We start from the raw sequence: 53,766 nt of genomic DNA on the forward strand, positions 1-53,766 counted from the left end.
CTGTCAAAGAAATTGAAGGAGAAAACCCGGTCAAAGCAAATGGAAAGATGATTGTTATTGACGGCGGTTTTTCAAAAGCGTATCAGTCCACAACAGGGATCGCTGGATATACATTATTATATAACTCTTACGGCATGCAGCTAGTCGCTCACAAACACTTTAATTCAAAAGAAGAGATTTTATTAGAAGGAACGGACGTCTTATCCGTAAAGCGATTAGTTGACAAAGAACTAGAAAGAAAAATGGTTTTAGAAACAAACGTCGGAGAAGAATTGTTAAAAGAAATTTCTATTTTAAAAGATTTAAGAAAGTATCGCTATAGTTAAAGACAAAAAAAGAGCAGTATGCCCCTGGGCTTCTGCTCTTTTTTGTTTAGCGGTACTACACCGTCATTTCCCAGCTCGACATTTCCAGCCAGTGCTCTTGTTCACGATAGTCGGGCATGATTTTTCCGACAAGACGCCAAAAGGACCGATCATGATTCATGTGAACCATGTGGCACATTTCATGAACGACTACGTAATCAATGACGTGCTGCGGTGCCATTGCCAGCCGCCAGTTAAAGGTTAGCTGACGCTTAGAATCACACGTGCCCCACGCTTTTTTGCTATCCGAAATCGAGATGGATCGCGGCTTTGTTTTAAAATGTTTTTGATAGGAGGAGATACTCTTGGTTACTAGCGCTTTACATTGCTGATAGTAAAAGCGTTTGAGCGCTTGTTTTATCGCTTCATCGTCGTGCTGATTGACATAAACCTGAAGCGTGTCCGCTTCAAACACTACAGAATCCTTTGTAATGGTCGAATCGTGATGAATCTGTATCGGATAGTTTTTTCCTACATACAAAAAGCTTTCTCCGTGTTCATAGACTTTTTTCTTTGGTCCATGCGTTCTATCTTTCATTTCGCTTATTTTTTGATGAATCAATGCCCAGTTGTTTTCTAATAACATACGTACTTGTTCAGTAGACGTTCCTTTAGGAGCCAGGACTTCGACCGTTCCGTATCCGTCTACTTTGATCGCAAAAGAACTTCGGTTTTTATATCGTATTTCATAATGGATACTCTGATTTGAAAAAGTGTGTATCATTTTATCCTCTATATTGTACGGTTAAGCCTCTTAGGAATTTTCGAGCAAAATTCTCTTTGCACGGTTTGTAATTTTTGTGGCCTTTTTTTCGTAATAAAGCACCTAATTCTGCTTTAGATACACGTATGCCACCGTCATCAAATACTTCTAACATCTCTTCACTTGTTAGGGACAAAGCAATTTTCACTTTCTTTAATAAGACGTTATACATATTTTGATTGCTCTGAACCGGCGCTGGAGGTGCTTGCCCTGGTTTAGGGTCTTGTTTTCCTCTTTTAAAGGTAATAAAACCGTTTAAAAAAGAATCTAACATACTGTTCGTGCACGGTATATGATCGTCCGCATGAACTGCATCCTCGTCTTCTTCATCCGGTGTTCTCGTAAGGATTTTTAATACGTCTTCTTTTGTTACATCTTCTCCGCCAAGATTAAAGATCTCTACCATTTCTGTATTTTTTAAATCCAAGGCATATCGTAATCTAATTAAAATATCGTTATTATCCATTCTTGCTCCTCCTATAACTTGCTTGCTGTATGTAAAAATTATGACTGCCACAATCTGAACGGACTTAGTCAATATCAGTACAATTATAGTAACAGGTTCCACTGGAATTCTAGGTTATTCCATTCATTTCTACAAACATATAACTTCTCATATTTATCAGCCTTCGTCAACTCTTGAAAAAAAACGATTTGCTCATATTATGTCCGAACAGACTCTTTACCATAACAAAAATTAGGCGCCGCAGTCTGCTAAAAGAAGCAGAGGTAGCTTTATGTTTTTAAGAATGGATAGGACAATTTTTGAAGTTGGAGGATCCCTGTGTGCTCCTAGAATGATATACCTTACTAAATAAATAGTTTTACATATTTATTAAGTGTCCAATTAGGAGTATGATAGTAGTAAAAAAAGAAAGAGGTCAACAAATGAATTCAACATACTCACCAAGAGAATCAACCAAAATCAAAGCTTTATCCATGCATGCGCTTTTTATCGCACTGACGTTTGTAGCTACCATGTTTATCAACATCAAGCTTCCCATCATGGGTAACGGAGGCCTTATTCACTTAGGCAACGTTCCTCTCTTTATAGCGGCCTTTCTTTACGGCAAAAAAACAGGAGCCATCGCAGGGGCTTTGGGAATGGGGTTATTCGATCTCATTTCCGGCTGGACAGCATGGGCACCGTTTACGTTTATTATCGTAGGGACAATGGGCTTTTTAGCAGGTCTTATCTCCGAAAAAGCACCGGGTAAAAGAGCACTTGTGAACACACTGGCAGTTGTTGCTGCGCTGATTGTAAAAATCGTGGGCTACTATTTTGCCGAAGTGATTCTTTACGGTAACTGGATCCTTCCGCTTGGCTCTATACCGGGCAATGTGATGCAAGTTGTGATAGCAGGTATCATCGTCGTTCCGCTTGTAGGGCGCTTAAAGAACAGAGCGGTACAAATTTAATTCGTCAATCGTAAGCCGTTTTACCATTATCCTATCCTTAAGTGATATACTTGATAGATATTCATCAAGTGAAAGGAGCGGAAAACACCATGAAATATCTAAAATCACAGATGAAGCAGCTCATTAAGGACAACCAGGAACTGCAAGGTAAGCTGAATGGACTGATGAAAGAGCACAGCCTTGAAAAAAACTTTGCTCTTAAAGCTCTTTACCATGCAGAAGTGGCTGAAGGCGGAAAATATCAGCTTGCCTATCAAGCACTGGACGCACCGAAAAAGTAATGGCCTTGTTGCTCATTCGTATATTTCTTCATTATAAAAAGGCAGCCGAATCGCGTATTTGGCTGCTTTTTTTAGCAAATAGAATGACATAGAATTATTTTGGCTTTTGCACAACTTCTTTCAAACTGCTTAAATCTTGATAAATAGGGTATTAAAAAATAAATGCTAGGATCGTTCTAATTATATAAGAAAAGAGGAAAATAGCGATGACCGTATCTGCTTTAGAACAAGCAAAAGTAGAATTACCGAATGGAGAAACAGTAAATTATCGAATGAAAAAAGGCGGAAAAGAGGTGCTTTTGTTAATTCACGGAAACATGAATTCTTCCCTTAACTGGGACGTATTAATGAACAAACTTCCAGAACACATCACAGCTTATGCCATCGACTTAAGAGGGTTTGGAGACTCCACTTATCATACACCTATCCACACAATCAAAGACTTATCAGATGATGTCAAACTGTTTGCGGATGCTTTAAAGTTGTCTGCTTTTACAATAAGCGGGTGGTCATTAGGAGGAGCAGTTGCTATGCAATATGTGATTGATCATCCGAATGATGCCAAAAATTTAATTCTATTAAGCTCCGTCAACATCAAAGGCTATCCCATTCCAAGAAGAACGTTTCTAGAACTGCCTATTCCTAACAATTTTATACAAACCAAAGAAGAAGTAAAAGAAGCATTTAGAATGGTAGAAAACGCGAAAGAAACAAAAAACACATGGTTTTTAAAAATGATGCTGCGTCAATTTTTATATACAAAAAATAAGCCGTCTGCTGATCAATTTGAAAAGTATTTAGAAGGAACGATCAAGCAGCGCAACTTAATTGATATCAATTACGCACTCATGAGATTTAATATTTCAAACGATTTTAATGGTGTTGTTCAAGGGACAGGAGAGGTGGAAAAAATCACGATTCCTACTATGGTTATTCAAGGAGATGAAGATAAGATGGTTTCGACAAGAGATGCATCTGACATCGCGAAAGGCATAGGGGAAAATGCAACGTTAAAAATTATGAAAGGTGTAGGCCACTGCCCGCTGTTAGATGATTTAAGCAGTTTAATGGACTTATACAACGCTAATTTAAGCAGGGCTTAGGAAAAACGAGATTTTCTTTCCTAACAAAAGTTTTATTATTGCTAGATGCAGCATGTTCTAAATCCACACAAGCAAAAGGGGCTACCTGCAAAAGAGGTACTGTGAGATGAAAAAAGCGTGTTATCTTTTGAGGAAGCAGACAGCGAGCAAATAAAGCCACTACAAAAAACGTAAGGTCTTTTTAAAGAGGCTTACGTTTTTTTACATGCACTCAACGTATTCAATTGTGTTTTTCAAAATAAAGAAAAAGGTTGGTAATCCATTTTGATAGCACTATCACACCGAGATAAAATACAAATAAATGACCGTAAGTAGCCCATTCATGCAGCTGGAAAAAGCCAATCCCAGTTAATAACGGTTTGAAAATAAAAGCAAAAAACAAACAAAGAGCCGTTGCGTATAAATAGTAATTTTTATGATGGTTAATTGTCCATTGATAAAGAAGCATAAAAGAGACAGGAATAAGCGAAGCATCTAGGCTAAAGCTTACGGGTATGATTGTGTTGATTTGGTAAGGATACGTCCACAGCCCGTTATAAACTCCAGCGGTATCACTATAGTGAAACCAAACGTGCACGTTAAATCCATAAAACCCTAAGTGAAAGGCTTTTTTTCGATCAATTAAAAAATAGAGAATGACTAAAGGTAAAATAAAAGCACTCAAGGTAATCCAAAACTGCCAAGAGCCTGGAGTGGAGTAGTGGTGCCAATATTCAGCCCACGTTTTGGCTAGGTTTTCCTGGATGCTATGTATTTTTTTAAGATATTCCTGTTGGTTTGGTGTCAATGTAATCCATCCTTTTTAAGTAAGAAAAATTTCGTTACTTTTAAAATACCCTTTTCTTAAGGTTTGGATACCTTTTCCTATTGAGTTGTTATTATCTTTCCGATGAGAAATTGTGTTTTTAACACGTTACGTGTAAAGTATGTAGTATTTCATTTTTTTATATGCACTCCTCGACTTTTCGCTATGCTAAAATAGTAGCTATAAAAAAGGGAGAAGCAGGGAGTGTATGAAGAGTCATATTTTAAACGTAGTGATAGCGGTTGTTTCTATGATGGTCAGTTTAATAATTCTTTCTTTATCTCGATCATTATCCGATGAATCAATGAAGCGGATTCGGATTAAAGGGCTTCTTATCCCGATGTATTGGATAGCTAAAGGATACTTTAACGTATCGTGTGAACGATTTGTGCGCAAATGGTTATATGTATTCGGGATTGTCTTGATGCTCTCATCAATTTGGCTACTTGGAGTTGCCCTTTATCAGCTCACCATTTAAAAAGCAGTTACAGCGACTGCTTTTTTCCATTTTTATGAAACTTTCAGCGCGGTTTTTACGTATAAAAGGTATCAATAAAATAGTAGAAAAAGGAGTGCAGAATGAAATATTTTGACGAAGCAAAAGAACTATGGTCAAATTATGTTCCGAGAAATGGGCAGTCGGATATCGTAGAAGGCGAGGTCATTCGAGCCATTGAAAAGCTTCGCTGTGAAGCTCAAGGCAACGGAAATGCCAATTGGGACGGCGGATTTGAGATGCTGGTGTTATATATACTAGACGTGTTAAATGACCCTACCGTATTCAGTGCAGCTATGTTAGCAGAAATAAAAGCCGATGTTCACACCTTGCTCACTTCGGCAGAAGATCCGTATTTAGAAGACGACGTATACGATCGCTTGACGGATCGCGTCATCGAGTGGCATATAGCCAAAGGCGGACCTATCAAACGAGAAAAAAATCCTCAATTGTATAGATGAACGTGAGAAAGGAGCTGTTTTAAACAAGCTCTTCTTTTTTTTTGAGTTCCTGAGGCTATATTTAACCAATAAATATCTAATTGCATCATGTGCTAAATAAATATACATAAAAAATCAGCGGTTTACATCACAGCAGTCTAGCATAAGTCTCTTAAAAAGTCGATCCACAAATGGTTAAATGTTTGCTGACCTCCATAAAAAGTTCATAACTGACGCTGTTGCAAACACCTGTATTATTATATTCTTTACTAAATAAAAGATAAAGGAGAAGCGCCGATGTATATTCCAAAGTATTTTAAAGTGAATGATGAAAAAATCATGTATGATTTTATTGAAGACAATGGATTCGCTACTCTGTTTTCATATCATAATGAAAAACCTTATGCTACTCACTTGCCCCTGATGTTAGATCGGAAAGAAAAAGCTTTATACGGACATTTTGCTCGTCCGAATCAGCAGTGGAAAGATGCTGAAAATCAAGAAATTTTGATTGTGTTTCAAGGGCCGCACTGTTATATTTCACCGTCTTGGTATGAAACGAATCAAGCTGTACCAACATGGAATTACGAAGCTGTTCATGTGTATGGAACCATGAAAATGATTGAAGAACCAGCAGAACTGCTTGGGCTGCTGAGTAAGATGGTAGTGAAATATGAAAGTCCGAGTAGTACATATACACTAAATGACGTTGATCCTGCTTATATGAATGGTTTAAGCAAAGGAATCGTTGGGTTTAAAATCGATATTACTAAAATGGAAGGCAAACAAAAGATAAGTCAAAATCATTCAGTCGAAAGACAGCAGTTAGTCATAGAAAAATTAGAGCAGACGTCTCGTGAAAATGAAACGAAAATTGCGGAGCTGATGAAGCGAAATGTGCAGCGCGTGCTTAAGAAGTAACCGCTGTTGGAAAAGCTCAGCAGGTTGTTAAAGGAAAGATAAAAAAGAAACTAAATATGTGTTTAGTTTCTTTTTTATGTTCAAGACATTTTCTTTTTATTGACAAACAGGCTGTATATCCTTTAAAATTATCTTTAATTAAAGATAATTAAATTAAAGATAATTTTAGCGAAAGTTAAAAAATTTATATATTATGAAAAGAGGCGGAGCAGATGGAATTGTTAGGGTTGCATCATGTATCTATTTTGACGGGGAAAGCTGAAAAAAACTATCATTTTTTCACTAAAGTTTTAGGCATGCGATTAGTAAAAAAAACGGTGAATCAAGATAACACGCAGTCTTACCACTTATTTTATGCAGATGGAGAAGGGACGCCAGGAACGGAAGTAACGTTTTTTGATATTCCGGGGCTTGCAAGAACGCATCAAGGTGCATCTGACATTTCAACTGTGTCGCTTCGCGTTAAAAGTACGGATTCTTTACACTTTTGGAAAGAACGCTTCGAGCAGTACGGAGTGGAATATGAAGAAATAGCTAAACGAGCTAATCGTGATACATTAGCATTTAAAGATTATGAAGGTACACGTTTGCTTCTTGTCGCGGATAACGGTGAAAAAGGGGTAAGAGCAGGTGTGCCGTGGAAGCGTGAAGACATTCCGTTAGAACATGCGATTATCGGCTTAGGACCGGTCACGCTAACGGTGGGCACGGCAGAACCAACTGTTGACGTACTGACAAGTATTATGGGATTTCGCTACGTGGGTTCTTATCCATCTCTTGCAGGAGATCATGGAGATATTTTGGTTTATGCAACGGGTGAAGGTGGAAGCGGAGCCGAAGTTCATATTGAAACGAGACCTGATTTGCCGAAAGTTCGCTTAGGGCGCGGTGGCGTTCATCACGTTGCCTTCCGTGTTCCAAATGAAGAAGAATACAATAAGTGGGCAAGTCGATTAAATGAAAACAGTCTGCCGAATTCCGGTAAAGTAGAACGATACTATTTCAAAGCACTTTATTTCAGAGAACCAAACGGCATTTTATTTGAATTATCAACGGACACACCTGGATTTGCGACCGATGAACCGCTTGAAACGATGGGTCAAACACTAGCGCTGCCCCCATTTTTAGAGCCGAAGCGCAAAGAAATTGAAGAGAAGCTGAGACCGCTAGATTTGGACGAAACGCTATAAGGTTTGCAGCGACTAAGACATGAAAAAACTCCAGTATTTATACTGGAGTTTTTTAGGTTAACAATCATCGTGATGGAAACCGAAACCACATGCACCAATAATAATGAGTAAAATAAACAGTACGATGATAATGGCAAAACCATTGCCTCTGTGGCAAGGAACGCTATATCCACATTCCATATACCCATAGTCCGGCATTGTGTAGCCGCAGTGTGGAATCATATGGTCATAAGCAGGAGCAGTGTAGGCGTGGTGAGCCATAGCAGGTGAGAACGGCATATTTTCATTAGAACTAAAAGGTGCGTTTACGTTATTATGCATTTTAATATCTTCCCTTCATTTATAAAACTTTTATAAAGCTTTGATAACTTATTCATATGTTCCAAGGTCCTCATATGAAGCTTATTCACAGCCCAATTATGGTTGATTAACTATATTTTATGGTGAATGGAAATGTAGCAGTGAGTTTTACAATGCTTGTGGCCTTATAAGTTATGTCAGAAGGGAAGGGGGGGTACCTGTTTTTGATTGTATACCGCTGTTTCTAGAACTGGTTATGAGGAACGTTTTGATTTTCTTAATTCTATATCGTATACGTACCCAAGCTTTCGATGGTTCATAACGTCTTCAGGGGTTGTATTCCAAGGATACATCGGATCTCTAAAATTTTGACCGAACGGCCCGTTTTTCATCGGCTGATAGTTTTGATTGCGATGAACAATTTGCCATACAGCCCAAATACGATCTACATTTGCGTGGTGTAAAAAGAAGACAGGATCATTCGGAGCAGTAGGTACAACACCCATCTGTCCGCCAACCCAACGGTGTACGCGGTTGTGAAGCTGTGGCCCGTTAATAAATCCTTCAAGCTGATTACGAAAGCTGTTTTGGCTCGTCATATTCCAAGGTGGCGTATCATATTGCGTTATTTTTAAAGCATTAAGAACATCATCTCGAGTAGGGAGTGTAGGTGCTTCTTTCGTTGCGCCAAAATTACGTTTTAGCCCTCCAGAAGGATTTCCTTGCTCATCGACCGTCGTCCAGCGTCCGGCTGCAAAAGGACCGGTATCGACGATAAAATCTTTTTTGGGGTTTCCGTTTCCTCCCATAAAATCTGCGCTCCAAATTTGTGATTGCGATGGATCCTGCAGCTGTGCATCCGTTTCCCATTCCCAATAAGGAAGGGTTACTTCTGAATCGATCGACTGAAGGTCACGTTCGAATCGCAAAAGGTATTCACGATGCCACGGCAAAAAAGCAGAACTCATATGTGCTGCATTTCGATCGCTGCCCGGAGGAGTATGAAATTTACCTGCTGCACCATGCCAGGCTATATAGCGGTCATATATTCCTTTTTTCTTTAGTATTAGCACGGCACGAATAAAATCTCTTTTTTCCGCGTCTGTAAGAGACAATACGTTTTTTCTAACTTTGTACTTGTTACTCATTTTTTAACCTCTTTCTTAAAAAAGAAGCAAGGGGCTGTTCCTTTTTTATATTTAGAATATGTCCAAGAGGTAAAAGTGCTACTGTCATATCTCTAAAATTCCACAGTCTAAAGTTGGGTTTTTTACATATCAAATAGACTTTCAATCTATTATTGACTTTTTTAGAGCTGTAGATAATGAGAAGAGGTATAATAAAAAAAGCAGGCGTGGGCCTGCTTTCTTTCCTTATATATATATTAGGGTTAATTACCTATTGGATACATGGTCGTTACGCTGTAGTCGTAGTCTTTGCCTCTGTAGTCGGTATACACAACTCTAACTTCTTGATTTAAAGAACTAATATACTTTTCTTTGACGTAATTGCCAGATTTATTATTGGTACCGTCTTCGCCTTCGTTGATGACTTCTTCGGCAATAGACATCGCTTGTTTTTCACTTAAGTATTTGCTGAATTGGCTTTTACCATGGTAATTGTCTGTGCCAGGCTTTTGCATATGCGCGACAATGTGGCAATATCCGTATTTATCATTTCCTTCTTGTAAGACAAGTTCTTTGCCGGTAAATAACCTGTCGCTTTGAGTCTCAGCTGAACATTCGTTGCTTGATGTAGTGTCCGAAGTGCTACTCGATGTGCCGCTTGAATTTTCATGCTGCTGAATGAGGGAAATAGGCGAATTGTTGGTAAATACAGCGATGAGGGCAATAACAAGTGCTACAATGGTGTATACTATTTTGCTGTTTTTAAAAAAATCCATTCCTTTATGCGTCTCCTTTTTGAATCAACGTTAAAATCAAATCGACTTTCTTTTCTAGCTGATCAATTAAGTTTTGTTTTACTTGTTCTGATTGTAATAAAGCGCTTCTTAGTTCGTCCATATCTTTTTGCATATACGCACGGTTTTCTTTTTCTTGCTGCAGCTCTTTTTGAAGAGCTTGTACCGTCAATAGCAATTCTTTATTTTGGTTCATTTCTGCGTTCACCGCCTCTGTGTTGATAAAAAGCAACTTATACCCACTATATAAAATACCACTATCCCCGCTGTAAATCGACTATTTGGATAGGAAATGAGTCCTCCTGGGTGAGGTTTTAGCAGGATATTGCTAGTTGAGAGGAGAATAGTATGGTTTACCGTAGATATATGAGCTACGCAGAAAAGAGGGAAGAAAATGTTTCCGGAATTAGAGACAAAACGGCTGATATTAAGAAAAATTGTAGAAGACGATGCGCGCGAGATTTTAAGCTGCTTTTCTGATGGAGACGTGCTGCGCTATTACGGTCAAAAACCTTTAGAAACGATTGATCAAGTGAAAGAAATCATTAAGAATTTTTCCAAAGGCTACGAAGAAAAGCAATTGATAAAGTGGGGGATTCAGCTAAAAGGAAACGAAAAGCTGATTGGTACAGTAGGGTTTCAAGAGTGGTCTTCTGAGCATAAAAAAGCAAACGTAAGCTATGCTCTTTTTCCGGAGTATTGGAGCGAAGGATACGCAACAGAAGCCGTTCATGAAGCGATCGTTTATGGCTTTAACGAACTTCAATACAATCGCATAGGAGCGATTGTATTTACGCAAAATAGCGGATCGATCGCCTTGTTAAACAAAGTAGGATTTAAAAAAGAAGGAACGTTAAGAGAGTACATATACCAAAACAGCATCCCGTTTGATACATATGTTTATTCGCTGCTGCGCGGAGAAGCAAAGATATAATTGTAAGCATAAAAAAAAGGAACACGGGAAGATGTTCCTTTTTTTATGCTTATATTTGTTATTAGAACGTACGTGCAGCTTCTTTAGCGCGAGCAATACCGTCTTCTTTGATTTCTTGTGCTTTATCTGGCATTGCAGCCTGTCCTTCTACGAATAGACTTCCGATAGAAGGAACCCCGAAGAAGTTCATCATAATGCGCATATAGCGGTGCCCCATTTCTAGTTCACCAGCAGGGCCGCGAGAGTAAATACCGCCGTTTGCTTGAATATGGTACGCTTTTTTATCTGTTAATAGACCTACAGAACCTTCTGCTGTATATTTAAATGATTTTCCAGCTACTGCTACAGCATCTAAGTATGCTTTCATCACTGGTGGGAATGAGAAGTTCCACATTGGTGTAACAAATACATATTTGTCCGCTTGAGCAAATTGGTCACTTAACTCGTTTAAGCGAGCAACTTTGCGCTGTTCTTCAGAAGTAAGCGCATCAAATTCTACGCCGCTTCCAAGTTTGCCCCATCCGCTAAATACATCGCCGTCGATGTGAGGGATATGCTCTTGATATAAATTAACGTGAACAATCTCATCCGTTGGGTTTACTTCTTTATACTCATTAATAAATGCATCTCCCGCAGCCATACTGAATGATTGCGTAGCATCGTTAGGGTTTGCTGTAATATATAATACTTTTGCCATAATTCTTTTCACCTTTCTGTCTTCAATATATAAATGTTGTTTCATGAATTAAAGATAATATGTTCCAAAACATCTACTACGTTATTAATAGTAACTTACGTAACAAATTTAGTCAAAGGTTTTTTATTGGGTTTTATCATGTTCACAAATATTTTTAAGAGTATTACGTTTTAGTTTTTATGGATAAACCCTTTGAAGATAAGGTTTTTTTCAGTTTAAAGCGTGATTTTAAACTTTATTCATTTAGAGGTACTGTCTTTTTTGAATGTAGATAAGTAAAAAACGAAAAAGAAAAATCATGTATTTTTGTTGCATTCGTTATTAATAGTAACAAAAAATAACAGCATTTAATCGTTTAGTTAAAATATATTTTTAGCGCAAAACGAGCCAGAAAGAGAGGAATATTTCAAGGGAAATATAATGGAGGGAAGAGGAAAGAAAAGAAAAAGACCCCGGTCAGCTTCGAGGTCTTTTTTTTCTATTGAATTTAAAACGTTTTGGCTATTGAATGCGCTTTTTGGAGTGCTTTTTCTTTAATTTGCGGAATTTGATCCGGGAATTTTACTTGCCCTTCAATAATAATGCTTTCAAACGCTTCAATACCAAAGAAGTCCATCATGATTTCTAAATAGCGGTGTCCCATTTCCCTTGCCATTTCAGGGCCTTCTGAATACACGTCTCCGCGGGACTGAATGTGAATTGCTTTTTTTCCTTTAAGCAATCCCTGAGCGCCTTCTTTTGTATATGTAAAGGTTTTACCTGACACGGTAATCGCATCAATGTACGTTTTCATAATCGCAGGAACGGAAAAATTCCACATTGGCGTGACAAAAATATATTTGTCAGCGAGTACGAACTGTCCGCCTAGTTCGGCTAACCGTCCGACTTTTAATCGTTCATCCGTCGATAAATCCTGGATGGAAGAGTGGGAACGAAGCTTTTTCCATCCGTTAAATACGTCTGCATCTAAGTATGGGATATCTGCTTGATATAAATCTAAATGAACCACATCATCTTCTGGATGTGTTTGCTTATACACGTCAATAAATTCTTTCCCTACAGCCATACTAAGCGATTCGCCTTCAGCTAAAGGGTGTGCAGTAATATAGAGAACATTTGCCATGATGCTCATCCTTTCTATGGAGTAGTTTTATTAATCTTGGACCCAGCTTTCTGCCCACTGGCTAATCGGCCCTAATATTTTACCTAACTCTGTTCCTTTTTGAGTCAGCGAATATTCAGAACGAATAGGGCGGTCCGGAATGACATTTCGGACAACGATTCCGTGATCTTCAAGCTCTTTAATCCGTTCTGTCAACAGCCTTCTGCTTAAGGCTGGTATACTTTCATTTAATTCACTAAAGCGTTTAGGACCGCTCATAAGCACATAAATGATTAATCCTGTCCACTTCTTGCCAATCAGTTCGAAACTTTTTTCTACTTTAGGTTGAATATCTTTTGGTTCGTCCATATTACGTATCCTCCTTCAAACAATATGGATGAAAAATAACTTATGCATTTATTGTAACAGAAAAAGCGTAAAAACATGTGGAAACTTTGGGTGAAGCAGGGCGAAATGAATAAATTCGCTAGCACCTTGCTTTTAAAACTTTTCACACATAGGCTTGTCACAGCATACGATGTACGAATTCAGTTTAAGAAAAGGTGGTATGGTCATGGCAGGAGTTATTAACATCTGTAACACAAGAATTAATGGTATGGCAAGGAACGGATCGATGAATTTTGGAGAAGTTCTTCACAACGGACACACAGCGGATGTTAAATCTGTTGGAATCAACTCAACCTATGGAGACATTTCAGCTGCTTGTGCGCGAATGACAAATACGAACCTGGATCCGGATATATTTGATCAAACAGATTTAGCGAATATAGATAACGCATATGGCAATCAGATATAAAGAGTGAGCTGCTTATAACACATAAAGTTGTAAGCAGCTTTTTTATGTTGATGAGTAAGAGGTTTATTTATGAGAAGAGAATGTTTGGTTAATAAAAATAATGATAGAGCGACCTGATAAAAATTCGGGAATCTATTATATACGCCTTTTCTAAAAAAATTTATATATTGTACAAGCACCTTGGCACTTATTGAATAGTATATAGGGGAAAAGAAAGAAAGGATGATTAAAATAGACTCTTATGAATACTACTACAACCCTGAAGATGGAAAGTATTATATTAGAAAGAGAAAAAATAGTACACATTCCTTAAAAAAGCTCAAAGACAAACTTAATAAGTCCAAGGATAAAAAGGATAGAAAAGATAAAACAAGTAAAGGGAATAAAGGGAATAGGTCCGGCGATGCAGCTAATAAAGTGAATAAATCACACGACAAAGCAGATGCAACGAACAAAACGAATAAATCACGCGACAGAGCTCATACAGCGAATGAAACGAATAAATCTCAGGACAGAGCTAATACAGTGAATGAAATGAATCAATTCCACGATAGAGCTGATACAGCAAATGAAACGAATAAATCCCAGGACAGAGCTAACACAGTGAATGAAACGAATAAATTAGATGAAAAAATGAGTAAAGCTGATATAACAGACCATTCATTATATAGAATGAGCATAAAAAATAATCACAACCATCCTATTAAAGTTAGCATCGTTATGCCTACGTATAATAAATATCATCAAACCTCTCTTTCGCTTTACGGGTTATCAAAACAAACGTTCTCTCACGCTGAGTATGAAGTCATTCTAGTAGATGACGCTTCTTCTGATAACACTTCTGGTATTTTAAAAGAAGTGGATGTCCCGTTCAAATTTAAATATATTCAAATGAAACAAAATAAAGGGCGTTCCTCAGTACGTAATATAGGAATTAATCATGCTGAAGGAGATCTTTTAATCTTTTTAGATGGAGAAATGCTAGCTCCTCCTTCTTTTATTGAAAATCATTATAAACATCATATGCACGAATCAAATCTTGTGGTTACAGGTGCCATGCATTATGAGGGAGTCTACACGTTTATTATGCCAGACTATAACGAAGATCAAATGGCTCATTTAAAAGAACTAGTAAATAACGATGCTGAGTATAGAAGATTGTATGAAAACTATGAGCAGACGAGGCAGCATTCAAATGGTCCTTTCCCTCTTGTAACAAAAGAAGATATTGATACAAACCGTTTTCAACGTTTATCCTTTCCTAATCGTTATTTCCTTAACAGCGGGTTAAAACATTTCGGAGAGCGGCTTGAAGGATTTACGCTGCCTTATATTGCATTTTTAAGTGGAAACGTATCAGTAAGAAAAGCGAACTTAAAAAAATCCGGCCTTTTTGATGAGACGTTTGTCGGCTATGGGGCCGAAGACTGGGAGCTTGGGTATCGATTGTATAAAAATGGCGTACAGTTTGTTTTAGATCCCTCTACAGTTGCTTATCATCAAGAACATGGAATATCGAAGCGGAAAGTGAAAGAGCAATGGGGTAACCACTATCGTTTTGTGAAAAAGCATCCAAATATAGACGTTCTTATTCTATCTCTTGAATGGAAAGAGCTTCCGTTTATGCATCTGCATCAAACTTTAGTTGAATATAACCAGCTGGAGGAACGTTTTCCTGACGAATATAATGAACTGAAACATGCTTTTCGCACCATGCTTTTTAGAATTATTGAATATCTAAATAATGGACAGCCTGTGACGAAACTTTACGACCTTCCTGAAGGATCGGAGGAAAGAATAAAAATTCATCAGCAGTTCGGAACACTGCGTCCTCGCGGATTTGACTACTTGGCGAGTTCTTTTGAACAAATCTATTACCTTTAGTAATTAACACTTTCAAAGAAAATATAGTATCGTCTCGTGAAAATCGTTCCGCTGCAAAAACCCCTCAACTTAGGCAAAAAAATTGAGGGGTTTATTTCTATATCTATTTTATATAAGGGGAGAAAACATGAATCAAAATTCACCAAAGTATGTTGCCTTGACGTTTGATGATGGACCCTCAGCTTACACAGCTGCTATTTTAAAAATTCTAAAAAGATATCATGTACGTGCGACATTTTTTGTCGTAGGTTCGGAAGCGGAAAAATTTCCAAAGCTGATCCGACGTATTCATAGAGACAAGCACGTAATTGGAAATCATACGTGGAGTCATCCTGATATCACAACGCTTTCTAAGCGTGAATTATGGAAAGAAATTACTTCTACAAATATGCAAATAGAGAAAATAATAGGTTATTCTCCAAAGCTATTTCGTCCACCTTACAGTTCAATAAATGATACAAGTCTTGCTGCTATTAAGGAATTGGGAATGACGTCTGTTCTATGGAATGTAGATAGTCAGGATTGGCGTGAAGAAGATCCATTGGCCATATGCAAACATACGATTAAAAATCTACAAGAAAAGAATCTTATTGTCATGCACGACGGAGATCGATACGGCAGCGGAGCGCGGGACCAAATTGTTACTTCATTACCGAAACTTATTAAGTATTTAATAAAGAACGACTATCAATTCGTAACGGTTCCTGAATTTCACCGAGTCGCATACAAGATTGAAGGATGGTCTTAAGCCAAAAAAGGATGGTTTTTAGCCATTCTTTTTTTAAAAGTATAAAATGGACAGAGATTACATGTACTAGATTATAGAAAGACTAGATAGAGAAACATGTTTGAGAAATGAGGAGTTTGCGATGAGAGTAGTATAAAAGTATTTCATCTTGTAGAGAGAGTGATTGTTAAAAAATATGGTCATCATAAATAAAATTGGCAAAAAATGAATCTTTTTAGGGTATGATTCGTACTAGTAAATAGATACATAATTTTGATGAAGAAAAGAGGTAGTACATTGAAAAACAAAGGTTTGATCGCTGCGATTGTTGTATTAGTGCTCATTGTAATTTACGGAGTAAGCTCTTACAATGGCCTCGTTAGCGCAGAGGAAGATGTAGATAATAAATTTTCCCAAGTGGATAACCAACTAAAAAGACGATCTGATTTAATTCCTAACTTAGTGGAAACGGTAAAAGGCTACGCTAAGCATGAACAGGAAGCCATTGATTCAGTCACTCAGGCAAGAGCGCAGCTAGCGGGAGCGAAAACGCCTGAAGATAAAGCTGATGCTGATCAGCAATTAAGCGGCGCGTTGAACCGCCTGCTTGTAGTGGTTGAAAAGTATCCGGATTTAAAAGCGAACGAAAACTTCAGAAGCCTAATGGACAGCTTAGAAGGAACGGAAAATCGACTTGCTGTAGCGCGTAAAGACTATAATGATGAAGTTGCAAAATATAATAAATCCGTTAAGGGATTTCCTAAAAACATGTTCGCACGCACGTTTGGGTTTGATGAAAAATCGTATTTTGAAGTAACAAATGAAGAAAAAGAAGCGCCGAAAGTTGATTTTGGGAGCGATAAATGATGAAATTCCTTGCTTCGTTTGCTTTATTATTGTCTCTTTTATGTAATACGGTAAGCGTTGCTTTTGCTGCACCTGATATTCCAAATCCGGTAGGCGATATTTACGTTCAAGATTTTGCTCATCTGTTAAATGACCAGGAAAAAGCGGATATCAATCAAATGAGTAGAAAGTTAGATGATGAAACGAAAGCTCAAGTAGCGATTCTTACGGTGAATTCATTAGGCGATTCGGATGTAGAAGAGTATGCAAATGAAGCTTTTCGAAAGTACAAACTCGGTGATAAAAAGCTGAACAATGGCGTTCTGATTTTGCTTGCTAAAAAGGATTGGAAAATTCGGATTGAAGTAGGATACGGGCTAGAAGGCGCCATCACTGATATCAAATCTGGAGAAATTATCGACTCTTATGCCATTCCTAACTTAAAAAATGGCAAATACGATACGGCGCTAGAAACTACATATAAAGCTGTTTATAACCAAGTCGTCAAAGAGTATGATTTAGGAAAAGATTTTGAACAAAAAGTGCCAAAAGCATCTCCGCCTTCTGATAGCGGTGTTCATTTAACAACGCTTCAAACGCTGCTGATTGCAGCTGTTATTGTGGGCTTGCTTATCCTTGACTTTGTCTTTTTTAAAGGAGCCATCACTCAATTTTTGCTAAACTTCCTTGTCATGTTTGGAGGAAGAGGAGGCGGAGGTGGCAGTGGAAGCGGTCCTCGCGGAGGGGGAGGCGGCAGCTCCGGAGGCGGCGGGGCGAGCCGGGGCTGGTAAAAAGATAAGATTTAAAAGAGGCTGAGATAAAATTAGGTTAGTTGAAAGAAGATCTGAACGAGATGGATTCTTGATTGAGAATCCAACGCGTTCGGATTTTTTGTTTGTATGCCTATATCTTAAAAAAAAGATTTTTTTCCATTGTATAAGCATAATCAAAAAAAATTAGGGAACTAAGAAAAAAGTTAGAGATTTACAAATAAAAAGGAAGGTTTTATATGAATACATTTAGATGGATAGCTGCAAGAAAACAGCTCTCTCCTCGTGCGTTTAAAGATGAGTTAACTAGTCAAATATGGTTTAGTCCCTTAATTTATGCTTTCTTTTCGGTTCTTTTAGCTGCACTAACGCTGTTTCTTGACTATTATTGCAAAGTAGGAGAGAAGGTTCCTTCATTTTTTTCAATCAACATGGATTTAACGAATACGTTAGTGAGCACGATTATGCCCGGAATTCTATCGATTACAACCTTTACGTTTAATTTAATGCTTGTGGTGTTTACATCATTTGCAGCTCAGTTTTCTCCTCGCGTGTTAAAAAACTTTGCTTCTTCTAAGTCTACTCAGCGTATTCTGGGTATTTTCATAGGGAGTTTTTTGTATACACTTTTTGTGTTTTTATTTTTAAACAGCTCTCAAGTAAACGGATATTTTGCGATTCCGTTTGTGACGACAGCCCTGTCTGTTTTTAGTGCGGGCACGTTTGTCTACTTTATTAATCATTCTGTTAGGTGGCTGCAAGTAAATCATATGACTCAATCAATGAAAACAGCGTCCATAAAAGCGATTAAGACAACGATTCGAGAGGAACTGGAGATTCATCGAACGCAGTCTAGTCATAGCGAACAATTTTCTTTTCCAGAAGGAGAGAAAAAGCCGGTATGTATTCAAACATCCGGCTATATTCAAACGCTGAACTACAGCCGATTGATTCACTGTGCCAAAGAGCATAATTTAGTTATAAAAATGGAGCGTGAAGTAGGAGATTATGTGCTAAGCGGAACCGTATTGTTTTATTATTGGCACAGAGATTCGACAGAGCAAGATGAAATAGATTGCACCGTCTTTCACCAATATATTCATGTAGGGAACTCTCAGACTGATATTCAAGATACTACGTATATTATTACGAAGTTTGTAGAGATGGCAGTTAAATCACTAGGGAATGATGATTTCAAAACGGCGGTTAACTCCATTCATCAAATTAGCGATATTCTTCGGGAAATTTGTGAAGCCAGTCAATTTTCTTCTTATTTAGTGGATGACAGCGGCGTGATAAGAATGGTGATTCCTGATAAAAAATTTGAGGACTTTTTATATGATGGATTCGCTAATATCCGGCACTATGCGAGACGGAATATTATCATCACGATGGAGCTGCTCAAAACGCTTGGAAATCTCGCTGAAGCCATTGGGCCAGCTTATTATGACGACATCTGGGAGTTTGCGGTATACATTTCTAAAGGCTTTGAAGAAGAGTATTTATTTGTTCAAGATAAAAAATATTTTTTACATATTCTTTGCGATTTAGCGGTTTCAACAAAAAAAGAAGAGCAGTATGAACAAATCGCCAAACAAATGAAAGAATAAAAAAAGCCGAAGTCAGACGCTGACTTCGGCTTTTTCTTTATTTATTTGAACGTTTTAAGATGCTTTTAGCATGTGAAAATGTATCAAAGCTTGCTTTTCCATGATACGCACCCATTCCGCTGTCACCAACGCCGCCAAATGGAAGGTAGTGAGAAGTCATGTGATTAATTGTATCGTTAATAGAACCGCCGCCAAATGACACGCTGTTTAAAATGTGATCTTGAACGGCTTCATCTTCAGAAAAAAGATAAAGTGCTAATGGTTTTGGACGTTTTACGATTGCTTCAATTACTTCTGAGATTTCATCGTATACGATGACTGGAAGAATTGGTCCAAAGATTTCATCTTGCATCACATTGTCTTCCCATGAGATGTTGTCAAGAACAGTTGGCTCAATAAACAGACGAGAACGATCTGTTTTGCCTCCAAAAACGATCTTTCCGTTTGTTAAGAAGCTGCTAAGGCGATCAAAATGCTTTTCGCTCACTACGTGAGGGAAGTCTAGGTTTTGTGAAACATCTTCGCCGTACGTGTTTGTTACGACTTCTTTTAGGTTAGATAGCAGCTCGTCTTTTACATTTCGCTGAACAAGAATGTAGTCTGGTGCTACGCAAGTTTGACCAGCATTTGCAAATTTACCGCGTGCAATGCGTTTTGCGGCTTCTTCAATATTTGCATCTTCGTGTACGATTGTAGGACTTTTTCCGCCTAGTTCTAGCGTAACAGGCGTTAAATGTTTAGCTGCAGCTTCTGCCACAATTTTGCCGACCATTGTACTTCCTGTAAAGAAGATGTAATCAAAGTTTTCTTTTAGTAAAGCCGTGCTTGTTTCCACTTCACCTTCGACTACCGTCAAGTATTCTTCAGGGAAGTTTTCATTAAACATCTTAGCAAGAAGGCTTGACGTATGAGGTGTTAATTCAGAAGGCTTTAACACCACGCAGTTACCTGCAGCAATCGCGCCTACTACTGGTGATACAGCAAGTTGGAACGGATAGTTCCAAGGTGCAATCACTAGAGCTAAACCGTATGGATCTTGATAAATGTAGCTTTTTGCTCCGGCATGAGTAGATGGTGTTTCTACTTCTTTTGGCGCTGCCCATTCTGCAAGATTCTCAAGTGCAAAGTCGATTTCACTTAGCACGAGGCCAATTTCTGCACGTTTTGCTTCCATTTCTGGTTTGTTAAGGTCAGCTTTTACTGCTTTTAAAATGTCTTCTTCATGACCCAAAACAAGTTCTCTCAATTTCTTTAGCGTTTCGATACGGAACGCAACGTCTTTTGTTTTACCGCTATGAAAGAATGAAAGCTGTTTTTTTGTAAGTTCTTGATAGTTATTCATCAGAAAATCTCCTTTTACTTCACATTGTTAACTCTTTATTCAATGAACAGAAATAGCTGCTGCTTATTTCCAAGTTGTAACTGTATTGACCGGTAAACGGTAAGAAGCATGGCCTTCGCTTGCTGCTTTCCCGATTGAGATAAGCATAATTGGAAGATAACGTTCTTTATCTAAACCGAATTCTTCTGCGATTAAGTGTTTTTCGTATCCGCCGATTGGATTTGTATCATATCCGTGAGCGCGAGCAACAAGCATGAGCTGCATAGATACAAGACCTGAATCTATTAAAACGATGTCTTTCATATCAGCTTTTGGCATGTTTTCATAAATCGGCTTAAAGAAATTGAGCTGCTGTTCTTTAATATCCTGAGGCATATAGCCAAGCTCAACGGCTTTACCGAAAATTTCATCTGCATATTCAACGTTGTTCATGTCACCAAACACGGCAATAACAGCTGAAGATGTATGAACTTGTTCACTGTTGAATTTCGCAAGTTTAGCTAATTTTTCTTTCCCTTCTGGTGTTTCAATGACAACAAAGCGCCACGGCTGCATATTAACAGAAGAAGGAGCGCGCATGGCTTCTGTAAGAATTTCCTCCATTTCCTCACGGCTGATTTTTACTGAAGGATCATATTTTTTAATTGAACGGCGTTTTAAAGCAATTTCGTTAAAGTCTTTTGTAGTCATAGTCATTATTCCTTTCTTTTTAGGCGTTAAACTTATTTATTATCATTTCCATATTTTTGATTGCGGGCAATTGTTTGACATATCAATAATTGATACATCAACAATATAATACATTGATTTGAGAATTGCAAGGGAAAAAGTTTAAACTTTTGAAGTGTTGCTAATTTGAAGTGTGAAGTTATATTTTCAGGGAGCGAACAAACATAAAGAGAGTAAGTACAAAAAAGAAATGATAAAAATGAACAAACAAAAAGTTTGACTACTTTTTATCTCTTGATTACGATAAGTAACGAAAAGAAACAAAAGTGAACTTGTTACTTTTTAAATGAATGACAGTTCGAGAAAGAAGAGATAGAAAAATGTTTCTTCCCTTCTTAAGACTTAAACTGTATCTGTAATTAGTACAGTATAGCAAGACATATCACGCAGAAAAAGTAGGAGGACTTCAAGATGTATACAGATTTAAAAGATAAAGTAGTAGTTGTAACAGGCGGATCAAAAGGATTGGGTCGCGCAATGGCCATTCGTTTTGGTCAAGAGCAGTCAAAAGTAGTTGTAAACTACCGTAGCAATGAAGAGGAAGCGCTAGAAGTGAAAAAAGAAATTGAAGAAGCTGGCGGTCAAGCTATTATTGTTCGAGGCGACGTAACAAAAGAAGAAGACGTTGTGAACCTTGTAGAGACAGCTGTTAAAGAATTTGGCACATTAGACGTTATGATTAATAATGCAGGTGTTGAAAACCCGGTTCCTTCTCATGAATTATCATTAGAAAACTGGAACCAAGTGATTGATACAAACTTAACAGGGGCATTTTTAGGAAGCCGTGAAGCAATTAAATATTTCGTTGAAAATGACATTAAAGGAAACGTTATTAACATGTCCAGCGTTCACGAAATGATTCCTTGGCCATTATTTGTTCACTATGCAGCAAGTAAAGGCGGTATGAAATTAATGACGGAAACATTGGCTCTTGAATATGCGCCAAAAGGTATCCGCGTAAATAACATTGGACCAGGTGCAATCGATACGCCAATCAACGCTGAAAAATTCGCAGATCCGGAACAGCGTGCAGACGTAGAAAGCATGATTCCAATGGGCTATATCGGCAACCCGGAAGAAATCGCATCAGTTGCAGCATTCTTAGCATCATCACAAGCAAGCTACGTAACAGGTATTACACTATTTGCTGATGGCGGTATGACAAAATATCCTTCTTTCCAAGCGGGAAGAGGTTAATAGATAGAACTGAACCAAAAAGACCTCGGAATATTCCGGGGTCTTTTTGGTATGTAATAAATGCATAGGATATTTACCAAATATTGAAACTTTTACTGAAGTGCTACGTATATAAGCTAACGACGAATAAAGGACGTGTTGATATGCTACCGGAAACGATTCAACAAAAAGTAAATCAGTATAGAGATTTTTATATAAGCTTAAAAAATGAACTAAAATGGAAAGTGGCAGATCCCAAACAGTTGATGGCTATTGCTTCTATGTACGCAGTGAAAGGTAAATCGCTCGAGCTTCAGCCCTATATCGAGTTAAGTGACCATATTAAAAATCAAGTAGGGATGTTCTCTACGTTAAAATCATCACAGCGGTTTACGATCGCAGCCATGCTAGACACTCGCTATGAGAATCCAAAAGAAACGTTTCATGAGTTTCTGGATGTATACGACCAATTGATACAAGGCGGGTTTGCGAGAGGCGCATTTACGTATATTGCGGCTTCGGCTATGCTGTCGAATGAGTCAAGTGGAAGTCATAAAGAAATGGTTCGAAGGTCGGTAGAAATTTATCAAGGCATGAAAAAGAAGCATCTTTTCCTTACTTCAAGCGGTGATGCACCTCTTGCCGTTTTGTTAGCTGAAACAAGTGAGTTCACTGATGATCTCATGCATGAAATTGAACACTTCTATACGACATTGGCGCAGCATGGATTTAAAAAAGGAAATGACCTTCAATTTTTAAGTCATATTCTCGCAATCGATAAAAACCTACATGCGGATACCCTTATTGAAAGATGCGTATCTGTAAAAGAAGCCTGTGAATCGGCAGGTATCAAAGTGAAAGCGATGCATTACCCGGTCATTGGCTTATTAGCACTGTTTGAAAAACCAGAAACTGAAATTGAAATCATCCATGAAGTAGTGAAACAGCTAAACGCAGACAAACTTTTTAAATGGCAGAAAGACATCAATGTTATGCTGGCGGTTAATTTGGTTATCAGTGAAAAGCTGAAGGATTCTAGACTGGTCGAAACGGGCATCTATACAACGATTGAAACCATTATTCAAGCTCAGCAAGCAGCTATGCTAGCGGTTATTGCAAGCACTTCAGCGGTTGCTACTACGACTACTACTTGATAAGTTAAAGAGCTATAAAAGAGAAAGTGAGCCATAACTACATCAATCGAACCTAAAGATGAATCAGTGGGATAAATAGCTCGTAGATCGCTTATAACACCGCGGTTGACTTCCATGCAAGGCTTCGCTTTCCGCGGGCGGCCGCTGAGCCCGCAGGAGTCTTCGCCTTGCCCTCCAATCAACCGCTAGAAGTACCCGTATACATGAAACCTACGTTCACCATGCCGATGAAAAAATCCGAACGAAGTTGATTCACCATCAAGAATCTCGATTCCTCGTTCGGATTTACATTCAACTAGAATACTTTTAGCTCAGCTTCTCTCTTAAAAAGTATAAACCTCGCCATCATCTGGAACTAAGACGTGAGACGCCATGTCTTTTTCGTTGATAAAGCTTTTTAATTCTTCTCTTGATAGCGTCCAGTGGTTTACAGCTTCCATATGAACAGAAAGAATCGTAGCCTGAGGGGCTGCTTTGTGTACTTCGTAAATATCTTCTTTCCCCATCACAAGAGAACCGCCTTCTAAAAACTGATTATCGCCGCCGTTTACGACAATGACATCCGGTTGATGGGTGGTGATTTCTTCTTCAACAGCGGAATACCATACCGTGTCGCCAGCTACATAAAGCGTTTTTTCGCTCTTGTGTTTAAACACAACGCCGCATACTAAACCAGTACGTTTTAAAATTTCTCCTCTTCCGTGCTCGCCTTTTGTTTTGATTAATTGAATGTCTTTAAAAACCGTGTTTTGCGTAAGTATTTCTACGTTTTTAAAACCAGCTTCTTTTACTACTGCGGCATCTTCTTCATTTTGAACGAACATTTTGATATCGTTTGGCAACGCCTGTTTAGCGGCATCGTCAAAATGGTCTAAATGGAGGTGAGTGAGAATGACGGCATCAATACCATCAATAATCTCTTCAACGGATAACGGCAGGCTCACTAAAGGGTTGTTTTGATCTTGTCTGATCGAATTCGGGAAAGGGGGGTACGTTCCTTTTTCCGCTAACATAGGATCAATTAAAAACGTTTTTCCCCCGTATTCAACAAGTAAAGTAGCATTTCGAATATGTGTAATCTTCATCTCTATCTCTCCTTTTTTTGATCTACATCTAGTTTATAGGATGAGCTGTTTGCAAATCCATAAACAAAATCAAGTCTTTTAGCACTTTTACTTGATAAATGAAAGAATATTAGTCAAAAGCAAAAAGAACCGAAACAATGATGTTCAGGTTCTTTTTAGCATTTCTTTTTTCTCTTCATACAAACGTACTTGATTGCGTCCGTTTTGTTTGGCAGCGTACAGAGCAATATCTGCTTTATTTAAAAGGTCATCCAACGTGTCGTTTTCTTGTTTTGCTGCTTGGGCTACTCCAAGGCTTAGCGCAACAGAAATGGTCTCTTCATTGATCCGTAAGGGCTGAGTCTCAACGTGCCTGCGAAGCTGATTGGCAAGGACCTCAGCTTCTGATGATGTATAGCCCTTTAGCGTGAGTACAAACTCTTCACCGCCGTACCGAGCAAAAAGTGCTCCTTGCGGTAATACGGACTGGCAGGCTTTTACGACATGTACAAGCACCTGATCGCCGGCATAATGACCATACGTGTCGTTCACTTTTTTAAAATAATCAATATCAAGTAAAAGAAGCGTAAAAGAAGCTGCGGACTGTTTTGCTTCTTTGAACGCTTGCTTACTGTACTGAAAAAATGCCCGACGATTATAAATTTGCGTCAGCTCATCGTAATAAGCTTGATTTTCAAGCTTTAGCTGAAGTCTTTTTAGCTCCGTAATATCCGTAAAAATAAGCAGCAAGCCGTGACTATTATTAGCATATTGCAAAGGAGAGGTGCGAACTTGATACGTATACTGAGATTGATCCCAAGAAAAAAGCTGCAGCTCATGACTGCTTTTTGCATTTTCTAATGTAAAAGGAAACGAGCTGCCTGATAATGTTAACCAAATATCAGCAAAACGTTTTCCAAACATCGCTTTTTTCAGCTGAGGAAACATGTTTTTAGACGCTAGGTTAAATTCAATTAGTCTGTAGGATTCATCAAGTACGATAACCCCGTCATTGATACTGTTAAATATCGCATCTTTCGCAACGGGCATGACCGTAAACATACGCGATGAGTTAATGGACCATAGATATAAGAAAGAAGAAACCCATAAAACCATTGGGACTGGATCAATTCCCTGCGGCGTATAGCCCATTAAATAGATAAATGCTGTGACCATGGGGACTAATTGCCCGACCATTAATGAAATTAACTGCAGGCGATAAGCTTTGGCTGTTTCTTTCCAGCGGTAAACGGCGAGCAAAAAAGCAACGAACATAGACGAAAAAATGAACATGCCGTGAATCGTGTACCATGGTCCGATTTCTTGATGAACGTAAGGGGCACCTAGAACGGGATCAATTTCAAACACGCGGTAATGAAGGTGGTGCCAGTCATTTGTTACGACCATAATCAAACTAATAAAGGGAATGATAAAAAGGGCAAAAATATGTTTTTTTCTTACCTTTATGCCGACATACTGCATAACAAACATCAGCCCTGCAGGAGGCGAAAAAGGCATGCCCACGTATTGAATAACGGTCCAAAATTTCATTTCTCCGAGGTTAACGGATAATAAGCTAAACGCCGCACCCATACAATAAATGGTAGTGAAAGCTGTATGAAGAATAAATAAATGCGCAATGTTAGCGTAGTGATGCCGCTTAATAAATACGTAAAAACATAAGTATAGATTAAGAACACCAGACGTACAGATAAGCGTTATATAAGCTGTTAAATCTAAATTCACAATTGTATCCCTCATTAAGAAAGCATTTTTAGTTAAATGTAGCACAATTGAAATGAAATGTAGATATTTTATGTAGGAAATTAGTAGTGTTCGAGATGGTAGAGGGACTATAAGGGTAGGTCAGGACGATGAAAAAATGGTGCCTAAACAACAAGTAATTGAAACGAACTGAGAAAATTTATCTTCAGCTACAAAAGTCAAAGTTTCTCAGTAAAAAAACACATGCCTGAAAATACGCGATGTCCTTCATCTGCGTGTCTTCAGGCATATTTGTATTTACAGTCTATTTAAGTTCACCGTTTTACAAAGGTGTCACCTGCATTTTTTTCTGTCTAAAAAATACCCAATCTGTAAAGCCGATTTCTTTAAGACGCTTTTTTACCAATTCAAAGTCGTCGCCAATACGCTCCGGATCATGAGCATCGGAACCAAATGTAATGTGTACCCCGTAGTGCAGGGCTCTTTCTAAAATAGCGTCTGCAGGATACCAGCCTCCGCAGTCTTTGGTTTTGCCTGATGTATTCACTTCTATAGCAATGTCATGTGCTGAAATTACCTTTAGCGTTTGATCAATTACAGCTGTCTCGATAGAAGAAAAAGAAGGGTAGAATCCTTTCATGGCATCAATATGGCCAAGAATCTGAAACATTCTGCTCCGAGCGGATTCTTCGATCAATTGATAATATTTTTCTTTCGTGCGCTGTTTTTCTTTTTGAGAAAGGCCTTCCCAGCGCGTTTTATGAAAGATGCTGACTTCATCAACTTGATGGACAGAGCCAATTATGTAGTCAAACGGGTATTTTTCATAGTGGCTTTGATATATTTTTGTATACTCTGGAAAGAAATCAGACTCCACGCCTAACAGCACTTCAATTTTTTCTTTATATTCTTCTTTTAGTTTCAAAATCTCAGCTACATATCCGGAGAATGCGCTTTTTCCCATCGCAATATGAGGATACGGCTGATCTTCTTCACTCGCAAAATAAGGCGAATGATCCGAAATCCCAATGATATCAAGGCCTTTATCAATAGACGCCTCTATATAATCTCGAATCGTTCCGCGAGCATGTCCGCATCGGTCGTGATGGGTATGAAAATCAAATTTTAAGTCAGCCTTCATTTTTCATCACCTCTGTCATCTTTTTATGTGGTTTATAGAGTATTCTACAAAGAAACAAAGTATCCCCCTTAGAAATGGATGAAGCGAATATTTCTTGGGCTTACGGATGTTTCATCTACTAAAAAGAGTGTGCAGAAACAAGTTGTTTTATTTAATTTACTGCAAAAATTGACATGGAATTCATTCCAAAAGTTACATTTGATTCGGCAAGCTAAAACGCATATACTACTCATACACGATCTGAAATAACGTTCAGGTAATCGCTGCATCATTTGATGTAGAGGAAAGTCCATGCTCGCACGGTGCTGAGATGCCCGTAGTGTTCGTGCCTAGTGAAAAAATAAGCTAGGGCAGCTTGGCTTATAGCTTAGCTGACGGCGGGAAAAACCACCTAAGTCCTCGGATATGGTCGAGTATCCCTGAAAGTGCCACAGTGACGAAGCTTTGCTGGAAACAGCAAAGGTGGAACGCGGTAAACCCCACGAGCGAGAAACCCAAACAATGGTAGGGGAACTGTCTCTAAGGAATTCAACGGAGAGACGGACGGTTACACGTGTAATCGTAGATAGATGATTACCGCCTGAGTACGAGAGTAAAATCGTTTGCAGTACAAAGGTACAAAACATGGCTTATCGAACGTTGTTGAAACAGAGACTGACTATATAAGATGTAACCAAAACAAACCAATGAGGTTTGTTTTTTTGTTTGCTATTTTTAAAATCATAGCTGACTCATTGTTAGAATGCTTGAATTTTTCTAACCATAGTATGAGGATTCAAGGTATATGTAAATACATATTGCCTAAATTGCTGTATAGTTTACTTATACTTACTAATTATGGGGAAAGGGAGAAGATGGATGATTAAGAAAATGGAACATACAGCAATTATTGTTGGAAATATGGATGAAACGATTCACTACTACTGTGATATGTTTGGCTTCAAAGTTCGCCTTCAAGGCTCTAACGAAAAGAGAGAGATGGCTTTTTTGTATCTTGAAGAACAGCCGGGTATTGAAATTGAGCTCATTCGAGATATTGATCCGATTGGAGAGTATAACAAAAGCGGGATTGTTAACCACCTTGCCTTTACGGTAGAAGATATAAATAAGGCAATTCAACATTATAAGAGCAAAGGAATTGAATTTTTATCATCTGAGCCTCAGCCAACGCTCGAAGGCGGACGTATGATTTTATTTCACGGCCCAAATAAAGAATTGCTGCAGTTAGTAGAACGGGTTAAACTTTAAAACGTCTACTTTAAGGGGTACATACAAGAAAAAATGTGTTTTAGATTCTCAAAAAAGACCTTTCTTTTATGGTGATAGAAAGGTCTTTTTGATGTGCATTTACTACGATATCTTAGTTAGTTTTTTAATAACTTTCCTTACGTTTCATAACAAATCCTTCTTTCTGCTCGAAAATAATGATCAAAAAATTTTATAGGAGCTGTATACGGCAGTCGTCAAGATGAACTAAAAACATCCTCGAGTATGTTTCCAATTTTTATCGTAACACCCGCTATTTATAATGTATAATTCATTATAATCATATTTTTTATACATCTATGTAATGAGTAGAGCCGCTTGATAAGGAGATGGTACAAAATGGAATGGCAGCAGTTTAAATATTTTCAAACGCTAGCACGTACGCAGCATATGACGCGGGCAGCAGAAGAGCTGTTAATTACGCAGCCTGCGCTCAGTCGTTCAATCGCCCGTTTTGAAGAGGAAGTAGGAGCGCCGCTATTTGACCGGCAAGGACGTTCCATTATATTAAATCAATATGGTAAAGTTTTTTTAAAGCGTGTAGATAACATAATGAAAGAATTTGATAAAGGACAAGAGGAAATTCAAGCGCTGCTAGATCCTGAGAAAGGGCAGGTGTCACTTGGGTTTTTACATACGCTCAGCACAGATTTGATTCCAGATTTAATCGCGTCGTTTCGCAGCTTGTATCCTAAGGTGAATTTTCAGCTGAGGCAAAGTCCTTCTCACGTTCTTCTTGAGCAGCTGCAGCTCGGCGAACTGGATCTTTGCTTGATTGCGCCGATGGAAGAGAAATCGTTTATTAAATGGCGTCATCTTTGGAGTGAAGAACTGTTTGTGATTGTGCCAAAAAATCATCGGTACGCTCGCCGTGAAAGTATCGCACTAGAAGAAATTGCTGAAGAATCATTTATTCACTTAAAAGAAGGCTTTTCTCTTCGTCTTACGTTTGAGCAGTTATTTGAAGAGACAGAGGGAAAGCCTCACATTATGTTTGAAGGAGAGGAAGCTGACACCGTAGCGGGACTTGTAGGAGCCGGCTTAGGAATTTCTATCCTTCCAGATTTACACGGAATAGATCAAAGTAAAATAGTGAAAATCCCATTAGCTAAAGCCAACTGTCACCGAGTAATTGGACTAGCATGGATTGAAGGAAGATATCTATCACCGGCTGTTAAACAGTTTAGAAACTTTGTTTTACATAAATTTAATGATCAGAAATAAAGATGTTTCATGGCCTAGGCTTGTTTACAAACTTAGTCCTTTTTTCGTTTGAATAATCGTTTTAAAATCGATCTTTTTTTACCTACTACGCTGCTTTCTTTTGAAGCTTCTACTAATTCTGAAATGGCCTGCTGTTCACGCAAGCTTTTACGCAAAGATTGAATGAGCTGCTTGTCTTTTTCCTGAAGGATTTGTTTTGTATCAGGCTCTTGTTGGGGTGAAGGCTGTACAGGAAGTTCAGAAGGTGTCGGCTGCTGGTCGTCGGCCTCGGGCTGGTCAGCTGCTTCTGCTGTGTTCTCTATGTCCTCTTTGTCTTCGGCTTCTTCTAGAGACACGGCAGCTTGATCCTCGCTTGCAGTCAAAGAGAATTCTTTTTGCAGAGATTCATTAATTTCTTCTGCTTGATAACCCTCATCATAAAGCTGCTTAATTCTCAGTAAAACGGTCGCAGCCGCAGCTTCATATTGTTTTGGTCGATGATCTTCTTTTTGTATAAAGAAATATTGGAATTTATCTATATATCTTCTAATCGTTGAAGTAGGAATATTTGTTTCTTCAGATAACTCTTTTACACTAAGCCATTTTGTCATTTTCTCACCACTTTTTAAATGATTACTTATTCGTCAGCATCAATTTGAAATTGTACTAGTATCTACTGTTTATCTTATCACGTAACGCTTCTAAGTACTTTGCTGTGTTGGTTTCTGTAACGTTTTTATAATCACAGTGTCATAAATGAGGGATAAGCTGGCACTCCCACAAAGATTTGTTAGTTGAAGAATAGGAAATAATCAGCAAACACTTGTCTGAAGTAGATTAAACAATGATGAGTGGACTGCTTATCTATTATCTTATAATGTTGCTGAAGAAAAATCGAGTGATTACTTCACTGTTTATTTAATATGGTAAGGTTGTACTAAAGAAGAAACGAAAGGAGGAGCGACTTGAGTTTTACAGAACGAGCAGTAGCACTTATTAAACAAATACCATCCGGGAAAGTAATGACATACGGACAAATTGCCGGCTTAGCGGGTAGTCCGCGAGGTGCAAGGCAAGTTGTACGAGTACTGCACTCGATGAGTAAAAAACATAATCTCCCCTGGCACCGAGTCATTAATTCCAAAGGAGAAATTGGATTTAAAGATGAAGAAATGCACCTTGTTCAAAAACTTTCCCTTGAAGCGGAAGGAATAATCGTTTCTTCGGAAGGAAGACTTGATCTTAAAGTCTATCTCTATGAACCTGACGTGTATAAATAACAAAAAAGCTACCTGAAACAGATAGCTTTTTTGTTATTTATGTTTTTCAAAAGCGAGCTTTAATCCAAACCCGATTAACACGACGCCTGTTGCTTTATCCATAAAGCGCTGAACGCTAGGTGTTGTAAGCCATTTCCGTAAATAGTTAATAAAAAAGACGAATACGAAAAACCACGTGATAGCAAGGACCGTATACGTTATGCCCATCAGAAGTAATTGCAGCGTTACGTTTTGATCACTTTGAACAAATTGAGGTAAAAAAGTTAAGAAAAACACGGCCACTTTTGGATTCAGAACGTTTGAGACAAGACCTTGACGAAAAGCAGACGTTTCTTTTGACTGCTCCTCTTTTACAGAAGAAGGTATATCGCTTTTTTTAGAAAAGAAAGCAGAGGTTCCTAAATACATTAAGTAAAGGGCTCCTGCATATTTTACGATTTCAAATGCCAGAGCTGACTGAAGCAGAAGAGCCGATAAGCCAAACGTAGCGGCGAGTGTATGAACTAAAGAGCCGCTGGCTAACCCCAATGCCATTTTATAGCCGCCGGTTTGTCCATCTGCCATCGTTCGTTTGGTAATAAGAGCAGTATCAATACCAGGACTCATAATCACAAATAATGTAAGAACTAAAAAGGTCAAGATGTCATTCATTTTTTTCTTCCTCCTTACTGTGATAGTATTAAATTATAATTTATTTATTAAATATAATTTAACATAAGTAACGCCATTTATTAAGTTTAATTTAATAAAATTAAATGCAATTAAACATCTTTTACGGAGGAATCATCATGGAAAACATAGATATTGGAAAAAAAGTAGAGAAATTTCGAAAAGAAAAGGGGCTAAGCAGTCGAGAATTAGCAAAATTAGCGGACATCACGCCATCTATGTTAAGTCAAATTGAACGGGGATTAGCTAACCCGTCCATTTCAACGCTTAAACTTTTAGCAAAAAGCCTCGATGTGCCTACCTTCAGCTTTTTGCTCGAAGAAATAAACACATCTCATTTAGTCGTAAGGTCGAATGAGCGTAAAACAATGAAGGTAAAAGAGCTAACGTATTCGCTGTTATCACCCGATTTCACAGGGAATCTAGCTACGGCAATTATGGAAGTACCATCGATGATGGCTTCATCAGAAACTCCTTTAGCACATAAAGGAGAGGAAGTGGCATACGTCTTAGAGGGGAAAATTAAAGTGTATTTGGAAGAGGAAGTATATGTGCTAGAAAAAGGAGATAGTGTCAAAATCCCTTCGCATCTGAATCATAAATGGGAGAATACGTTTGAAGAGAAAGCCGTTATTTTATTTTCCGTTACGCCGCCTGTTTTTTAAAGTACTTACGGTTTTTATACTGCTCACCTTCAGTGTGAGACACTTTTATTATATAAATGTGATAAAACTATCATGTTTGTAAGAGTAAACAATTGATAAAATAGCATTGTTGGTAATCTCTACCTGAGAGAATACATACTAAATACTTTTTTGAAAGGTGTTGAAGGGTAATGAAGACATGGAAAAAGATGTTTCGCACTTCAAAGCTCCAAAAAATGCTGCCTGTATTCGCTCTTTCGTGCGCGGCGGTTGTAGGCTTTTCAAGCAGCGAGGTACATGCTGAAACGGTAAAATGTCAAAGACAAGAAACTAAAAGTGATCGACAGTTTGCTAAGCTTGAAGACAAATATGATGCGAATCTTGGTGTTTTTGCATTAGATACGGGTACAAATAAAACGGTCACGTATCATCCGGACGAGCGTTTTGCTTATGCGTCTACTCATAAGGCTCTCGCTGTCGGTGCACTTTTACAGCAGAAGTCAATTGAAGATCTCAACGAGCGAATCTTTTATACGCGCGATGACCTTGTGAACTACAATCCAATTACAGAAAAACATGTTGGTACAGGCATGACTCTTCGAGAACTCGCGGATGCATCGCTTCGCTACAGCGACAATACGGCAGGGAACTTAATTCTGCAGCAGCTGGGCGGACCGGACGGATTTAAAGAAGCTTTAGAAAAAATAGGGGACAATGTAACGCTGCCTGAACGGTTTGAACCGGATTTAAATGAAGTGAATCCAGGAGAAACCCACGATACAAGTACACCAAGAGCACTCGCTACAAGTCTTCAAACGTATGTACTTGGACAGGCACTTCCTGCAGAAAAGCGTGAACTTCTAACGGATTGGATGAAGCGAAATACAACAGGGGATGCGTTAATACGAGCGGGCGTGCCGAAAAGCTGGGAAGTAGCCGATAAGACAGGCGCAGGCTCATATGCAACGCGAAATGATATTGCCATCCTTTGGCCGCCAAACGGAGATCCAATTGTTCTTGCAATCCTTTCCGATCGTACGGAAAAAGATGCGGAGTATAATGATAAACTAATTGCAGAAGCGGCTAAACAAGCGGTCAAGACTCTTAAAGTTACTCATAAATAAAAAATTGGATAATAGTAGTTTGAATGTAAAAAAAATATTGGAAAGATTGATAGAACATTCTATTATTAATTAGACAAAATATAGGAAGGAAGTATCTGTTATGAAAAAGATTTTTCCAATTGTTCTATCTTTCGGTTTATTAACAAGCGTATCTTTTAGCACAGCTTCAAACGTAGATGCGGCAGCTAAGTCTTACAAAAACTGCACGGAATTAAACAAAGACTATAAAGGCGGCGTAGCTCGTGCGGCTAATGTAAAAAATAAAGGCGGCAAAACAAAGTACAAGCCGTACGTATCAAAATCACTGTATGATGCCAATACAAAGCTAGATCGAGATAAAGACTATATTGCCTGTGAAAAATAAATACTAGCTGACTCATCCAAGCGCTTACAATAAGCGCTTGGATTTTTTATTATCATCAACTCTTGTACGTTACCGGCTCAAGTTTCCATAACAATTAGTCAAATCGCACAAAATAATATCAGAAAATTCACATAAATAATGATGAACTTGCGTTAAAATTCGTATACACTATGTACATGTTAAGTTAACTAACATTAGATGTCATGTTTGAAAGTAAAAACATCATAAAAAAAGGAGTTGAATGTATAGTGTCTACAAACGCAACAAGTTCCGTTATAGAAGAGGTGTATGCTTATCAAGATAGTGGTCTTGATCCGTCACTAAAGCCAAAAGCGGAAAGTGATCGAAAGCTAACTCCGATATCTTATATGTTTATGTGGATTGGAGACGGCGTTAATTTAGGAAATATGACGCTTGGAGCGAGCTTAGTAGTAGCAGGTACTGCGGTATTAAATCTTTTTCAAACGTTTGTGGCAGCGATTATTGCCATTGGTATTATTTCTACTTTTTTTGTATTAAACGACCGAATTGGCTATAAGACGGGCATACCGTATGTGATGCAGCTTCGAATGTCTTTTGGAATAAAAGGATGCGTTATCTCGTCTCTTTTACGAGGCATTCCAGCGATCGTTTGGTATGGTTTCCAAAGCTGGACAGGCGGTACGGCTTTAAACGAAATTGGGAAAATTGTGAGCAAAGGGTCTTTTGACAATCTTGTTCTTTGCTTCATTATCATTCAGCTGCTGCAAATTGTGCTTTCGCTGTACAGCTTCCACGCGGTTAAATGGGTAGAGATGCTTGCGTCGATCATTATATTGCTTGGCCTTGTTTATGTATTTGGTGTTCTTTTAACTTCTCATAGTGAGGTAGTAGGAGAGAAGTGGGTACATACTAAAGGTTCATGGGGACTTCCGTTCTTTTCTTTTATTATGATGTTTATGGGTAATTATGCGGCGATTTTTCTAAGCGCAGCCGATTACTCTAGAGAACTGAAACCAGGAATTAGCGACAAAAAGCGCGGATTTTTATATTTTACACCGATTCTAATAGCCTACGGATTTGTTCTTACAATTGGTGCCATGCTTGCTTCTGCTACGGGGATTTCCAACCCTGTCAAAGCGTTCGCGGTTGTAGTGGATAATTCATATATCACCGTCGCTGTATCGGCTTTTATTGTGATTGGCGTTATTGCCGTAAACATGGTGGCGAATATTATTCCGCCTACGTATGTGATTACGCTGCTGACAAAAGCAAACTATAAAGTAGCGGTTACGATTACCGGACTGCTTGCTTTCTGTTCATTCCCTTGGGTGCTTGTTCAAGATTCGTCAGCTGCAGGTCTTGGGCTGTTCATTTTAATTTACTCTGCTTTTTTAGGGCCGATTGTTTCTATTTTACTAGTCGATTACTATATTTTACGAAAACAAAGAGTAAACGTAGAAGAATTGTATCAAGAAAAAGGGCCGTTCTCCGGCTACAATCCGTGCGCCATGCTTGCGATGCTCATCGGTGCAGGTGCTGCGTTTATCGAAGTTGATTTAGGCTGGATTATAGGAGTAGTAGTCGCAGGAATCTCTTATATTCTTTTGACGAAATTTACTTTTAAACATTCAAAATTTAAAAAAGGAACCATCTTTGAATAATAACCTTCCATCGATAAAAGCCTTTGCTTGCCACAAAGGCTTTTTGTTTGTCTTTCAGCACGTCAGATTAAATCTCTTTGTCTAGTTTCCTAAAAAGTGGGTAAAGTAAAGAAGAGTAAAAAGTTACTTCTATTATGAGTTGCTTTTAACAGGAGCGCATCTAATGTATCGCATCAATCATAGCTTAAAGGAGAGGGCAGAGTATGTATGAATTTAGAGTGTATACTCTTCGAGATGGAAGCGAAAAGATAATTAAAACGCTGAAACATGAATCGTTTGCTGATGAAATTCAACGAGCGGGAATTAAACAAACAGAAATTGCGCAAACACAGCTAGTAGATAGACCGAGATAAGAAATTTGCATTTATTCTTACACTAAAAAAGATGGGTTCCTGTGTCTTTACGCAGGAGCCCATCTTTTCTAATTTTTTATAGTTCTTCACCGTTTGTTTTAATTACATGTTTATACCAGTTAAAGGAATCTTTTTTATAGCGCTCCATCGATCCGTTTCCTTCGTTGTCACGGTCGACATAAATCATGCCGTATCGCTTTTTCATTTCGCCTGTTGTAAAGGAAACAATATCAATAATTCCCCACGGCGTGTAGCCCATTAAATCAACGCCATCGTACGTCACGGCTTTTTCTAACGCTTCGATGTGCGATTTTAAATATTCAATTCGCGATGCGTCATGAATAGAACCGTCTTCTTCAACCGTATCAATGGCGCCAAATCCGTTTTCTACAATGAATAGCGGAATTTGATAGCGGTCGTAGAAGCGATTTAACGTATAGCGCAAGCCCGTTGGATCAATCGACCAGCCCCAATCGCTTGATTTGATATAAGGGTTTGCTACGCCGTTTGGCAATCCGCCGTTTACGATATCGCCCGTGTTGTCAGCTTCAACGTCACTTTTAACAGTTGTTGACATGTAATAGCTGAAGCCTAAATAATCCACTTTTCCATTTCGTAAAATTTCTTCATCGCCTTCTTCAAACGGAATATGATAGCCTTCTCGTTCGAATTCTTTTAACGCATAGCTTGGGTAATAGCCGCGAACTTGAACGTCAGGGAAGAAGTAGCGCTGTCTCATTGTTTCTTCGGCTAACATCACATCTTCAGGATTTGAAGAATAAGGATAAATTGGCACGTGTGACACCATCGCTCCAATTTGGAAATTTGGATTGATTTCTTTTCCTTTTGATACGGCAAGAGCACTTGCTAAAAGTTCGTGATGTCCCGCTTGATACATCACTTCTTTTGCATTTTCACCAGGCTTTACAGAAACGCCTGAGTTCGTCCATAGAAAAAGAGGGTTGTTTACGTCCATTTTGTTGTTAATTTCATTAAACGTCATCCAGTACGTCACTTTGTCTTTATAGCGGTCGAAACAAACTTCAGCGAACTTCACAAAGCAATCTACCGTTTTTCGGCTTCTAAATCCGCCGTATTCTCGAGCTAAATGCAGGGGCATTTCAAAGTGAGACAGCGTAATAACCGGTTCAATTCCATGCTTTAACAGTTCATCAAATACATCGTCGTAGAATTTTAGTCCTTCTTCGTTTGGCTCAGCTTCATCGCCTTTAGGGAAAATACGGCTCCAGCCAATCGACGTACGCAAACATTTTAAGCCCATTTCTGCAAACAGTGCGATATCTTCTTTGTAGCGGTGATAAAAATCAATTGCTTCGTGATTTGGATAAAATTTATCTTCTTCCACTGTTTCAGTGATTTGTCGCGCTACACCGTGTGCACCAGCAGTCATAACGTCTACTACGCTTGGTCCTTTTCCGCCTTGGTTCCATCCACCTTCAAATTGATGAGCTGCTAATGCGCCGCCCCATAAAAAATTCTTTGGCATCTTTGTCATTGTTAGTTCCTCCTTATTTCACTACGGTAAATAATGTTTGATGTAGCCCGCTATTTTCAATATCTTCAACAATCACTTCTCGATAAGCGCTTGAATTGGTGATAATAACCGGCGTGATCGTTTGTAATCCCTGTGTTTCAATAAATTCTTTATCAAATTCAATCAGTAAATCGCCTTTTTTAAACTTTACACCGTCTTCCACATGCAGCGTAAACGGCTTGCCGTCTAACGTAACGGTATCTAATCCAATATGAACAAGTAATTCAACGCCGTATTCTGATCGAAGACCGATGGCGTGCTTTGTTGGTGCTACCATAACAACCGTTCCGTCAAAAGGTGCATAAAGCTTATTATCTGAAGGATCAATCGCTAATCCTTCTCCCATCGCACCTGAGCTGAATACTTCGTCCGGTACCCTAGAAAGAGGAATGACTTTTCCGCTAAACGGTGCGCTGATCGTTTCTTCATTTTCGTTCGGGTTGCTGACGGCTACTTCGTTTAAAGGAGCAGTAGCTGCTTCTTTTGCTGCATCTTCTCCGTAACCAAACACTTGAATAAGCACAACGGGAAGAATAATCGCAATGGCACATCCAATTAAAATTCCCCAAATCGACATCGGATAGTCTTGACTGATACCGTTTACAACAGTCAGCGGGCCCGGTAATCCTGCGTAAGCAAAGTAATAAGGGTGAAAGAAGCTTGCTACAACAGCACCAACAGCACCTGAAATGCATCCAAAGATAAACGGCTTTTTAAAACGTAAGTTCACGCCGTAAATGGCCGGTTCTGTAATACCAAATAGCCCTGTTATCCCGGCTGATACGCTCACTTTGCGTGCTTCTTGGCTTTTTGCTTTTAAAATAACCCCAAGTACCGCTCCAACTTGAGCCACTACGGCAATTGTTTGATACGCTTGAAATGAATCTCTGCCGTTTAAGTCAAAGTTAGCAAGTACCATCGGCGTAATTCCCCAGTGTACCCCGAAGATAACAACAATTTGCCAGAACCCTCCAATGATTGCTCCAGCTAAAGCAGGTACGTTTTCAGCTAAAAAGTTATAGCCGTGAGCGATTCCGTTAGCACCCATCGTAGTAACAGGACCAATAAGTAAAATTGTTACTGGAACCATAATTACCATACATAAAAATGGGACAAACAGCGGTCTAACGACTTCATGAATGCTCTTATTTAGGAACCTTTCAAGATAAGACAAAATCCATACTAAAAATAAAGGCGGTAAAACAGAAGAAGTATAGACCGTTTCCGATAGAGAAAGACCTAAAAACGTAATGCTGCTTCCGTCGGCAATTTTGGCTGCCATTTCTGCCCATGTTGGACTGACTAATGCGGCACAGCACGCCACTGCGATGTAGGTGTTGGTTTTAAAATGCTTGGATGCTGTAATGGCAATAAAAATAGGTAAAAAAACAAATGGTGCCCATGAAATGAAGCTTAATACTTGATACGTGCCTGTTTTTGCAAAGCTGCCAGAGACTAAATTAATTAAAATTAACGAGCCCTGCAAAATTCCTGCTGCTGCCAAGATGTATACAAACGGCGCAAACACAGCAGACATTGTAGCAATCACGCGATTTAAGATTGTCCCTTTATTTTCAGTTTGCTCCTCTGTGGTATCCAAGTTTACTAAACTAGCAAACTCTTCATAAACGTCTCCCACATGTTGCCCAATAACAACTTGAAACTGTCCGCTGTTTTCAACCACCGTAATGACACCTGGCATAGAAGACACCGTGCGTTTGGCTTCTGGCTTGGAACGTTTTAACACAATTCGCAGCCTCGTAGCGCAGCGTGTAGCGCTTACAATATTTTCTTCGCCGCCCACCGCATCTAAAATGTCTGCCGCAAGCTTGTGATAATCTCTAATTTTACCTCCCATACGTTTAACCCCCTTGTTGAGTATACGCTTTCAGTATAATTGTATCGATACAATTTATCAATACCCAAATAAAATAATAATCAATAAATAATTTAAGTTTAGGGTATGCAGTTAGATTATGGTATAATCGTGTTATTCTCGAGACAAATTTAGTGAAGAGGTATAGCTATGATCAAATACCAACAAATTGCAATTGAAATTGAAACCTATATTGAAGACCATAAGCTTCAGCAAGGAGATAAGCTGCCGGTATTAGAAACGCTGATGGCGCAATTCAAGGCGAGCAAAAGTACCGTAACAAAGGCCTTAGATCTGCTAGAGAAAAAAGGCGTTGTTTTTCAAGTGAGAGGAAGCGGCATTTTTGTCCGCCGCCATAAGCGAACAGGATATATCGGCTTGCTTTCTAACCAAGGATTTACAAGCGAACTAGAAGATTTTCATTTAACATCGGAAGTGATTGAGCTAGATGTACGAAAGCCGACGCAAGAAGCCGCGTTAAATTTAAACATAGCCGAAGGTAGCGACGCGTATTATGTCAAAAGAGTACGATATATCAACGGCCAGACGCTGTGTCTAGAAGAATCGTTTTATAATAAATCCATCGTTACATACTTAAATAACGAAATTGTGTCAGAGTCTATTTTTCATTACATTAAAGAAGGGCTTGGCTTAAAAATCGGGTTTTCTGATCTATATCTTCACGTCGGTAAGCTGAACGGAGAAGAAGCTACATACTTAGGATTAAAAGAAGGCGATCCTAAATTATTTATTGAAACGCTCTTTCACTTAGCGAACGGCCAGCCGTTTGACTTTTCAAAAGTAACGTATAACTACGAACAGTCTCAGTTCTTTTTACAAGCAACGAGTCACGTTTTATAAAAAAGTGTCCGTCTCTCAACTAGGCAGGACGAGAGGCAGGCACTTTTTTTCATTTCTTCAATAAAAATATGAAATAAGATAAAGATTGTAATAAATAGGAAATTCTTATACGATAAAATGGTTACAGGATTTATGGAGATAAGGGAAAGAGGTGCTAAGTTGAAAAAGATGCTGAGTTATCTTATTCCGATGCTTTTTATGTTTGGTTTGCTTTCTATGAATTTATTTCAGCCGACTAAAGGCGATTTTATCGCTGTAGGTGTAATATCGATTCTTGCAGGTACCGTAATTGGTTTTATAATGAACATAGGTCATGCAGTATTAAAAATAGTCAAAAGTAAGATGGAGTAAACTGATTAGAGGCGGTGGAGGTTTTGAGTGAAAGTATCATTATTCAGCCATATGCTAGCAAGTATCAACAGCAAGTAGTGGATTTAATTCTTCATATTCAGCAGCAAGAATACCAAATTCCAATAACGGAAAAAGATCAGCCTGATTTATTTAAAATCGAAAGCTTTTATCAACGGGGAAACGGAAACTTCTGGGTGGCTGTTTGCAACGAAAAAGTAGTAGGAAGCGTAGCTTTAATAGACATTGGCAGCCGTCAAGTAGCGCTGCGGAAAATGTTTGTAGCAAAGTCTTATAGAGGAGCAAGCGTCAAAACAGCTCACCGTTTATTGTATACAGCCATCGCGTGGGCCAAAGAGAAAGAAGTGGAAAGAATATACTTAGGAACCACCTTACAATATAGGGCTGCCCATCGATTTTATGAGAAAAATGGATTTCAAGCTATAGAGAAAGAAAAGCTGCCTGCGAATTTCCCGGTGATGAACGTAGATAAAAAGTTTTATACATATGGGGTATAAAATGAGCCACTAGATTCTTATCTAGCGGCTTTTACTTTGGCAATGTCTCTTGATAATGAACTCTTTTTTTCAATAGTAAATCGTCTAACTGAGCAATTAAAATCCCCGCGACTACAATAACAGAACCAATCAGTTCTTTAAGCGTAAACAGCTCGTGCAAAAAGAGAACGGCAAACAGCGAAGCAAAAATCGGCTCTGTTGCAAAAATAAGACCTGTGTGAGTAGGCGTTGTATAGCGCTGCGCAATAGCTTGACAAATGAATCCAAACGCGCTGCAAAGAACGCCAAGTCCTAAAATCGCAATCCATGATGATAAAGTAGCTGGAATGCTGGGGTGTTCAAATAAAAAGCTGCAAATCAGTGCAAATAATCCAGCAAAACCTAGCTGTAAAATGCCGAGAGCAATTGGATTTTCGTTTTTCGTAAACGTGCCGGTCAGCGTAATATGAATGGCATAACATAGCGCCGTTCCAATGCAAAGTACATCACCAGTATTCATATGAAAGGAGTGCTTTAAAGTTAAAACACCTATACCAGTTAGGGTAACGATAACTCCAAGTCCAATCGGCCAAGAAGGAAGCTTCTTTACTAGCAGGCAGTTGAGCAATGGAACAAAAATGACCGTTAAACTGACAAGAAATCCGGCATTTGAAGCAGACGTCATGCTGACGCCAAACGTGACAAATGAAAAAACTGAAAACAGTAAAAAGCCTAAAATAGCTGATGATAAAATTGTTTTGCGCGTGATATGTAGTAAAGGCTTATAGAAAAATAGTCCGGCAATCAAAAAAGCAATTAAACATCTAAGTGCAATGATAGTAAATGACCCGAGCGAACTCAGCCCCATTTTCATAAACACGTACGACATGCCCCAAAATACATTTACACCAACCATCATCATATTTGCTCGTGTGCGGTAACTCACGTTCAACCCTCCATTGTTTATGATGTACTCACAGTATACAAAGGAATTTGATATTAATAAAATGAATCTTTATAATGATGAACGTGAATTAAATTCATGTTAAGGCGGGAGAAAATGAGCTTAGTGAAATATGAAATTTTAAACAAAGTAGCGGAAGTGAGAAGCTTTACAAAAGCGGCAGATGCGCTGGCGCTCACGCAGTCAGCGGTCAGTCATGCCATTACAAATCTTGAAACAGAATTTGGATTTCCGCTTGTGAATCGAAACAGATCAGGCATTACCTTAACAACAGAAGGCGAAGCGATGCTTCTTGCTATTCGGAAAGTGCTCCAAGAAAATGAAAAAGTTCATCAAGAAGCAGCCAGTCTCTTAGGTCTTGCAAAAGGAACCATCAAAATCGGTATTTTTAAAAGCGTATCGACCAAGTGGCTCCCCGAAATTATTCAGCTGATGGAAAAAAACTACCCTGAGATTCAAATTCAGCTTAAAGAAGGCGATTACCTTGAAATTGAACAGTGGCTGCTGAGCGGAGAAATAGACTGCGGCTTTATCAATATTACGCATTCAAGTCAATTTCATATTATTTCTTTAAAAAAAGACCGGCTGCTGTGCGTGGTATCAAATCAAAGTGCTTTGTATCATCAAAAAACCGTTTCCTTTAAAGATTTAGAGAGAGAACCATTTATTATGCCTACGTACGGCGGATATCATGATATTAAGCAATTGTTTGAAGAACAGGGGGTTCAGCCTGAAATTCGCTTTGAATTAATGGATGAAAGTGCTATCCTATCGATGATTACGCATCACTTAGGCATTAGCATTTTACCTGAAATGCTTTTAGATGCTATACCACAAGAGCTGCGTGCCATTCCGTTTCAAGTGGACAGCTACCGTTCAATTGGTCTAGCTACTCGTTATCATCTCTCGCCTGCGGCTGAGAAATTTGCTGAAACAACACAGACATGGCTGCAGAATTCGGACAAATAAGAGGTCATTTATAGACCAAAATTGGTTAATTCATAAGACTCTTAGGAACTAAGCGCATCTTTGTGCTATAATAAAGCTATACAATTACCTATTAGTCATCATTGATGACTAATTTTTTTTGGAGGATAATATGGAAGATTTATTACAATTAAAGAACAAGAACATTGTGATTATGGGAGTTGCCAACGACAGAAGTATTGCTTGGGGTGTTGCAAAAGCCCTTCATCAAGTAGGAGCAAACTTAATTTTTACATACCGTAAAGAACGTTCACTAGGAAAGTTGAACAAGCTGTTAGAAAAAAACGAAATTCAAGCATCATTAATCGCAGAATGCGACGTAAACAGTGACGAAAGCATTGAAGCAGCGTTCAAAAAAATCGGAGAAGAGGCAGGCACAGTTCACGGAGTGATTCACTCTGTTGCGTTTGCTCATTCAGAAGATCTAAACGGCGAGTTTATTAATACATCAAGAAGCGGATATGCATTTGCTCAAGACACAAGCGCTTATTCATTTATCGCTGTAGCGAAAGCAGCAAAACCTCTTATGACAGAAGGCGGTTCTCTTGTAGCAATGAGCTATCTTGGTGCAGAACGTGCAGTTGAAGGCTATAACGTAATGGGCGTAGCGAAAGCAGCACTTGAGTCTTCAGTAAAATACTTAGCATTAGACTTAGGAAAAGACAATATCCGCGTAAATGCGATTTCAGCAGGCCCAATTCGTACGCTTGCAGCAAAAGGCATTTCTGACTTTAACCAAATTCTTCACAAAGTTGAAGAAAAAGCACCTCTTAAGCGTAATGTAACGCAAGCAGAAGTTGGCGACATGACGGTTGTGTTACTGAGCCATCTTTCACGCGGCGTAACAGGAGAAATCGTACACGTAGACGCTGGTTATAATATTGTAGGTTAATTCCAAAACACCTTCTCGAATGAGAAGGTGTTTTTTTGTGGGAAACTCAGAAATCTATCGTTTCCTCTAGTGAAAATTATGTGTTAAAGGACAAGCATCCAAGCATTTTTCCTGCGAATGAATAAAATAGAGAGACACATAAAGAAAGGATGATTACAATTAAAAAAGATGATAAATATTATGTAGAAAAGTCTCATTTTTCTAAGAAACATCATCATTGTTCTTCCAAACAAGGCAATACCAGAGACTCAGCGTTTCGTGCTCTTAACCTTGCAAATCAACCCATATCAGCAAACACTTCTGCAAAAGTTTCTTATCAGTTTAAACAATTTGATTTAGCAAATGAATACAATCCCGTTACGTCTGTTTTTCGTCCCAAAAAAGATGGCGTCTATTCCCTTGTTGCTACAATTGGATTTCTCCCTAATGATACGACTGTCGATTATCGAGCGCGCGTAGAAATTCGTGTCAATGGCACGGCGGTTATCGCGATTGATAACGATTTCTTTGGAGGAAACACTATATTTGTTAACGTGGTATCCGTTTCTACTATTTATAATTTAGAAAAAGGAGACCGAGTTGAAGTCTTCGCGGAAAGTAATGTTGACGGCACAATTGTCACAACAGAAAATGCATCGCATTTCGAAGCAGCAAGATTTCCATCTCCTTCCGAATAAAGAGCTACATGCATCTTTTGGTGTATAGAAGTCGAGAAAAACAAGTTTAATACAAGCAGGCAAAAGAAGCAGATTTCTTATAAGAAACCTGCTTCTTTTGCCTATATTTATTTAAACGTTTCTTTTAGATCTTTTTGAGTCTTTTTCATAGGAAGGTAAACAAGTACGTGTAAAGAAAGGCCAGTCACGGCAGTAATATTAGCAACAAGGCTAATCATAAGAAATACCCATTCTATACTTCCAGATAAGTTTGCGCTTCCGCTTATAAGAGAAGAGCTTACTCCTATAAGTAAGATGGCCATTAGCAAAGGCAAGTTTTTAACTAATTGAAATCCTCCTGGAAGTTTTATTTTAATATTACCACATAACAACAAGAGTGTTATTTAATTCATAATTAATCAAACGCCTATATTTTAAAATAGATAAGCTCTAAACCCCAACATGAACATATAATGTGGCAAAGGAAAAGGAGTTGACGAAATATGCATCAAGGACAGCAACATTACATTCCATGGGAACAATGGCATCACCAGCATCCTCAAGGCACGTGGAATCAATGGCATCAGCAACATCCTCATGTACCTTGGGAGCAGTGGCATAAACAGTATCCGCACGGCACATGGAATCAATGGCATCAACAACATCCATACACACCTTGGAATCAGTGGCATCAGCAGTATCCGCACGGTTCGTGGAATCAGTGGCATCAGCAAAATCCATATGTGCCATGGAATCAGTGGCACCAGCAGCATCCACACAGTTCGTGGAATCAATGGCATAATATTTATCATCAAAGCTAATCAGCTTTTTAACACAAAAGGTCCAGTTCCCAAGGAGAACTGGGCCTTTTGTGCGCAGATGGTGAATGGTGCAGTAAGCTTATTTTTTAGTAATTTATATGAGCCCAGGTGATGTATGAAAACGGAAAAGTCTGTTTGGTCTATAGGGGAGGGGGTACACACAATAAAGCAGATTAAAGAAAACATTCATGATTCCTAAGGTGTATAAAGTGGATTGGTTCGTATGAAAGGATCCATGTAAATAAGTAAAATTAAATATAATTTTCTCGCTTGACAATATACCTATAGGGGTATAATATAGAGCATGTAAACAACATCAAATTAATAGCAAGGCGGTGATTGTTATGCTCTATATAGCAGTGTTATTGCTTGCTATTTTATTTATTGCATACAGACGTTATTATCCCGTTAAAGGAATACAGTGCATACGGGAATCTGAAGCAAAAGAACGTGGGCGAACGGTTTTAGATATTCGCCATTATCATGAAGTTCGCGATTCTATTGGTACAGTTATTCCGTATGCGTATCTCAAACGCTTTTATTCAGAAATTCCACAGGGCAGCGTTCATCTGATTGCCGGAGATAGAGTGGAGTTAAATTTAGGCGAACGGTTTTTACGAAAAAAAGGTTTTGAAGTACCCAGCTATGAGTTAGCAGCGTGTAAAAGTAAAGGAAAGAAAGGGGTATTCGATTATGGAGTATAATCAACAAGTGAAAAATCGTCTGCGCCGAATTGAAGGGCAGCTAAAAGGCGTGCTTAGCATGATGGAACAAGGAAGAGACTGCCGAGACGTCGTGACTCAATTATCTGCTGCAAGAAGTGCCATTGATCGCACAATGGGAGTCATTGTAAGCAGCAATCTTGAACAGTGCGTCAGAGAAAGCCTGGAGCAAGGAGAGCCAACGGAAGGTTTAGTGAAAGAAGCTGTACAGCTGTTAGTGAAAAGTCGTTAATCATTGTCACCTTGTTTAAGGTCGACGAATATCATTATTTAGTATAATATACCCCTACAGGTATATGTATATAAAAAGGAGAGATAAATACGATGAAAATTGATCAAGTTTTAGATGCAAAAGGATTAGCTTGTCCAATGCCAATCGTCAAAACAAAAAAAGCAATGGATACTTTAACAACAGGTCAAGTATTAGAAGTGCAAACAACAGATAAAGGTGCTAAAAGTGATTTAACAGCTTGGACAAAATCAACAGGACACGAGCTTATTGATTTTAAAGAAGAAGGCAGTACATTTATCTTTTACATTCAAAAAGGCTAATTTTTTTGGAATTAAATATACCCCATAGGGTAATAGGAGGGACAACATGACTGAACAAAAGAAACGAACAACAATTGTATTATTTAGCGGTGATTATGACAAAGCGATGGCAGCTTATATTATTGCCAACGGAGCGGCTGCTTATGACCATGAAGTGACAATATTCCATACGTTTTGGGGATTGAATGCGCTTCGTAAAGAAGAAATGGTTCCGGTGAAAAAAGGATTTTTAGAAAAGATGTTTGGTAAAATGATGCCGCGCGGTGCGGATAAAATGGGCTTATCTAAAATGAACTTTGCAGGTATGGGACCTAAAATGATTAAAAATGTCATGAAAAAGCATAATGCCCTAACGCTGCCGCAGCTTATCGAAATGGCACAGGAACAAGATGTGAAGCTAGTGGCTTGTACGATGACGATGGATCTTCTAGGGTTACAGGAAAAAGAACTGCTAGATAATATTGATTATGCAGGCGTAGCGGCGTATTTAGCCGACGCAGAAGACGGAAACGTAAACTTATTCATCTAAAAGATAACTCATGAAGCGAGGGTCAATATGATTATCAATGCGCTTATTATCATATTTCTGTTGTGGTTTTTGTATCAGCGTTTTGCACCAGTAAAAGGTATTCAGCAAATAGCCACGACGGAGTTAAAAGCAAAGTTGAAAAATAAAAATAACCAGTTTATCGACGTGCGAACACCGCATGAATTTCGTACCAAACATATTAAAGGATTTCGAAACATTCCTTTATCAGAACTGCCAGCGCAAACAGGCCAGCTTTTAAAAGACAGAGAAGTAGTCGTTATTTGTCAAAGCGGAATGAGAAGTATGAAAGCAAGTAAACTGTTGAAAAAGCAAGGTTTTACATCCATCACCAACGTTAAAGGCGGCATGAATACGTGGAGATAAATCAAAAAGGAGGAGACGCAGCGTGAAGGCAATAGCAGCACAAGAAGTAGAACAATTAGTAAAAAAACAAGAACAAATTCACATTTTAGACGTGCGTGAAGTAGAGGAAGTAAAAACAGGTAAAATACCAAATGCGTTAAATATTCCGCTTCCTTTATTGGAATTCCGTATGCATGAGTTAGATAAAGCAAAGAATTATATTGTTGTCTGTCGTTCTGGTGGCAGAAGCGGTATGGCAGCTCGTTTTCTTGAGCAGCAAGGCTACAGTGTAACGAATATGAACGGCGGAATGATGGAGTGGAAAGGGGAAACGGTCTAATTTTTTTAGACAAAAATATACCCCTACCAGTATTTAAACCAAGGAGGAAAAAGAAATGATGCAAGCAAACTTCGTATTAGATGCAAAAGGGCTAGCGTGTCCAATGCCAATCGTAAGAACAAAGAAGAAAATGAATGAATTAGAAGCAGGTCAAGTACTAGAAATTCAAGCAACAGATAAAGGCTCTACGGCTGACTTACAAGCGTGGGCAAAAAGCACAGGCCATGAGTATTTAGGTACAGAGACAGCAGGTGACGTTCTGCACCACTTTCTTCGTAAAGGCGGCGCTGAAGAAAACGCAACGCCAATTCCTGAAATTTCATTAGAAGAATTTGCGAAAAAAGTAGAGAATGATGAACATCTTCATATTTTAGACGTTCGCGAAGTAGAAGAATACGATGAAGCTCATATTCCAGGCGTAGTTCATATTCCGCTTGGCGAAGTAGAAAAACGTTCGAATGAGCTAAATAAAGAGAATGAAATTTATATTATTTGCCACTCTGGAAGACGAAGTGAAATGGCAGGGCAAACGATGAAAAAGCAAGGATTTAAAAACGTAATTAACGTGGTTCCTGGTATGCGTGACTGGACAGGTAAAGTAGAATAACCAATCGATTATAATGGATTAAAAAATTTTGATATTTCATATACCTAAGGGGGTATTTTAATATGACAGTACATGTACTTACTGCAAAAGAAGTTACAGCTAAAATTATTAATAAAGAACCGCTATTTATCTTGGACGTTCGTAATGAAAATGATTTTAGCGATTGGAAAATTGAAGGTCATTACTTCGATCATTTAAATGTTCCATACTTCGATCTTTTAGACGGAGTAGAAGAAATCTTAGAAAAAATCCCTTCTGATAAAGAAGTGTTAGTTGTCTGCGCCAAAGAAGGTTCATCGGTGATGGTAGCTGACATGCTTTCAGAAGCGGGTCTTACCGTATCGTACCTAAAAGGCGGTATGAAAGCGTGGAGTGAATATTTAGAGCCTGTTAAAGTCGGCGATTTAAAAGACGGCGGAGAAATTTATCAGTTTGTTCGTATCGGTAAAGGATGCTTATCTTATATGATCGTATCAAACGGTGAAGCGGCTATTATTGATGCGACGCGTATGGCAGATGTGTATATCAATTTCGCCAAAGAGCTTGGTGTCACAGTTAAGCATGTGTTTGATACGCACCTTCATGCAGATCACATTTCAGGAGGAAGAGTCATTGCGGAAGCAACAAATGCAGCGTACTGGCTGCCTCCAAAGGATGCAGAAGAAGTGATTTTTGACTACCAGGCTTTAGAAGAAGGCAGTGATGTCGTAATTGGCAACACAACGATTACGATTCAGCCTCTTTATTCACCGGGTCATACGATTGGATCAACTTCTTTTATCGTAGACAATCAATACTTGCTTTCAGGAGATATTTTGTTCATCGACTCAATTGGGCGTCCTGATTTAGCTGGTATGGCTGAAGACTGGGTAGGCGATCTGCGCGAGACGCTTTATACACGCTATAAAGCATTATCAGATGAGTTAATCGTATTGCCAGCTCATTTTATGATTATTGATGAGCTAAATGACAACGGCAGCGTAGCTGAAAAGTTAGGTACGTTGTTTGCGAAAAATCATGGATTAAATATAAAAGACGAAGCAGAGTTCAGACACTTAGTAACAGATAATTTACCGCCGCAGCCAAATGCCTATCAAGAAATTCGTGAAACCAATATGGGGAAAGTAAGTCCAGATGAAGAAAAACAGCGTGAAATGGAGATTGGACCAAACCGCTGTGCAATTCGCTAAAACCTAAACAAAGGAGAGAGAGAAATGGAATCAAATAAAGTACTAGATGCAAAAGGGCTGGCATGTCCAATGCCGATTGTTAAAACAAAAAAAGCAATGAATGAACTAGAAGCTGGCCAAGTGTTAGAGATTCACGCAACGGATAAAGGGGCAAAAAACGACCTTGCAGCCTGGGCGAAATCTGGCGGTCATGAGCTTCTTCAGACAGAAGAAGGCGACGTTCTTAAATTTTGGATTAAAAAAGGATAAGAAAAAATGGACGAAAAGGGTATCTCTTGCAAAAGGTACCCTTTCCTTATATGAAACGGAGCGACTATAGATGGATCTTACATTTATCATCACGCTTTTTCTTATTGGATTTATTGGGTCGTTTATTTCCGGTATGGTCGGTATTGGCGGGTCTGTTATTAATTATCCGATGTTGTTATATATTCCTCCATTAGTAGGAGTAGGAGCATTAACGGCTCATCAAGTCTCAGGTGCAGGAGCTGTTCAAGTGTTCTTTGCGACAATAGGCGGCGTATGGGCGTATCGAAAAAGCGGATTTTTAAACAAATCATTAATTTTATATATGGGCAGCAATATTCTAATCGGAAGCATGCTTGGAAGCTACAGCTCACATTATATGAGTGAACAAGGATTAAATGTTGTGTATGGAGTGTTAGCTCTTATTGCGGTTATGATGATGTTTATTCCAAAGAAAAATTTAGATTGTATTCAAGATGGGAAGCTTCAATTCAATAAAGGGTTAGCTTCTATTTTATCACTGCTTATCGGAGCAGTAGCAGGAATATTAGGAGCAGGAGGGGCCTTTATTTTAGTTCCCGTCATGCTCGTAGTGCTTAAAATTCCAACTCGAATTACCATCGCAACTTCACTAGCTGTTACCTTCATTTCTTCCATTGGCTCAACCGTTGGAAAGCTAATAACGCATCAAGTTCCATTTATACCGGCACTTATCTTAATTGCTGCCAGCCTGATGGCTTCGCCAATTGGTGCAAAAGTTGGTCAGAAAATGAATACAAAAGTACTTCAGTGGATTCTTGCCGGTTTGATTTTAGCAACGGCAATTAAGATTTGGTGGGGGCTACTATAAAAAGCTATGGATTCCCATAGCTTTTTTTATAACACTTCATCACTTTCCACGTACGTTTCAAGCGCAGGATGAAATTCTTTTTGATAGTGGTTAGACGGACACACTTTCACTACAGTAGCGTGAAGTGCGTTAGATTTTGATGTATTTAACACTTGCTTGCATTTTAGGCATCGTTCATTAAACAGTAAATGAAACCATTTCACTTTTCATCACTCCTGTATTAAAACCTTTAAATCTTATCGAGTTAATAAGGATTATAAAGGGTTTTACACGGCAGGTCAATGAAAAGGGAATTTTTAAATGTTACGAAGCTTTTTTAACTTACGCTGATACGCCAGGTAAGGAAGTCCTGGAAATACTAGAAGCACTGTTGAAATTATTAATAAAATGTCGCTAATCATTCCTACTGCTTCCGGCAGCCAGCCGTATGAGCTCATAGCGTTAAAAAACAGAAAAAACACCATAGCAACAAGAATAGATAGTGCTGCTTTCCCTACGAAATGCTTTTCTCGTTTGTATCTGTCAATAATGGTCTCTATATCGGAATAGATAGGTTTTGTTCCCGGAGGTGCGCTGAAAATATGCATGGCATTCCCCTCTGAACAAACGTGCTGCCATCCAGCATCTTTAAAAAGCAGAAAATATTCATCATCTGCATTTTCCTGAAAATCCAGTGAATATTGAAGGTCTTGAGGCTCTCCTTTTTTTAAGATATATCCTAAAAATGCAAAACGATCTAAAAGCCAGCCTTTTTTAGCATACTCGCTGAGCTTTTGTAAATCTTCTTGCTCTGCAAAAGCCGTTCCGCCGCTCATTATGTATTTTGTCTTTTTCATTTATAAACCTCCTAAAGCATCTTCAGCGTGTTTAATCATTTCTTTCCGGCGCTGAATTTCTTTTTTTAAAAACTGAATTCCTTTTTCCGTTGCAACATACGTTTTCTTTTTGTCTTTGCTTTCGCTAAAAAGCATAATCAACTCAGCTGCAAGAAGCTTTTTAATCGTGGTGTACATGGATGCAGGTCCAATTGAAAACTGTTGATTGGTCATGTCTTCAATGGTTTTCATAATAAGATACCCGTGTTTTGCTTCTATGAGGGACACTAAGATGTAGTAAGACGTGTCGGTAAGTTCCCCTGTCTCTAATGAATCGTTTCGCGGCATATTCAACCTCCTTATATCATTAAACGATATATCGTTAATTAATATATATCATTTAATGATATAAACAGTCAATAGAAAATGTTAAATTTTAGGTTTATAATTGCGCCATGAACTTCTTTGATACATATATAAAAGGATGATTTTGAAGAATCATTTAGTGAGATAAATATATTTGTATAAAAAATTAAGAATTTGTAGAATTTATTGTTTATTTATTTGAATTTTATGTTATCCTTTTTAACATACATTAAATATAAGGCCACATTTATCGTACGACCTTTGAATTGTATTGCAGATAGGGAATAAGAAAAATATATATTGAAAGGAGAAAGGGAGAGTCAGAGAGGACGCACATGCTAGTTGTCTGTTAAAAAGGCATCTTTCAAGCTGTAAAAGCTGCATAATCTCATGAATAGAAGCATCCGTCTTAATTTTTCTGACTATTCGAATAATTAGTTTTACCATTGAAAGTTTGAGTCACTGCAAAAGTTTAAAATCTAAAAAAGGAATGATCATCAATGAAAGATAAATTTGCCCAACGAGCTAGTCTTGTAAAATCCTCTGAAACGCGCGAAATTTTAAAAGTAACGGAACGACCAGAAGTCATTTCGTTTGCAGGAGGACTTCCAGCGCCGGAGCTATTTCCCGTTGAAGCAATGAACGATGCGTGCCGCGCCGTATTAAATGAAGACGGAGCTGCTTCGCTTCAATATAGTACAACAGAGGGGTATATACCTTTACGCGAAGCAATTTCTAAACGAATGCAGGACATCGGCATCGAGTCCGCTGTTTCAAACATTTTAATTACGTCTGGATCTCAGCAGGCAATTGATCTTACAGGAAGACTGTTTCTTAATGACGGAGACGTAGTAATCTGTGAAAGTCCAACGTACCTAGCAGCCATCAACGTCTTCAAATCCTACAATGCAACGTTTGTAGAAGTAGACATGGACGAAGACGGAATGATTATGGAAGAACTAGAGAAAAAGCTTCAGGAAAATCCGCATGCTAAATTTATTTATACGATCCCTGATTTTCAAAATCCTACAGGGCGCACATTAACGCGCGAAAGACGTCAGCGAATGATTGAGCTTGCGAACGCATACGATGTGCTGATTGTAGAAGATAATCCGTACGGAGGCGTTCGATTTGCAGGAGAAACGCTGCCGCCGGTTAAGCATTTTGATACAGAAGGCAGAGTTATTTATATCAGCACATTTTCTAAAATCTTTGCACCAGGTCTTCGAATCGGCTGGGTGTGTGCAGACGAAGCTTTCATTGATAAGTACGTGGCGTTTAAGCAAGTGGCTGACTTGCATACGGACAGCTTTGCTCAGCGCGTAACGGCTAAGTACATGGAGCTTTACGATATCGAAGCGCACATTCAAAAAATTAAAGCCGTATACAAAGAGCGATGTACACAAATGCTGTCGTGCATTGAGGAATTTTTTCCGGAGAATTTGTCTTACAGTAAGCCAG

The 53,766-nt window shown here is 38.6% G+C and carries 68 protein-coding genes and 1 other RNA gene (2 of these 69 running past the window's edge); 44 read left to right on the plus strand and 25 right to left on the minus strand.

The window, feature by feature from the left end; all coding sequences use genetic code 11:
* On the plus strand, nt 1–326 hold the 3' end of the coding sequence (gene fbp, locus ACOZIR_RS07545; RefSeq protein WP_045290780.1) for a fructose-1,6-bisphosphatase. The gene continues 1,603 nt to the left of window position 1, outside the view; 326 of the gene's 1,929 nt are visible here — the last part of the coding sequence; the start codon falls outside the window, past its left edge; its stop codon occupies nt 324–326.
* A 55-nt stretch (nt 327–381) separates the two neighbouring features.
* Here the strand turns inward: fbp and ACOZIR_RS07550 are convergent, their stop codons facing one another.
* Nucleotides 382–1,089: a M48 family metallopeptidase gene (locus tag ACOZIR_RS07550; RefSeq protein ID WP_045290778.1), complete on the minus strand. Its 708-nt coding sequence runs from the start codon at nt 1,087–1,089 to the stop codon at nt 382–384.
* 1 nt (nt 1,090) lies between these two features.
* Nucleotides 1,091–1,594 (minus strand): DUF1456 family protein, encoded by a 504-nt coding sequence (locus ACOZIR_RS07555; RefSeq protein WP_034268493.1) that lies wholly within the window; start codon nt 1,592–1,594, stop codon nt 1,091–1,093.
* Nucleotides 1,595–2,016: 422 nt separating this feature from the next.
* Between ACOZIR_RS07555 and ACOZIR_RS07560 the strand changes: the two genes are divergently transcribed.
* The 3 genes from ACOZIR_RS07560 to ACOZIR_RS07570 all read left to right on the plus strand — a co-directional run bounded on the left by ACOZIR_RS07560 (nt 2,017) and on the right by ACOZIR_RS07570 (nt 3,931).
* On the plus strand, nt 2,017–2,547 hold the full coding sequence (locus ACOZIR_RS07560) for an ECF transporter S component (RefSeq protein ID WP_328120850.1): 531 nt from the start codon (nt 2,017–2,019) through the stop codon (nt 2,545–2,547).
* An 89-nt stretch (nt 2,548–2,636) separates the two neighbouring features.
* Nucleotides 2,637–2,828 (plus strand): hypothetical protein, encoded by a 192-nt coding sequence (locus ACOZIR_RS07565; RefSeq protein ID WP_013058089.1) that lies wholly within the window; start codon nt 2,637–2,639, stop codon nt 2,826–2,828.
* A 206-nt stretch (nt 2,829–3,034) separates the two neighbouring features.
* The gene (locus ACOZIR_RS07570) at nt 3,035–3,931 is read left to right on the plus strand and encodes an alpha/beta fold hydrolase (protein ID WP_045290772.1); all 897 of its coding nucleotides are present in this window, start codon (nt 3,035–3,037) and stop codon (nt 3,929–3,931) included.
* Between the two features lie 220 nt (nt 3,932–4,151).
* Here ACOZIR_RS07570 and ACOZIR_RS07575 read toward each other — a convergent pair whose 3' ends face one another.
* Nucleotides 4,152–4,718 carry a CBO0543 family protein gene (locus ACOZIR_RS07575; RefSeq protein WP_045290770.1) on the minus strand — a complete coding sequence of 189 codons (567 nt, stop codon included), beginning with the start codon at nt 4,716–4,718 and terminating at the stop codon, nt 4,152–4,154.
* A 226-nt stretch (nt 4,719–4,944) separates the two neighbouring features.
* Here ACOZIR_RS07575 and ACOZIR_RS07580 point away from each other — a divergent pair, with 226 nt between their 5' ends.
* The 4 genes from ACOZIR_RS07580 to ACOZIR_RS07595 all read left to right on the plus strand — a co-directional run bounded on the left by ACOZIR_RS07580 (nt 4,945) and on the right by ACOZIR_RS07595 (nt 7,783).
* Nucleotides 4,945–5,214 carry a hypothetical protein gene (locus ACOZIR_RS07580; protein ID WP_045290768.1) on the plus strand — a complete coding sequence of 90 codons (270 nt, stop codon included), beginning with the start codon at nt 4,945–4,947 and terminating at the stop codon, nt 5,212–5,214.
* 101 nt (nt 5,215–5,315) lie between these two features.
* Nucleotides 5,316–5,693: a hypothetical protein gene (locus ACOZIR_RS07585; RefSeq protein ID WP_310877916.1), complete on the plus strand. Its 378-nt coding sequence runs from the start codon at nt 5,316–5,318 to the stop codon at nt 5,691–5,693.
* Between the two features lie 276 nt (nt 5,694–5,969).
* Complete coding sequence (locus ACOZIR_RS07590) at nt 5,970–6,593, plus strand: FMN-binding negative transcriptional regulator (RefSeq protein WP_340141907.1); 624 nt, start codon at nt 5,970–5,972, stop codon at nt 6,591–6,593.
* A 212-nt stretch (nt 6,594–6,805) separates the two neighbouring features.
* Nucleotides 6,806–7,783, plus strand: a complete 978-nt coding sequence (locus ACOZIR_RS07595; protein ID WP_328120856.1) for a ring-cleaving dioxygenase — start codon at nt 6,806–6,808, stop codon at nt 7,781–7,783.
* Nucleotides 7,784–7,840: 57 nt separating this feature from the next.
* On the opposite strand, the gene ACOZIR_RS07600 is transcribed toward ACOZIR_RS07595, so the two are convergent.
* The 4 genes from ACOZIR_RS07600 to ACOZIR_RS07615 form a co-directional block, all read right to left on the minus strand.
* On the minus strand, nt 7,841–8,044 hold the full coding sequence (locus ACOZIR_RS07600) for a YjcZ family sporulation protein (protein ID WP_372454474.1): 204 nt from the start codon (nt 8,042–8,044) through the stop codon (nt 7,841–7,843).
* Nucleotides 8,045–8,337: 293 nt separating this feature from the next.
* The gene (locus ACOZIR_RS07605) at nt 8,338–9,231 is read right to left on the minus strand and encodes a tyrosinase family protein (protein ID WP_045290758.1); all 894 of its coding nucleotides are present in this window, start codon (nt 9,229–9,231) and stop codon (nt 8,338–8,340) included.
* Nucleotides 9,232–9,473: 242 nt separating this feature from the next.
* Nucleotides 9,474–9,986: a hypothetical protein gene (locus tag ACOZIR_RS07610; protein WP_045290757.1), complete on the minus strand. Its 513-nt coding sequence runs from the start codon at nt 9,984–9,986 to the stop codon at nt 9,474–9,476.
* A 4-nt stretch (nt 9,987–9,990) separates the two neighbouring features.
* Nucleotides 9,991–10,200, minus strand: coding sequence for a hypothetical protein (locus ACOZIR_RS07615; protein WP_045291055.1), 210 nt, complete (start codon nt 10,198–10,200; stop codon nt 9,991–9,993).
* A 198-nt stretch (nt 10,201–10,398) separates the two neighbouring features.
* On the opposite strand from ACOZIR_RS07615, the gene ACOZIR_RS07620 reads away from it, so the two are divergent.
* Nucleotides 10,399–10,938 (plus strand): GNAT family protein, encoded by a 540-nt coding sequence (locus ACOZIR_RS07620; protein ID WP_310877911.1) that lies wholly within the window; start codon nt 10,399–10,401, stop codon nt 10,936–10,938.
* A gap of 61 nt (nt 10,939–10,999) precedes the next feature.
* Here ACOZIR_RS07620 and ACOZIR_RS07625 read toward each other — a convergent pair whose 3' ends face one another.
* The 3 genes from ACOZIR_RS07625 to ACOZIR_RS07635 all read right to left on the minus strand — a co-directional run bounded on the left by ACOZIR_RS07625 (nt 11,000) and on the right by ACOZIR_RS07635 (nt 13,106).
* Complete coding sequence (locus tag ACOZIR_RS07625) at nt 11,000–11,635, minus strand: FMN-dependent NADH-azoreductase (protein WP_045290752.1); 636 nt, start codon at nt 11,633–11,635, stop codon at nt 11,000–11,002.
* 487 nt (nt 11,636–12,122) lie between these two features.
* Nucleotides 12,123–12,758: an FMN-dependent NADH-azoreductase gene (locus ACOZIR_RS07630; protein WP_045290750.1), complete on the minus strand. Its 636-nt coding sequence runs from the start codon at nt 12,756–12,758 to the stop codon at nt 12,123–12,125.
* A gap of 30 nt (nt 12,759–12,788) precedes the next feature.
* The gene (locus tag ACOZIR_RS07635; protein ID WP_013058076.1) at nt 12,789–13,106 is read right to left on the minus strand and encodes a winged helix-turn-helix transcriptional regulator; all 318 of its coding nucleotides are present in this window, start codon (nt 13,104–13,106) and stop codon (nt 12,789–12,791) included.
* A 205-nt stretch (nt 13,107–13,311) separates the two neighbouring features.
* Between ACOZIR_RS07635 and ACOZIR_RS07640 the strand changes: the two genes are divergently transcribed.
* From ACOZIR_RS07640 to ACOZIR_RS07665, 6 genes are all read left to right on the plus strand, one after another.
* A complete protein-coding gene (locus tag ACOZIR_RS07640) occupies nt 13,312–13,554 on the plus strand; it encodes a spore germination protein (RefSeq protein ID WP_045290747.1) in 243 nt (80 codons plus the stop codon).
* 222 nt (nt 13,555–13,776) lie between these two features.
* A complete protein-coding gene (locus tag ACOZIR_RS07645; protein ID WP_310877910.1) occupies nt 13,777–15,438 on the plus strand; it encodes a glycosyltransferase family 2 protein in 1,662 nt (553 codons plus the stop codon).
* Nucleotides 15,439–15,565: 127 nt separating this feature from the next.
* Nucleotides 15,566–16,186: a polysaccharide deacetylase family protein gene (locus ACOZIR_RS07650; RefSeq protein WP_045290745.1), complete on the plus strand. Its 621-nt coding sequence runs from the start codon at nt 15,566–15,568 to the stop codon at nt 16,184–16,186.
* Between the two features lie 276 nt (nt 16,187–16,462).
* On the plus strand, nt 16,463–17,032 hold the full coding sequence (locus tag ACOZIR_RS07655; protein WP_080890139.1) for a LemA family protein: 570 nt from the start codon (nt 16,463–16,465) through the stop codon (nt 17,030–17,032).
* Nucleotides 17,032–17,802 (plus strand): TPM domain-containing protein, encoded by a 771-nt coding sequence (locus ACOZIR_RS07660; protein ID WP_412762012.1) that lies wholly within the window; start codon nt 17,032–17,034, stop codon nt 17,800–17,802. The genes ACOZIR_RS07655 and ACOZIR_RS07660 overlap by 1 nt, the downstream gene beginning before the upstream one ends.
* Before the next feature lie 218 nt (nt 17,803–18,020).
* Nucleotides 18,021–19,391, plus strand: coding sequence for a DUF2254 domain-containing protein (locus ACOZIR_RS07665; RefSeq protein WP_045290741.1), 1,371 nt, complete (start codon nt 18,021–18,023; stop codon nt 19,389–19,391).
* Between the two features lie 37 nt (nt 19,392–19,428).
* Here ACOZIR_RS07665 and ACOZIR_RS07670 read toward each other — a convergent pair whose 3' ends face one another.
* Together ACOZIR_RS07670 and ACOZIR_RS07675 are read right to left on the minus strand one after the other, a co-directional pair.
* The gene (locus ACOZIR_RS07670; protein WP_045290740.1) at nt 19,429–20,733 is read right to left on the minus strand and encodes an aldehyde dehydrogenase; all 1,305 of its coding nucleotides are present in this window, start codon (nt 20,731–20,733) and stop codon (nt 19,429–19,431) included.
* 63 nt (nt 20,734–20,796) lie between these two features.
* Nucleotides 20,797–21,423: a nitroreductase family protein gene (locus tag ACOZIR_RS07675; RefSeq protein ID WP_080890138.1), complete on the minus strand. Its 627-nt coding sequence runs from the start codon at nt 21,421–21,423 to the stop codon at nt 20,797–20,799.
* A 450-nt stretch (nt 21,424–21,873) separates the two neighbouring features.
* Between ACOZIR_RS07675 and gdh the strand changes: the two genes are divergently transcribed.
* Together gdh and ACOZIR_RS07685 are read left to right on the plus strand one after the other, a co-directional pair.
* Nucleotides 21,874–22,659, plus strand: a complete 786-nt coding sequence (gdh, locus tag ACOZIR_RS07680) for a glucose 1-dehydrogenase (protein ID WP_045290738.1) — start codon at nt 21,874–21,876, stop codon at nt 22,657–22,659.
* A 143-nt stretch (nt 22,660–22,802) separates the two neighbouring features.
* Nucleotides 22,803–23,792, plus strand: a complete 990-nt coding sequence (locus ACOZIR_RS07685) for a DUF4003 family protein (protein ID WP_045291051.1) — start codon at nt 22,803–22,805, stop codon at nt 23,790–23,792.
* Here the strand turns inward: ACOZIR_RS07685 and ACOZIR_RS07690 are convergent.
* The 4 genes from ACOZIR_RS07690 to ACOZIR_RS07705 form a co-directional block, all read right to left on the minus strand.
* A complete protein-coding gene (locus ACOZIR_RS07690; protein ID WP_152640833.1) occupies nt 23,726–23,974 on the minus strand; it encodes a hypothetical protein in 249 nt (82 codons plus the stop codon). The genes ACOZIR_RS07685 and ACOZIR_RS07690 overlap by 67 nt on opposite strands.
* Before the next feature lie 141 nt (nt 23,975–24,115).
* Nucleotides 24,116–24,877 (minus strand): MBL fold metallo-hydrolase, encoded by a 762-nt coding sequence (locus ACOZIR_RS07695; RefSeq protein WP_045290735.1) that lies wholly within the window; start codon nt 24,875–24,877, stop codon nt 24,116–24,118.
* Nucleotides 24,878–25,021: 144 nt separating this feature from the next.
* Nucleotides 25,022–26,602 (minus strand): diguanylate cyclase, encoded by a 1,581-nt coding sequence (locus ACOZIR_RS07700; RefSeq protein WP_421535543.1) that lies wholly within the window; start codon nt 26,600–26,602, stop codon nt 25,022–25,024.
* 301 nt (nt 26,603–26,903) lie between these two features.
* A complete protein-coding gene (locus ACOZIR_RS07705) occupies nt 26,904–27,722 on the minus strand; it encodes a histidinol-phosphatase (protein ID WP_045290732.1) in 819 nt (272 codons plus the stop codon).
* Nucleotides 27,723–27,970: 248 nt separating this feature from the next.
* Here ACOZIR_RS07705 and rnpB point away from each other — a divergent pair.
* From rnpB to ACOZIR_RS07720, 3 genes are all read left to right on the plus strand, one after another.
* An RNA gene (rnpB, locus tag ACOZIR_RS07710) (RNase P RNA component class B) lies at nt 27,971–28,359 on the plus strand.
* A 221-nt stretch (nt 28,360–28,580) separates the two neighbouring features.
* The gene (locus ACOZIR_RS07715) at nt 28,581–28,970 is read left to right on the plus strand and encodes a VOC family protein (protein ID WP_045290728.1); all 390 of its coding nucleotides are present in this window, start codon (nt 28,581–28,583) and stop codon (nt 28,968–28,970) included.
* 357 nt (nt 28,971–29,327) lie between these two features.
* Nucleotides 29,328–30,212, plus strand: a complete 885-nt coding sequence (locus ACOZIR_RS07720) for a LysR family transcriptional regulator (protein ID WP_045290725.1) — start codon at nt 29,328–29,330, stop codon at nt 30,210–30,212.
* A 32-nt stretch (nt 30,213–30,244) separates the two neighbouring features.
* Here ACOZIR_RS07720 and ACOZIR_RS07725 read toward each other — a convergent pair whose 3' ends face one another.
* Nucleotides 30,245–30,802: a MerR family transcriptional regulator gene (locus ACOZIR_RS07725; protein WP_045290723.1), complete on the minus strand. Its 558-nt coding sequence runs from the start codon at nt 30,800–30,802 to the stop codon at nt 30,245–30,247.
* A gap of 354 nt (nt 30,803–31,156) precedes the next feature.
* Here ACOZIR_RS07725 and ACOZIR_RS07730 point away from each other — a divergent pair, with 354 nt between their 5' ends.
* On the plus strand, nt 31,157–31,471 hold the full coding sequence (locus ACOZIR_RS07730) for an MGMT family protein (RefSeq protein ID WP_045290721.1): 315 nt from the start codon (nt 31,157–31,159) through the stop codon (nt 31,469–31,471).
* Nucleotides 31,472–31,504: 33 nt separating this feature from the next.
* On the opposite strand, the gene ACOZIR_RS07735 is transcribed toward ACOZIR_RS07730, so the two are convergent.
* Entirely contained in the window at nt 31,505–32,122 is a 618-nt protein-coding gene (locus ACOZIR_RS07735) for a LysE family translocator (protein ID WP_045290719.1), read from the minus strand.
* A 137-nt stretch (nt 32,123–32,259) separates the two neighbouring features.
* On the opposite strand from ACOZIR_RS07735, the gene ACOZIR_RS07740 reads away from it, so the two are divergent.
* From ACOZIR_RS07740 to ACOZIR_RS07760, 5 genes are all read left to right on the plus strand, one after another.
* A complete protein-coding gene (locus ACOZIR_RS07740) occupies nt 32,260–32,805 on the plus strand; it encodes a helix-turn-helix domain-containing protein (RefSeq protein WP_045290717.1) in 546 nt (181 codons plus the stop codon).
* Nucleotides 32,806–32,975: 170 nt separating this feature from the next.
* The gene (bla, locus tag ACOZIR_RS07745; RefSeq protein ID WP_045290715.1) at nt 32,976–33,908 is read left to right on the plus strand and encodes a class A beta-lactamase; all 933 of its coding nucleotides are present in this window, start codon (nt 32,976–32,978) and stop codon (nt 33,906–33,908) included.
* A 100-nt stretch (nt 33,909–34,008) separates the two neighbouring features.
* Nucleotides 34,009–34,272: an excalibur calcium-binding domain-containing protein gene (locus ACOZIR_RS07750; protein ID WP_013084075.1), complete on the plus strand. Its 264-nt coding sequence runs from the start codon at nt 34,009–34,011 to the stop codon at nt 34,270–34,272.
* Nucleotides 34,273–34,520: 248 nt separating this feature from the next.
* Entirely contained in the window at nt 34,521–35,915 is a 1,395-nt protein-coding gene (locus ACOZIR_RS07755) for an NCS1 family transporter (protein ID WP_045290712.1), read from the plus strand.
* Nucleotides 35,916–36,118: 203 nt separating this feature from the next.
* Entirely contained in the window at nt 36,119–36,268 is a 150-nt protein-coding gene (locus ACOZIR_RS07760) for a hypothetical protein (RefSeq protein ID WP_169746651.1), read from the plus strand.
* 76 nt (nt 36,269–36,344) lie between these two features.
* Here ACOZIR_RS07760 and bglA read toward each other — a convergent pair whose 3' ends face one another.
* Both bglA and ACOZIR_RS07770 read right to left on the minus strand, forming a co-directional pair.
* Nucleotides 36,345–37,784, minus strand: a complete 1,440-nt coding sequence (gene bglA / locus ACOZIR_RS07765; protein ID WP_045290711.1) for a 6-phospho-beta-glucosidase BglA — start codon at nt 37,782–37,784, stop codon at nt 36,345–36,347.
* Nucleotides 37,785–37,797: 13 nt separating this feature from the next.
* The gene (locus tag ACOZIR_RS07770; RefSeq protein ID WP_045290710.1) at nt 37,798–39,681 is read right to left on the minus strand and encodes a beta-glucoside-specific PTS transporter subunit IIABC; all 1,884 of its coding nucleotides are present in this window, start codon (nt 39,679–39,681) and stop codon (nt 37,798–37,800) included.
* A 168-nt stretch (nt 39,682–39,849) separates the two neighbouring features.
* Here ACOZIR_RS07770 and ACOZIR_RS07775 point away from each other — a divergent pair, with 168 nt between their 5' ends.
* From ACOZIR_RS07775 to ACOZIR_RS07785, 3 genes are all read left to right on the plus strand, one after another.
* Nucleotides 39,850–40,560 carry a GntR family transcriptional regulator gene (locus tag ACOZIR_RS07775; protein ID WP_045290709.1) on the plus strand — a complete coding sequence of 237 codons (711 nt, stop codon included), beginning with the start codon at nt 39,850–39,852 and terminating at the stop codon, nt 40,558–40,560.
* A gap of 168 nt (nt 40,561–40,728) precedes the next feature.
* Nucleotides 40,729–40,911 (plus strand): hypothetical protein, encoded by a 183-nt coding sequence (locus ACOZIR_RS07780; RefSeq protein ID WP_237758407.1) that lies wholly within the window; start codon nt 40,729–40,731, stop codon nt 40,909–40,911.
* 23 nt (nt 40,912–40,934) lie between these two features.
* A complete protein-coding gene (locus ACOZIR_RS07785; RefSeq protein WP_045290707.1) occupies nt 40,935–41,426 on the plus strand; it encodes a GNAT family N-acetyltransferase in 492 nt (163 codons plus the stop codon).
* 31 nt (nt 41,427–41,457) lie between these two features.
* Here ACOZIR_RS07785 and ACOZIR_RS07790 read toward each other — a convergent pair whose 3' ends face one another.
* Nucleotides 41,458–42,351, minus strand: coding sequence for a DMT family transporter (locus ACOZIR_RS07790; protein WP_045290704.1), 894 nt, complete (start codon nt 42,349–42,351; stop codon nt 41,458–41,460).
* 114 nt (nt 42,352–42,465) lie between these two features.
* On the opposite strand from ACOZIR_RS07790, the gene ACOZIR_RS07795 reads away from it, so the two are divergent.
* From ACOZIR_RS07795 to ACOZIR_RS07805, 3 genes are all read left to right on the plus strand, one after another.
* The gene (locus ACOZIR_RS07795) at nt 42,466–43,338 is read left to right on the plus strand and encodes a LysR family transcriptional regulator (RefSeq protein ID WP_045290700.1); all 873 of its coding nucleotides are present in this window, start codon (nt 42,466–42,468) and stop codon (nt 43,336–43,338) included.
* Between the two features lie 130 nt (nt 43,339–43,468).
* Nucleotides 43,469–44,248 (plus strand): enoyl-ACP reductase FabI, encoded by a 780-nt coding sequence (fabI, locus tag ACOZIR_RS07800; RefSeq protein ID WP_014459159.1) that lies wholly within the window; start codon nt 43,469–43,471, stop codon nt 44,246–44,248.
* A 149-nt stretch (nt 44,249–44,397) separates the two neighbouring features.
* Nucleotides 44,398–44,925, plus strand: coding sequence for a hypothetical protein (locus ACOZIR_RS07805; protein ID WP_045290697.1), 528 nt, complete (start codon nt 44,398–44,400; stop codon nt 44,923–44,925).
* A gap of 107 nt (nt 44,926–45,032) precedes the next feature.
* Here the strand turns inward: ACOZIR_RS07805 and ACOZIR_RS07810 are convergent, their stop codons facing one another.
* Entirely contained in the window at nt 45,033–45,227 is a 195-nt protein-coding gene (locus tag ACOZIR_RS07810; protein WP_310877986.1) for a hypothetical protein, read from the minus strand.
* Nucleotides 45,228–45,407: 180 nt separating this feature from the next.
* Between ACOZIR_RS07810 and ACOZIR_RS07815 the strand changes: the two genes are divergently transcribed.
* The 11 genes from ACOZIR_RS07815 (at nt 45,408) to ACOZIR_RS07865 (ending at nt 51,124) form a co-directional block, all read left to right on the plus strand.
* On the plus strand, nt 45,408–45,725 hold the full coding sequence (locus ACOZIR_RS07815; protein WP_045290693.1) for a hypothetical protein: 318 nt from the start codon (nt 45,408–45,410) through the stop codon (nt 45,723–45,725).
* A gap of 344 nt (nt 45,726–46,069) precedes the next feature.
* A complete protein-coding gene (locus tag ACOZIR_RS07820) occupies nt 46,070–46,429 on the plus strand; it encodes a hypothetical protein (protein WP_045290691.1) in 360 nt (119 codons plus the stop codon).
* Nucleotides 46,419–46,679: a metal-sensitive transcriptional regulator gene (locus ACOZIR_RS07825; RefSeq protein ID WP_045290690.1), complete on the plus strand. Its 261-nt coding sequence runs from the start codon at nt 46,419–46,421 to the stop codon at nt 46,677–46,679. The genes ACOZIR_RS07820 and ACOZIR_RS07825 overlap by 11 nt, the downstream gene beginning before the upstream one ends.
* Before the next feature lie 92 nt (nt 46,680–46,771).
* A complete protein-coding gene (locus tag ACOZIR_RS07830) occupies nt 46,772–46,999 on the plus strand; it encodes a sulfurtransferase TusA family protein (protein ID WP_045290688.1) in 228 nt (75 codons plus the stop codon).
* A 46-nt stretch (nt 47,000–47,045) separates the two neighbouring features.
* Complete coding sequence (locus ACOZIR_RS07835; protein ID WP_045290686.1) at nt 47,046–47,528, plus strand: DsrE/DsrF/DrsH-like family protein; 483 nt, start codon at nt 47,046–47,048, stop codon at nt 47,526–47,528.
* Between the two features lie 27 nt (nt 47,529–47,555).
* A complete protein-coding gene (locus ACOZIR_RS07840; protein WP_045290684.1) occupies nt 47,556–47,912 on the plus strand; it encodes a rhodanese-like domain-containing protein in 357 nt (118 codons plus the stop codon).
* A 22-nt stretch (nt 47,913–47,934) separates the two neighbouring features.
* The gene (locus ACOZIR_RS07845; RefSeq protein WP_045290683.1) at nt 47,935–48,231 is read left to right on the plus strand and encodes a rhodanese-like domain-containing protein; all 297 of its coding nucleotides are present in this window, start codon (nt 47,935–47,937) and stop codon (nt 48,229–48,231) included.
* A gap of 55 nt (nt 48,232–48,286) precedes the next feature.
* Entirely contained in the window at nt 48,287–48,838 is a 552-nt protein-coding gene (locus ACOZIR_RS07850) for a sulfurtransferase TusA family protein (protein WP_045290682.1), read from the plus strand.
* 62 nt (nt 48,839–48,900) lie between these two features.
* The gene (locus ACOZIR_RS07855) at nt 48,901–50,028 is read left to right on the plus strand and encodes an MBL fold metallo-hydrolase (RefSeq protein WP_421535544.1); all 1,128 of its coding nucleotides are present in this window, start codon (nt 48,901–48,903) and stop codon (nt 50,026–50,028) included.
* Nucleotides 50,029–50,052: 24 nt separating this feature from the next.
* Nucleotides 50,053–50,277 carry a sulfurtransferase TusA family protein gene (locus tag ACOZIR_RS07860; RefSeq protein ID WP_028409361.1) on the plus strand — a complete coding sequence of 75 codons (225 nt, stop codon included), beginning with the start codon at nt 50,053–50,055 and terminating at the stop codon, nt 50,275–50,277.
* Between the two features lie 70 nt (nt 50,278–50,347).
* A complete protein-coding gene (locus ACOZIR_RS07865; RefSeq protein ID WP_045290680.1) occupies nt 50,348–51,124 on the plus strand; it encodes a sulfite exporter TauE/SafE family protein in 777 nt (258 codons plus the stop codon).
* Nucleotides 51,125–51,150: 26 nt separating this feature from the next.
* Here ACOZIR_RS07865 and ACOZIR_RS07870 read toward each other — a convergent pair whose 3' ends face one another.
* From ACOZIR_RS07870 to ACOZIR_RS07880, 3 genes are all read right to left on the minus strand, one after another.
* The gene (locus tag ACOZIR_RS07870) at nt 51,151–51,327 is read right to left on the minus strand and encodes a hypothetical protein (RefSeq protein WP_421535545.1); all 177 of its coding nucleotides are present in this window, start codon (nt 51,325–51,327) and stop codon (nt 51,151–51,153) included.
* A 93-nt stretch (nt 51,328–51,420) separates the two neighbouring features.
* Nucleotides 51,421–51,960, minus strand: a complete 540-nt coding sequence (locus ACOZIR_RS07875) for a DUF2812 domain-containing protein (RefSeq protein WP_045290678.1) — start codon at nt 51,958–51,960, stop codon at nt 51,421–51,423.
* On the minus strand, nt 51,961–52,287 hold the full coding sequence (locus tag ACOZIR_RS07880) for a PadR family transcriptional regulator (protein ID WP_028409358.1): 327 nt from the start codon (nt 52,285–52,287) through the stop codon (nt 51,961–51,963). It abuts the gene before it with no gap.
* 518 nt (nt 52,288–52,805) lie between these two features.
* Here ACOZIR_RS07880 and ACOZIR_RS07885 point away from each other — a divergent pair.
* On the plus strand, nt 52,806–53,766 hold the 5' portion of the coding sequence (locus ACOZIR_RS07885; protein ID WP_310877903.1) for a PLP-dependent aminotransferase family protein. 242 nt of this gene lie beyond the right edge of the window; only the first 961 of its 1,203 coding nucleotides appear in the window; its start codon is at nt 52,806–52,808; its stop codon lies off the right edge, out of view.

The organism is Priestia sp. D3YE.R1 (genome assembly GCF_049199565.1).
GTDB classification, from domain to species: Bacteria; Bacillota; Bacilli; order Bacillales; family Bacillaceae_H; genus Priestia; species Priestia aryabhattai.

Excerpts from the sequence above, each read along its gene's own strand:
- ACOZIR_RS07550 (WP_045290778.1), bottom strand. The coding sequence starts at position 1,089 with ATGATACACACTTTTTCAAATCAGAGTATCCATTATGAAATACGATAT.
- ACOZIR_RS07555 (WP_034268493.1), bottom strand. The coding sequence starts at position 1,594 with ATGGATAATAACGATATTTTAATTAGATTACGATATGCCTTGGATTTA.
- ACOZIR_RS07560 (WP_328120850.1), top strand. The coding sequence starts at position 2,017 with ATGAATTCAACATACTCACCAAGAGAATCAACCAAAATCAAAGCTTTA.
- ACOZIR_RS07565 (WP_013058089.1), top strand. The coding sequence starts at position 2,637 with ATGAAATATCTAAAATCACAGATGAAGCAGCTCATTAAGGACAACCAG.
- ACOZIR_RS07570 (WP_045290772.1), top strand. The coding sequence starts at position 3,035 with ATGACCGTATCTGCTTTAGAACAAGCAAAAGTAGAATTACCGAATGGA.
- ACOZIR_RS07580 (WP_045290768.1), top strand. The coding sequence starts at position 4,945 with ATGAAGAGTCATATTTTAAACGTAGTGATAGCGGTTGTTTCTATGATG.
- ACOZIR_RS07585 (WP_310877916.1), top strand. The coding sequence starts at position 5,316 with ATGAAATATTTTGACGAAGCAAAAGAACTATGGTCAAATTATGTTCCG.
- ACOZIR_RS07590 (WP_340141907.1), top strand. The coding sequence starts at position 5,970 with ATGTATATTCCAAAGTATTTTAAAGTGAATGATGAAAAAATCATGTAT.
- ACOZIR_RS07595 (WP_328120856.1), top strand. The coding sequence starts at position 6,806 with ATGGAATTGTTAGGGTTGCATCATGTATCTATTTTGACGGGGAAAGCT.
- ACOZIR_RS07600 (WP_372454474.1), bottom strand. The coding sequence starts at position 8,044 with ATGGCTCACCACGCCTACACTGCTCCTGCTTATGACCATATGATTCCA.
- ACOZIR_RS07605 (WP_045290758.1), bottom strand. The coding sequence starts at position 9,231 with ATGAGTAACAAGTACAAAGTTAGAAAAAACGTATTGTCTCTTACAGAC.
- ACOZIR_RS07610 (WP_045290757.1), bottom strand. The coding sequence starts at position 9,986 with ATGGATTTTTTTAAAAACAGCAAAATAGTATACACCATTGTAGCACTT.
- ACOZIR_RS07615 (WP_045291055.1), bottom strand. The coding sequence starts at position 10,200 with ATGAACCAAAATAAAGAATTGCTATTGACGGTACAAGCTCTTCAAAAA.
- ACOZIR_RS07620 (WP_310877911.1), top strand. The coding sequence starts at position 10,399 with ATGTTTCCGGAATTAGAGACAAAACGGCTGATATTAAGAAAAATTGTA.
- ACOZIR_RS07625 (WP_045290752.1), bottom strand. The coding sequence starts at position 11,635 with ATGGCAAAAGTATTATATATTACAGCAAACCCTAACGATGCTACGCAA.
- ACOZIR_RS07630 (WP_045290750.1), bottom strand. The coding sequence starts at position 12,758 with ATGGCAAATGTTCTCTATATTACTGCACACCCTTTAGCTGAAGGCGAA.
- ACOZIR_RS07635 (WP_013058076.1), bottom strand. The coding sequence starts at position 13,106 with ATGGACGAACCAAAAGATATTCAACCTAAAGTAGAAAAAAGTTTCGAA.
- ACOZIR_RS07640 (WP_045290747.1), top strand. The coding sequence starts at position 13,312 with ATGGCAGGAGTTATTAACATCTGTAACACAAGAATTAATGGTATGGCA.
- ACOZIR_RS07645 (WP_310877910.1), top strand. The coding sequence starts at position 13,777 with ATGATTAAAATAGACTCTTATGAATACTACTACAACCCTGAAGATGGA.
- ACOZIR_RS07650 (WP_045290745.1), top strand. The coding sequence starts at position 15,566 with ATGAATCAAAATTCACCAAAGTATGTTGCCTTGACGTTTGATGATGGA.
- ACOZIR_RS07660 (WP_412762012.1), top strand. The coding sequence starts at position 17,032 with ATGAAATTCCTTGCTTCGTTTGCTTTATTATTGTCTCTTTTATGTAAT.
- ACOZIR_RS07665 (WP_045290741.1), top strand. The coding sequence starts at position 18,021 with ATGAATACATTTAGATGGATAGCTGCAAGAAAACAGCTCTCTCCTCGT.
- ACOZIR_RS07670 (WP_045290740.1), bottom strand. The coding sequence starts at position 20,733 with ATGAATAACTATCAAGAACTTACAAAAAAACAGCTTTCATTCTTTCAT.
- ACOZIR_RS07675 (WP_080890138.1), bottom strand. The coding sequence starts at position 21,423 with ATGACTACAAAAGACTTTAACGAAATTGCTTTAAAACGCCGTTCAATT.
- gdh (WP_045290738.1), top strand. The coding sequence starts at position 21,874 with ATGTATACAGATTTAAAAGATAAAGTAGTAGTTGTAACAGGCGGATCA.
- ACOZIR_RS07685 (WP_045291051.1), top strand. The coding sequence starts at position 22,803 with ATGCTACCGGAAACGATTCAACAAAAAGTAAATCAGTATAGAGATTTT.
- ACOZIR_RS07695 (WP_045290735.1), bottom strand. The coding sequence starts at position 24,877 with ATGAAGATTACACATATTCGAAATGCTACTTTACTTGTTGAATACGGG.
- ACOZIR_RS07705 (WP_045290732.1), bottom strand. The coding sequence starts at position 27,722 with ATGAAGGCTGACTTAAAATTTGATTTTCATACCCATCACGACCGATGC.
- ACOZIR_RS07715 (WP_045290728.1), top strand. The coding sequence starts at position 28,581 with ATGATTAAGAAAATGGAACATACAGCAATTATTGTTGGAAATATGGAT.
- ACOZIR_RS07720 (WP_045290725.1), top strand. The coding sequence starts at position 29,328 with ATGGAATGGCAGCAGTTTAAATATTTTCAAACGCTAGCACGTACGCAG.
- ACOZIR_RS07725 (WP_045290723.1), bottom strand. The coding sequence starts at position 30,802 with ATGACAAAATGGCTTAGTGTAAAAGAGTTATCTGAAGAAACAAATATT.
- ACOZIR_RS07735 (WP_045290719.1), bottom strand. The coding sequence starts at position 32,122 with ATGAATGACATCTTGACCTTTTTAGTTCTTACATTATTTGTGATTATG.
- ACOZIR_RS07740 (WP_045290717.1), top strand. The coding sequence starts at position 32,260 with ATGGAAAACATAGATATTGGAAAAAAAGTAGAGAAATTTCGAAAAGAA.
- bla (WP_045290715.1), top strand. The coding sequence starts at position 32,976 with ATGAAGACATGGAAAAAGATGTTTCGCACTTCAAAGCTCCAAAAAATG.
- ACOZIR_RS07750 (WP_013084075.1), top strand. The coding sequence starts at position 34,009 with ATGAAAAAGATTTTTCCAATTGTTCTATCTTTCGGTTTATTAACAAGC.
- ACOZIR_RS07760 (WP_169746651.1), top strand. The coding sequence starts at position 36,119 with ATGTATGAATTTAGAGTGTATACTCTTCGAGATGGAAGCGAAAAGATA.
- bglA (WP_045290711.1), bottom strand. The coding sequence starts at position 37,784 with ATGACAAAGATGCCAAAGAATTTTTTATGGGGCGGCGCATTAGCAGCT.
- ACOZIR_RS07770 (WP_045290710.1), bottom strand. The coding sequence starts at position 39,681 with ATGGGAGGTAAAATTAGAGATTATCACAAGCTTGCGGCAGACATTTTA.
- ACOZIR_RS07775 (WP_045290709.1), top strand. The coding sequence starts at position 39,850 with ATGATCAAATACCAACAAATTGCAATTGAAATTGAAACCTATATTGAA.
- ACOZIR_RS07780 (WP_237758407.1), top strand. The coding sequence starts at position 40,729 with ATGCTGAGTTATCTTATTCCGATGCTTTTTATGTTTGGTTTGCTTTCT.
- ACOZIR_RS07795 (WP_045290700.1), top strand. The coding sequence starts at position 42,466 with ATGAGCTTAGTGAAATATGAAATTTTAAACAAAGTAGCGGAAGTGAGA.
- fabI (WP_014459159.1), top strand. The coding sequence starts at position 43,469 with ATGGAAGATTTATTACAATTAAAGAACAAGAACATTGTGATTATGGGA.
- ACOZIR_RS07805 (WP_045290697.1), top strand. The coding sequence starts at position 44,398 with ATGATTACAATTAAAAAAGATGATAAATATTATGTAGAAAAGTCTCAT.
- ACOZIR_RS07810 (WP_310877986.1), bottom strand. The coding sequence starts at position 45,227 with ATGGCCATCTTACTTATAGGAGTAAGCTCTTCTCTTATAAGCGGAAGC.
- ACOZIR_RS07815 (WP_045290693.1), top strand. The coding sequence starts at position 45,408 with ATGCATCAAGGACAGCAACATTACATTCCATGGGAACAATGGCATCAC.
- ACOZIR_RS07820 (WP_045290691.1), top strand. The coding sequence starts at position 46,070 with ATGCTCTATATAGCAGTGTTATTGCTTGCTATTTTATTTATTGCATAC.
- ACOZIR_RS07825 (WP_045290690.1), top strand. The coding sequence starts at position 46,419 with ATGGAGTATAATCAACAAGTGAAAAATCGTCTGCGCCGAATTGAAGGG.
- ACOZIR_RS07830 (WP_045290688.1), top strand. The coding sequence starts at position 46,772 with ATGAAAATTGATCAAGTTTTAGATGCAAAAGGATTAGCTTGTCCAATG.
- ACOZIR_RS07835 (WP_045290686.1), top strand. The coding sequence starts at position 47,046 with ATGACTGAACAAAAGAAACGAACAACAATTGTATTATTTAGCGGTGAT.
- ACOZIR_RS07840 (WP_045290684.1), top strand. The coding sequence starts at position 47,556 with ATGATTATCAATGCGCTTATTATCATATTTCTGTTGTGGTTTTTGTAT.
- ACOZIR_RS07850 (WP_045290682.1), top strand. The coding sequence starts at position 48,287 with ATGATGCAAGCAAACTTCGTATTAGATGCAAAAGGGCTAGCGTGTCCA.
- ACOZIR_RS07855 (WP_421535544.1), top strand. The coding sequence starts at position 48,901 with ATGACAGTACATGTACTTACTGCAAAAGAAGTTACAGCTAAAATTATT.
- ACOZIR_RS07860 (WP_028409361.1), top strand. The coding sequence starts at position 50,053 with ATGGAATCAAATAAAGTACTAGATGCAAAAGGGCTGGCATGTCCAATG.
- ACOZIR_RS07865 (WP_045290680.1), top strand. The coding sequence starts at position 50,348 with ATGGATCTTACATTTATCATCACGCTTTTTCTTATTGGATTTATTGGG.
- ACOZIR_RS07875 (WP_045290678.1), bottom strand. The coding sequence starts at position 51,960 with ATGAAAAAGACAAAATACATAATGAGCGGCGGAACGGCTTTTGCAGAG.
- ACOZIR_RS07880 (WP_028409358.1), bottom strand. The coding sequence starts at position 52,287 with ATGCCGCGAAACGATTCATTAGAGACAGGGGAACTTACCGACACGTCT.